The sequence below is a fragment of the Arthrobacter sp. GW822-FHT05G07 genome (assembly GCF_058799755.1).
Window position 1 is genome coordinate 54,635 of sequence record NZ_JBXALT010000013.1, and the last position, 54,434, is coordinate 109,068.

A 54,434-nucleotide genomic window follows, 5' to 3' on the forward strand; every position below is an offset into this window, starting at 1 on the left:
CCGTGCGCGTTGTCATGTCCACGATGGACGGACTCCCCGGGCCGACCTTGGACGGAGCCGTCCCGATTACAGCGATTGGTGCGGTGGGCGCCGCTTGGATGGGCATGGGCACGCAGGCGGCCATGAAGAGCACGATGACTACGAGCGGGATCGTGAACAGTAAGCGGACTGGGGCGGGCCGCTTCATGCTTTCCTACCGGGCGTACCAGGTGGTCATGCCTCGAATGATGGCAGGTGCAAAGCCCAAGTACCTGGAGACACCCCGGAGCGGCTAAAGACCGGCTGGAAAGCTGACTGTCACGGTGGTTCCGCCGTTGGGGGTTTCAGCCAAGGAGAGCTCGCCTCCGTGGGCTTTGGCGATGCTGCTGCAGGTGGCCAGGCCCAGCCCGGAGCCCGGGCCGTCACCCTGCCGCCGCAGACGCACCAAGGGTTCCAGTACTTTGGCACGGTCCTCGGGTTTGATGCCCTTGCCGTTGTCTGCCACAAAGATCGTGGCGCCATGATAGTTGGCAACCCCGCTGATCCTGACGCGGAGATCGCGATCGGGGCTGCGGTAGTTCATGGCGTTGGAAAGCAGGTTCTGCAACAGCGTCCGGAGCTGGCCCCTGTCTGCATGGAGCGTCAGATCTTCCACGTCCACGATGCCGTCGTTTTCGATGGCCAAATCGCGGACAACTTCTTCGGTGACCTGGCGGAGTGAAACGTTGGCCGGCTGAATTGCGCCGCCCACCCGGGAATAGCTCAGAACATCTTCAAGCATGCCCAGCATCCGCCGACCGCTGGAGCCGATGCGGTCCAGGTACTTGGCCGCGGTGCTGGCAGGCTCCACATCGGGGTCGTCCTCCACTAGTTCCACGTAGCCGAGGATGGTGGTGAGGGGAACGCGGAGATCGTGGCTGACGCGTCCGGCGAATGCGGCAAGTTTCGCATTGCTGTCTTTGAGCTCGGCATACGTTCGGTCGAGTTGGACCGTTCGATGCTGGAGTTCCAGCAGCTCCACTACCTGTTTTGCCAAGACCTCCAGCATGCTGATTTGTTCGGGGCGCAGTTCTTTGGTCTTGTCCGAGAATACGCACAACGTTCCCGGGACGAAGCCCGATTCTGTCTGCAGCGGGACGGACGCATAAAAGCGAACATTGCCAATCTCCCCTGTGACAAAGGGATTGTCCGCAAAACGGGGATCTTTGGAGGCATCTTCCACTACGGTCCTCTCGCGGGAGAGGAAGACCTTGGCGCACATGGAATCCTCGCGCGAGCAAACGCCGGGGTCCACACCCCAGGCACCGATCTGGTGCTGGTACTCCGCGCTGATGATATTGACCACGCCGAAAGGAGCGCCACACAGCTCCGTGGCCAGCCGCACGAGGTTCTGCAGAGCGCTCATCACGGCGGCATTGGGAAGAAGAGTCGAATCCACTGCAGGGTCCAGGCCATATTCCTGTAATTCCAGGTCCCGGCTAACGTCGTCGGTAAAGGCGAGCTGCCCTTGTGCACGCGTCATAAAACATTTCCCCCAAGCGTCTCTAGGATTCCCTGCCGATACTACCGGGAGCTTGGATGCAGTGGTTTACTGGGACGCATGACCGAGCAGGAACCGGCCCCGGCCGCGTCTACTGACACTATCGATCTATCTCAACGAACTCCCGCGCAAAGGTCCCGTACGTTCACCGGGATCCTGGTGAATACCGCCCTCGCCAACATCACCACCAGCTACCTTTGGTACGCCTTGACGTTCTGGGTGTACTTGGAAACGCGCAATGTCATTGCCACAGGCGTGATCGGTGGCGCCTACATGTTGCTGATCGCCCTCTCCAGCATCAGCTTTGACACTCTCGTGGACCGCTATCGCAAACTGGCGGTGATGCGTTTCGCCGCGATTTTCACCCTGGTGATGTTCGTCCTTTCCGGCATCATGTTTCTCCTGACACCTGAGCAGGCGCTACTCGACCTGATGCAGCCGTGGTTCTGGATCTTCACCATGATCATCCTGATCGGCGCGGTGGTGGAGAACATGCGCAATATTGCCCTTTCCACTACGGTCACCATCCTGGTGGAACCTGATCGACGAGCCAACGCCAACGGACTCGTGGGCATGGTGCAGGGGCTCACGTTCATCGTCACCTCGGTGCTGTCCGGGTTGTCTGTGGGGTTGCTGGGCATGGGCTGGACTGTAGTGGTCGCCTTGGTCCTCACTGCGTTGGCGTTCTTACACCTGCTCACACTGCGTTTGCCGGAGGAAGTGCGGGCAGCTGCCTCCGACGCGCAAGGCGGATTCGACCTGCGTGGGTCTTGGGCAGCCGTCATGGCAATATCCGGGTTGTTCGCGCTGATCCTCTTCTCCACGTTCAACAACTTCATTGGCGGCGTCTACATGGCGTTAATGGACCCCTACGGCCTGGAGATGTTCTCGGTGGAAATCTGGGGAACTGTCTTTGCGGTGGGTGCCACCGGATTCATTGTGGGCGGCGCACTGATCGGAAAGTTCGGGCTCGGCTCCAACCCTTTGCGGACCATGCTGATCGCGGTGGCCCTGATGGGGCTCCTCGGCGCGGTGTTCACACTGCGGGAATGGGCCTGGCTCTACATTGTGGGCATTTGGCTCTACCTGGCACTGGTTCCCGTAGTGGAGGCCGCCGAGCAAACAGTCATCCAAAAAGTGGTGCCACTTCCTCGGCAAGGCCGGGTGTTCGGCTTCGCCATGGCGTTCGAATCGGCCGCAGCGCCCATCACCGCGTTCCTTATTGCCCCGATCGCCCAATTCTGGATCATCCCCTACGCCCGATCCACAGAAGGGGCAGCCCAACTTGAACCCCTGCTGGGTGAGGGAATCTCCCGCGGCATAGCGTTGGTGTTCCTGGTGGCCGGACTCATCATGATTGTGGTGGCACTGATCGCATTCCTGACACCGGTCTACCGTCGCGTGTCTGCCTCGTACGCGCAGGCCGGCGCGGAAGAAACCGAAAGTGAAGGTGCGGAGTCGCCGTCCCACTAAGGGAGTGACGACAATCCGCACCTGATCAGGATGCTGCGGAAAGGGCCGCTCGTGCCATGGCAGAGCTGCCCGGATCGCTCCTTCCCAGAGGCTGCCCGGACGCCACGCTCGATTTACGCCAAAAATCACTCGTTTCGGATGAGACGGCGTCATTGAGCGTGGTGCAGGGTGGAGTCAGTCCGTGGAACGCGGGCAATCCTGCAATCCTGCAGAGATGGAGCAGTTCTATGGCTGAGGCAGAAGACGTGGATTACACCCTCCGTCTCGAGCCGGACAACGTCTTGTTGTTGGCGTGGGACGCTGGGGCCAGAATCGAAGCGGGCAATGCCCGTGCAGCCGTGGACGCGGTCAACCAAGTCGCTGCCGGCAATCGTTATCCCTTACTGGTCAGGATGGCTAACGCCAGCCACCTGAGCCGCGCGGCACGTGACGTTTTCATCGAACCCTGTGCGGCTTCCAGAATCGCGTTGCTGGGTGAAAACGCCGTTGACCGCATCCTTGTCGATTACCAATTGGCCGCCCAACCGGCACCCTGCCCCACCCGTTTCTTTACGTCCGAAGCGGAGGCAATGGCCTGGCTCCTGGAACCGGATCAGCAAAGCGATGATCGGCAGGTCAAGGATCGTCAAACGGGCCGTGGAGGATCTCCGTAGTGACCACGCCGGCGGTGAGGAGAACAAAACCCCCGCCGGTTGCCACCCGGCAGCGCCGGGTGGCAACCGAGCCCGAGGCGCTCCTGTCCGCTTCCAGCCTCTCGCAAGGCGCCCAACGCCTAGCCAAGAAGGACGCACGCTAAGCCGGCCACAAGCGAAAAAGCGGCAAACGCGCGACGGCGGGAGGTCGCCGTCGTGCGTTACGTCCACATGCTGCCAGACCGCCTAAGCCGTAAACGCCAGGTCCTCTTCCTTCACCCGAAACCGCAACTCCTCCCCGCGGGACAACCGCAAGGCCTCGTCCACCGCGCTCGCCGCCATGCGCTCGAGTTCGTTGCCCAACGACCCCGCCACGTGGGGTGTGAGCAGCACGTTGGGGTGCGTATACAGGCGGGACTCGGCAGGCAGCACCCACGGCGTGGTCACGTCCAGGACGGCGTAAAGATCGCCATTTTCTACTCGGGCGAGCAGCGCATCCTGGTCCACCAACTCGCCGCGGGAAGTGTTGATGAAGGTGGCGCCGGGCCGCATCCGCTCGATCTGCCCGGCGTCGATGAGGTTCTTTGTGGAGGGCAACGACGGCGCGTGGAGACTGACCACGTCACAGCCCGCCACAAGATCGTCAAGGCTGACAAGCCCGACGCCGAGACCGGCCGCTTCAGCGGGGGACAGGTAGGGGTCGGCAACCACTACGTCCAGGTCGTAGGGGGCAAGCAGGCGGATGACATGCCGGCCGATCTTTGACGCACCAATAATGCCGACGCGCTTCCGGTAGTTGCCCATGTCCGGAAAAAGCTGCTCCGCAAGGACATCCGTCCTGGTGGTGTGCAGGGCGCGCGCGATCTGAAGAATGCGCTTGTTGGCCAGGACGATCATGGCAACGGTGTACTCGGCCACCGGGATGGCGTTGGCGTCCGCGGCTGAGCTGATGTGGATGCCGCGTTCCCAGCAGGCGTCACCGATGTGGTGCTTCACGCTGCCCGCGGCGTGAAGGACGTAACGGAGGCGGGGTGCGGCATCGAGGACGTCGTGGTCGATCATCGGACAGCCCCAACCGGTGATGAGAATGTCCGCCTCTGCGAGCAACGAACGGCCTTCCGGTGTAGTGAAGTCCTGGATCGGCTCCCGGCTTAGCAGGTTTAGGCCGGGCTCCAACGGCTCCAGGCTCCTGGGCGGAAACACCGCCCGCGCGGTATGGGACGGCATGGCCAAGGCAACATTCAAGCTCACTTAACACTTCCTGCGGTTAGTCCGGACTTCCAGAAGCGCTGCAGCATGATGAAGGCCACCAACAGCGGGATGATCGAAAGCAACGAGCCAGTGATGACCATGGGCGTGAACTCGGGCTGGGGGATGGAGTAGCCCTGCCAGATGGAGATGCCGACGCTGACAGGCAACAATTGCTGATCCTGGAGCATGACCAGCGGGAGCATGAAGTTGTTCCACACACCCACGAATTGGAACAGGGCAATGGTGATGTAGCCGGGCATCATCATGGGCAGACCCAAGGAGAAGAAGGAACGGATGGGGCCGGCACCGTCAACGCGGGCTGCTTCCAGCGTTTCTGCCGGAACGTAAGCGGCGGAGTAGACCCTGGCCAGGTACACACCGAACGGGTTGCACAGCACTGGGATGAGGATGGCCCAGATGGTGTTGGTGATGCCGAAGACGGAGGCCAGGAGGTACATCGGGAGCACAGTTGCGGTGTTGGGAATCAGGACGCCCACCAGGACTATGCCGAAGAAAGAGTCCTTCCCGCGGAACTGGAACTTATCGAACGCGTAGCCGGCCATGACCGAGATCAGGCCGCCAAAGATCGCCCCGAACGCCGCATAGAACATGGAGTTGGCCATCCACCGGAGGAACAGTCCGCCGTCTTGATTCAGGACAGCACTGATGTTGTCCATGAACGCCGGCTCACCGAAAGCGTAGGCGGCCGTTCCATAGAGGTCCGCAGTGTTCTTGGTGGAGGCGAAGAACAGCCACACCACTGGAAGGACCATGTAGGCGCAGCCCAGTATCAGCAGGGCGTTCACGGTAAACGAACTGGCGAAGCCGCCGTTGCGGGCAACCCGACGCCTCTTCGGCGGCCCGGCGGGAGTTGAGGCCCTGGGGCGCGACAACGTTGAGGTGCTCATGCTTTGTTCATCCTTGAGCTGAAGCGGGTTACGGCCCAGGACAGCACGGCGGCCATGAGCGCGATGATGATGGAGGCAGCCGCGGCCTGGTTGAGGTTGTGCCGGTTGAACGCGGCGTCGTAGGCCCACATGTTCGGCACCCAGGTGCTGGTGACGGAGGCCGTGGCCTTGGAAATGATGGAGGGCTCGGTGAACAGCTGGAGCGTGCCAATCACGGTGAAGAGCATGATGACGCTCAACGCCGGAAGGATCAGGGGCAGCTTGATGCTGATGGCCGCCCGGACTTCACCGGCACCGTCCACGCGTGCGGCTTCCAAAATTTCCCGGGGAACGGCTTGGAGGGCGGTGAAGAGCACAATCACGTTGTAGCCCGTCCACTCCCACACAGCGATGTTCACGATTGACGGCAGGATCAGTTGATTGTCCAGGAAGTTCAGGGAGATCCCGCCGGTTTCCAATGCCGAGACGATCGGGCTGACGCCAGGGGTGTAAAGGTACGCCCAGATGAGTGCGGCAATGACGCCCGGAACCGCATGGGGGAGGAAGACCAGAAGCTGGAAGAGCTTGCGTGCACGGGCCACGGCGGCATCCAGCAGGAGCGCGAAGGCCAGGGCACCGCCCACCATGCAGGGGATGTAGAGCAGGCAGTACAACGCGAGGCGTCCGATGCCGCCCACGAAACTCTCGGACTGCAGGACCTGCAGGTAGTTCTCCAAGCCAACGAAAGCGGTCTTTGCCTCGCCAAAGCCCAATCCGGACTTTTGCTGTGCGAAGAAGCTCAGCACAACGGCGTAGATGACCGGCGCAACCATTGCGAGGGCGAAAATAATGAAGAACGGGGTCAGGAACAGTGCAGCCGTGCGGCCCCCGGTTCCGGACATTGCGCGGGGTTTGGAGTGTGCCCGGGGGTTTGGTTCCACTGTGGTGGACTGCTTGGTGGGTGCTGGGGTAGCCATGATTAATCTCCTCGCTGGAAGGACGGCCCGTGGATACGGGCCGTCCTTCCGTGCGGGCCTACTCCTTGACGGAGAGGCCGTTCTGCTTGAGTCCGGCCACCGTGGCGCCCTGGGCCGTGTCAACGGCGTCCAGCACCTTGCCGCCGCTGGTCAGCGTGCCGTAGGCGTCCTTGAGAGCGGTGTTGGTGATGTCCCAATTGGGACCCCACTGCCATCCCGGCGTGATCGAGGCGTAGGCCTTGTCGAAGACGGAGTAGATGTCGTTGCCGAAGTAGCTGGCGTCGAATGCCTCCTGCGCAACCGGGGTCAGGCCGGGGAAGGCGAGGTAGGCGGAGCCGGTGTTTCCGCGGGCGGTGATGGCGTCCTTGCTGGTGGCCAGGAACTCGATGAACTTGGCGGCGGCTGCCGGGTTCTTGCTGCTCTTGGTGATGTTGAAGCTGGAACCGCCGTAGAACGCGTCCGCGGGTAAGCCCCAGTTGGGCACCTCGGCAGCGATCCACTGCCCCTTCTGGCCGCTTGCTTCCGTACGCTTCTGGATGCCGGTTGCGCTCCAGTTGGCACCCAGGACACCCACGACGGCGCCACTCGCCAGATCTGCGGACCACTCGTCGCTGAAGGACTGCTGAACCTTGACGATCTTCTGGTCGATCAGCTTCTGCCAGTAGGTGCCCACCTTCTTGGTTGCTTCGTCGTTGACGCCGATCTTCCAGCTATCACCTTCTGTGCCGAACCACTTGGCACCGGCCTGCCAGGAGAGAGCCGCAGTCAGCGCGGCCTCGTTAGGGTTGAAGCTGGCGAGGTGTGCTTCCGGGGCAACCGCCTTGATCTTCTTGCCCGCTTCTTCAAATTCCTGCCAGGTCTTGGGCGTGGAGACACCGGCCTTGTCCAGCATGTCCTTGCGGTACCACATGATCATGGGGGCGGCATCGTAGGGAAGGGCGTAGGTCTGATCGCCGAACTGCACCAATGCCTTGGTCTCATCCGTGAGCTTGTCCACGGTTTCGGCTTTGTTGATGTATCCGTCCAGCGGCTGCAGTTGGCCGTTGCTGACGAACTGCGGCAGCTGCGGGTATTCGATGGTGGCAACGTCCGGGCCGTTGCCTGCTGTGATCGCGGTGGAGAGCTTGGCGTACCCGCCGGCCCCGCCGTTGGGGATGGTCTCGAAGTTGACCTTGATCTTGCTCTGGCTGGCGTTGAACGCCTCGGCCACCTTGTCCATCCCGGCCATGGAGGACCAGAAAGTGATGGTGCCGCTGGGGTCTTCGGTGAGAGTGGGGGTTGGCGTGGCTGCCGGGGTACTCCCACAGCCGGTGACGAGGGCAGTACTGGCCATGAGGCTGACTGCTCCAAGCAGAAGCTGGCGACGCTTCATTCTGTTCTCCTTTGAAGTTCACGATGCGAAGTCGTGGCGTGCCCTGGGGGGGCACCTATGACTAGGCACTATGAAATCCACAAAAGTGAACATGATCAATGAAGTGAACAGAAGTAAACAGGCTGCGAGGGCAGCGCTACGGTTGTGTCGAGTCCCGCACCACCAGCGCCGGGGAGAGATTCACGCGCTGCAACGCGGACGTGCTTCCACGCTTGCCGCCGATCCGGTTGAGGCACATCACCAAAGCCTGGTGGCCGACGTCGTACTTCGGTGGTGCCACAGCGGTGAGCGGGACAGCGCCAAGGGCTGCGATCTCGTCGTCGTAGGAGACGATCGCAAAGTCCTCCGGGACGCGTATCTGGCGTTCCAGGCAAGCGCTCACAAACTGGAGCGCGTCCTCGTCGGTATGAACAACCACTGCAGTCACCTCGTAATCGGCACACCAGTTCAGGATCCCGTCCACCAGCTCACGGTGGGCCTGCGGATCGTTTTGGGCGCGGGACATGGCGCGGACCATCGAATCGTCGCGCGCATGCCCGGCCCGCTGCATTGCCACATGGAAGCCATCGATCAGCTGCGGCGCGGTGGGGCTGTTCTCGCGAAGGCAAATCGCGATCTTCCGATGCCCAAGCCCCAGCAGGTGGTTGACTGCGATCTCCGAGCCGCGGACATGGTCGCTCCGCACCGATTCGAGCCGGCCGTGGTCCAGGGCGTCGTCGATTGAACGCTCCACCACCACCACGGGAACCTCAGCCTCCGCGAGCAGATCCAAGGTCTCAGTGCCGGCCAACGACTGCTCACTTGGCGTGACCAGGATGCCGTCCACACCGTGTTCGTAGAGTCTGCGCAACTGCCGCCGCTCTTCGGCGCCCGAATAGTTGGAAACCCCCAGCACCAACCGCACCCCGGATTCCTGCGCGGCCGCTTCGGCACCGCGGATCACGCCCGGGAAATAGTACGACGCCGACGGTACGATCATGCCGATCGTCGCCAAGGGCCGCCTTCCGCCCGGACGCCACGACGTTGACGGCTGAGCGCTTGGACTGGCCGTGGGCTTTCCCCCGACTGCGATGGCACCGCCGTGGACCCGCTCCAGCAGCCCCTGCTCCGCAAGCACCGCCAAATCGCGCCGCACTGTCATCCCCGATGTTCCAAGCTTGGCCGCAAATTCGCCGGCATTCAGGGAGCCGTGGAGGGCCAGTTCTCGGAGGATGAGCTGTTGACGATCCTCGGCAAGCATGCAGGTTCCACCTATCAAGTTCACTTGTGTTCAGTTTGTTCATTATGAACCAGAACTTGACGATGCCCAGGTGACTATGGACCTATTTTGACCACCAGGATCTCGACGGCGGCTGATGCGGGGTGCAGATGCTGACGGACGGCAGCGGCTGCTTCGCGGGCTACTTCCGGCGCGGGACGGACGGTGCCCACGCCGATCCTGGCCTTGACTGCCACGCCGTCCGGGCTGACCGTTACGCCGATCAGCGGAAGAGCCTCTCCCGTGATTGCCGCCACCGCTGCCCCGGCAATGGACTGCCACAGGGGCTGGGCTGGGTAGACCGACACCACTCCTGCCACCGCCTGGACAATGCCGAGCAGTTCCTTGGCCACGTCAGCTGAGATGACGGCGTGGGAGTGGTTGGCAGTTTCCGCAGGCTCCGTCATGGCTGTTCCTCCGTGGTGGGTGTGGTGTGCCGGGCAGGGGCCGGTGGCTCCAGCACGTCAGTTACGGTGATGTTGATCGATTGGATATTCAGTTCCGTCTGGACGGCCAGGACCTCAGCCAGCTCGTCGCGCAGGGTTGCGGCGCGCTCTTCGATGGAGTGTCCGAAGACCACCGCCAGGTCCACCTCCACGGTGATGCCGGCACCTGGCACTGTGACATCGCCGTTCAGGCGGCACCTGCCAACGGCTGTTCCGGGGAGGGCGTCGGCCACTGAACGGATCAGGGCCGACACTGAGCCTTCCGTCTCCCCGAGGGAGTCCATGGGGTTTCCGGGACGGAGGGGGATGATGCGTCCCGGCCGAAGTTCCAAGCGAAGGTTGTCCAGGATGGACTGCATCCAGTCGTCGTTGCCGGATCCGGCATCGGCAACATCGGATGTCAGCAATTCGCTGCCAAGTTCGGAGAGTCTCCGCAGTGCGGCCAATCCCGACTGGCACTCGGGGCAACCCTCCACATGGGTGGGATCCTCAAGCTCTCCCGTGTCCAAGTAGGTGCTCAGTTCCGCGAGACTGTGCCCGCACTCCAGGGTGTCGCCGGGGATTTTCATCGCCACTCCTCCATTGTGCGTGCAAGGGCAATCCGTGCCCGGGCCAGACGGCCGCGGACGCTGGTCGGGCTGATATTCAATGTCAGCGCAATCTCCTCGTAGCTCATCTCATTGAATTCCTTCAGTACCCAACACCGCCGTTGTTCCTCGGGAAGCTGCGCGAGCGCCGACTTTAATGCGGCCACCCGCGAAGCGTTGACGGCGCTGCTTTCCGGATCCTGCGTTCTTGGTCCGCCAGGGGCGCCGTTGCGGTTTTCCATGTCATCCAAAGCCTCATGGTTGCGGCGCTTCCGCAGATGGTCGATGCTGCGGGTAGCCACGATGCGAAGAAACCAGCCCTTGACGGCAGCGGGTTCCCGGAGGCTGTCCAGCTGTTTCCAAGCCTGCATCAGCGTTTCCTGGACCACGTCATCGGCGTCAGCCATTGTGCCGGTCAGGCGGCGCGCCGTTGCCCTCATCAAGGGGCCGTAGCGTCGGGCGAGTGCTTCGAAGGCGGCAGTATCACCATCTGCTGCGCGGCCGGCCAGCAGCGCATCCGGTACGAGGTCCAGGTGCTGCTGCGCCACGTTGTGCTGCGCCGGGGGTGAACCAGTCACGTTCTGCCTTTCCAGTGCGGTGAGTCCGGCACTTTGATCCCCTGATGACGAAGGACGGTTCCGTCTCGCGACGGAACCGTCCCGGACGCCGGCCTACTTTTTGGTCAAGCCGTCCTTGATGTTCTCGCTGATGTCGGCGGCTGCATTGTTGATCTTGTCGCTGATTCCCATGGTGTTCCCTTTTCTTTTCGGTGCACTGCACTGTTTCTTTTCGGTGCACTGCACTGTGGTGCCCTGCGTGACTTACTGGAAAGCCTTGGAGCTGTGATTACCGGGCGCGTCTTGTTCCGGACACTTGTGTGCGGGTGCCGCTGGTAATTCGGACCAGGACGGGCATTGGACGTCCCAGCCAGGCATCCAGTTGTTGGAGTAGCTGTTCTGCCGTGTCCGTGAGGTCCTTGGGGGACGCTCCTTTGCGTGCTTCCAAGCGGAGCCGGAGTGCCGTGCCTCGCGGTGATTCCCATGCGGAGACTGAAGTCGCCAGCACGTCGGGGTGACCGGCAAGGGCTTCACGGACGGCGGCGGAGACCAGCCCGGCATCTATCACGGTGCGGCCGGCCATGCCATCTGAATGCTCGGCCAGACGCGGTGTCCGGCCGCCCCCTTGGGAGGCCAACCATGCTGCACCGAGTCCGGCACCTGCCAGCAGCACGGCTACACCCGCCACCATCCACCAGCTTCGGACGGGTTCCGGCAGCGTCGCGGTGCTTGTCAGATTGCGTGCGTTGTCCCGTATCGAAGATGCTGTGGTGGCCCACAGCTCTGCCGCGCCGGGGAGGGTTCCGGCCGCGATGAGTACGGCGCCGGCGCCCAGCAGGACGATGCCCAAGAGGGAGAGAAGGCTGCGGTTGAGTGCCCGATTGGTGTTCCTCATTGCCCGACCGCTCCTTCATGCAGTATCTGGACGTTGGTCTTTACTTTGCGTCCCAGTCCGTAGGAGGCCAGTTCGCTGTCCGCAACTGCCCGGATGTCCTCGCCCACCAGCGGATGACCCGACGTCGGACGTACCCGGATGAGGACGGAGCGCGCGCTGACGGTGGTGGTCGCCTGTCCAGGCGAAAGACCGGCAACCAGCCTTACCTTGCCGGAGAGGGCTGCCGCGAGTACTTCGTCGTCCACCACTACTGCCGCGCGGTCGCTGCCAAAAGCCCGGCGACGTTTGCGTCCCTTCCCCAGAGCGAGTCCGAGAAGCACCAGCCCCAGGAGTACAAGTCCGGCGCCGGCTCCTGTCATGCCCAGCGGGATCGTGGTGCGGGGAAGTTCCATAAGCCACCGGAAGAGCTGGGCAGGGCTGGCCAGCAAGGGCTGGTCCTTGAGCAGCCATAGGATGAATTCGAGTGTCAGCCAAAGGCAGGCAACAAGCAGGATCGAAGCAGCCACTATGGACGGGACCGCCCTGGAAGAGTGCGTTTCCCTGCGGACCAGACGCCGGACTGCTGGATCCTTGCTCATGCCACTCTCCTTTTCCTTTGCTGTTCCTGGTGGCCGCCGACGAGGCGGATGTCTACCCGGCCGATTTCCAATCCGGTCAGTTCCACACCGCGGGACACAACGTCAGCGCGGGCAGACTGTGCCATGTCAAAGACCGTGCCTGAACCGATGCGCGGCTCCAGGAGCGGCGGGAGTGCCAACTTGACCGAGACGCTGACCCCGAGCTTTCCGGCGTCGTCCTTCAACTCTGCCGACACGTTGCTCCTGTCCACCCGAAAGGCGCGGGCGGTGAGCGCTTCCAGGGTGGTTCGAATCGCAGTGTGGGTGATGCGGTTGTGGCCCAGCCGGGCTCCGGCAGTGGCATGGACCGGTAGGCAGGAAATGGTCCCGCTCATGAGGAGGAGCGCTTACCCCGCAGGGCATCCAGCACCCCGTGAAGGTCAAGCTTTCCCTCGGCGGAACGGCCCAACACAGCCCCGATTCCCATGAACAAGGCCGTCAGTAGGAGGCCCCAAAAACCGAACGCCAGTCCGGCGAGCGCCAGGGCGGCGCCGATCGCCAAACCTGCGATGGTGGGGCTCATGCCACCCTCGGCTCGCGCTCGGCGTCATCAGCGCCTGCGTCCTCGGACGGTACGTGGATGTCCGTGATGGTGACGTTGACCTCGGTGACTTCCATGCCAACCAGGTCCTCGATCGCTGTATAAACGGCGTCACGGGCGTTGTCGGCCACTTCCTGGAGGGGGTGGGGGTATTCAACTACCAGGGTTACGTCAACAGCCACCTGGGTTTGGCCGACCTCTACGCTGACACCCTGGGTAAGGTCCTTTTGGCCGACTTTTTCCCGGAGGTTGCCGATTGCGCGGGCAGCGCCGCCGCCGAGGGCGTGCACGCCGGGGATTTCCTGGATGGCGATTCCGGCGATCTTTGCTACTACGCCGTCGGCAACGGTGGTGGCGCCGCGTCCGTCCTTGCCCTTGTTGGGTGAAGGTGCGCCCAAAAGGGCTGGTGAGGGAGTCTGCGTGTTCTTGGCCGGTACGTCTGCGGGGGTGTGCGTTTGGATCGTCATGGCGATAGCTCCTGTCCGTGGGTTGCGGCGTTCTTGTGCGCCGTCATGTATAAGACGTGGTGGACCGGGTATTCTCACGCGCACACTCACGTGATGTGTATCACTTTTCCGCAAGGCATGAGCTGGCATATTTAGTTATATGGCCATATAACTAGTTCTCCGCCTCCACGTCCTCGAAAAGAATCAGTCTGTTGGATGACGTAGGGACGGCGGCGGCCCGGGCTGAGGGGCTCCGATGGGAAATGGACCAGGCAGAAGATGGCCTGGTGCGCGCCGTGCGAAGCGCGACGGCAGCAGGAGCAGGCCTTCCCGACCTCGCGATCGCATCCGGGCTGAGCTTCGACGCCATAGAGCGGCTCCTGAGGTAGCCCGGAAAGGGTTCATTTCTGTTCACCTCGCCCCGGTCTATCGATGCGGCGCCTACGGTGGCTATTACTACGTGCCCCCGCAGGAGACTCATGGCAACCGCCTTCACCATGCCCGCCCCGGATTTTGAGCTCAGCCCCATGACCGGGTGGACACGGGAGCACTGGGTTGCCTTCGCCGATCAGCAGTTGCTCGCGGTGCGCCCCTTCTTTTCCCCACGAAAGGCGCTGATCCGGCTGGGCGGCCGTCCGTCGTCGTCGGGGGTTTTATCCGATGGCATGGAGGGCTTTGCCCGGACCTTCCTGATGATGGCGTTCCGGGTTGCGGGTGAGCACGGCCGAGATCCCCACAGCCATGTGGACCTTTACCGGCAGGGGCTCTTGGAAGGAACGCGGACCGACAGCTCGGAAGCGTGGTTGCCGATTACCGACCGTTCTCAGCCGATGGTGGAAGCGGCGTCCATCGTCCTGGGCCTCCAGCTCACCAAGCCATGGCTGTGGGACACGCTTTCCGCTGCGCAGCAAGAGCAGGTTGCCGCATGGTTGCAGGGTTCCTCGCGGAGCACTTGCGTGGACAACAACTGGGTGCTCTTCCAGGTGATGATCGCCGAATTCCTGGCCGGTGCCGGGTTTGAGCACAACGCGGAGCAGATTGAGCACGGTCTGCAGCGGCTTGAAGACTGGTACGTGGGCGGCGGGTGGTACAGGGACGGGGATAACGACGGCACCGGCGATTTCTTCGACTATTACTGCGGTTGGGCTATGCATCTGTACCCGATCCTGTGGGCGGAGTTCGCCTCCGGCAGGCACCCCGGGGCTGATGACCGGCTGGAGGTCTACCGGACCCGGCTTGCTGCATTCCTTGAGGACCATGTCCGGTTCTTTGGCTCGAACGGTGCCCCTGTTTTCCAAGGCCGCTCGCTCATCTACCGCTACGCCGCCGTCGCGCCTTTGTTCTTGGGCGAGGCGATCGCCGCGACGCCGCTCAACCCCGGGCAGACCCGCCGGACCGCCAGCGGCGCAGCGAAGTACTTCCTCGACGGCGGCGCTTACGACGGCGGCCTGCCGTCCCTCGGCTGGCTCGGCGCTTTTGAACCAATGACGCAGGAATACTCGGGTCCCGCATCGCCATACTGGACATCCAAGGCGTTCGTCGGCCTCCTTTTGCCCGCGGAGCATCCTGTGTGGACTGCTGTGGAGGAGGAGTCACCTGTGGAAGTCAGCGATGGCCTCCAATACGCTGAGGCACCCAACTACCTGCTTCACTCCACCGCCTCGGACGGCATCGCCCGGCTGCTCAACCACGGCAGCGACAAATACTACGCACCGGGCCCGGACGATCCCCTCTACCGCCGACTCGCGTATTCGAGCCACACAGCGCCCCTGTTTACCGGGCATCCTGTGGATAACCACTTCGCGATTCTCAACGGCTCCGCAACGCCCAGCCGCAGGGCAAGAATTCACCGGCTCGGGGCACGGCGCCGGCAAGGGGCCAGCTGGCACGCCCCCGTGTGGAGTGACAACGATGATCCCGCCAAGTCGCCCTGGCGGGTGGCGACGGGAACCGCCGCAGCATGCGGGTATGAGCTTCGGGTACACGTTGTGGTGGCGCAGGCTGGCTCCGGCCAGCGCGTAACCGCCGTCCGCGATGGCGGTTACGCGCTGGCCGATGCACTCCTTGTAGAGGAACACCACGGCGTGCTCACGGCCGGTGGGCTTCACACAGCCATGTGGCCGCTGCACGGGTACTCCGGCAGCGGCGTCTACCGGGCGGAAGGCGTTTCACCCCTTGGTCAGCAGGCAGCCTGCGGCTACCTGGAGGGCACGCTGTCCGGGGAACGCAGCTGCTTCGCTTCGCTGGTGTACCTCGGCGGTGAGCCGCCGGCTTGGGTTCCGCCCGCCGTCGGGCCTTCCATCGAACTGCTCGACGACGGCACCCGCGTGAGCGCGTGCCTCGCCTTGGAATCCGGGCCGCTTTTGGAGGTGCTGCTCGCTTTCTGACGCCCGCTCGGAATCTTGAGGAAATCTTGAGATGACCCGGCGTCCTTCTTGAGGAGCCCGTCCGATGGTTGAAACATCAGCCAATGGAGCTGACGGGAACTTCCAGGAAGGACCACCGAAATGACCGAGCAGATCACCGCCAAGTCCATGAACACCGGCGCTACCCACGTAAAGTCCGATGCCCATGCAGGCGCAGCGGAGGCTGCCCACCAGTCAGGGGAACTTCCAGGCCAGGCCCGTGCCGTGGTGATCGTGCGCGAGCCGTTCAATCCCCTGGGCGCGGGTCTCCGGAGCATCTGGCCACAGTCGGTCGTCGGATTCTAAGTCCCTTCAAGTTTTGAGTCGGGCGGGCACCCTTTGAGTCGGGCAGGGACCAAGGGGTGCCTGCCCGACGTCGTTTAAGGGACGATGGAGTCCAACGCGAAAATAAGGAGGCTTGCCATCAAGGAAGAGATGAGGAAGGCCGCTGATGTGGCCGAGGAAGCCGCGAATTCGCGAACTTTCGCAGCTGTTGCCCGGGCCGGTTACGCCGTGAGCGGGCTGCTGCACGTGCTGATCGGCGTCATCGCAGTCCAACTCGCGGTGGGCCGCGGCGGTGAGGCCGATGTCAGTGGTGCGGTGACCGAATTGGCCAACAAGCCAGCCGGCCCCTTCCTGCTCTGGGCCTGCTTCGCAGCCTGTGCGGCGTTGGCCTTATGGCAATTGGGAAATGCCATCCTGGGCTACCGGAACGCCTCGGACAACAAACTGACCAAGAGGCTCTCGGCCCTGGGGCAGGCCCTTGTGTTCGCTGCTTTGGCTGCCACCATCATGTCCTTCGTCGTAGGACAGGGCCAGAACAGCCGTGAATCCAGCAGCGACTTCACTGTCACTCTCATGAAGGCGCCGTTCGGCGTATTCCTGCTGGTCGCCATCGGCGCCGGAGTAGCGATCACCGGCATCGTTTTTGCGGTGAGGGGCTTCCGGCAGACGTTCACGAAGGACCTCTCTCTGTCGTCCAGCCAGGCCGTGCACAAGTTCCAACTCTGGGTCGGCGTGGTGGGCTACATCGCCAAGGGGATCGCCCTGTTCCTCGTTGGATTGCTGGTGGTCATTGCCGCGGTTCGCGCCCAGCCCGAGCAATCAACCGGGCTTGACGGCGGTTTGAAAGCCCTGAGGGAGCAGCCTTATGGTCCGTATTTGCTGGCTGCTGTGGCACTCGGGCTCATCTCCTATGGGTTGTTCCTCATGGTCAAAGCGAGGACTCTGCGGACCTAGTTCTGACGGCGTTTAGGAGCTTGGGAAGCGGGGTACAGGGCAAAAAGTACCGTGTAGAGAATCAGTACCATGCAGTGAAATCTGAAAAAGGGGCAGAACCATGACTCAAGGTGATCCGAACCAGACAGACAAGCAGCGAACCGACGGGAACCGCCTCACCTCCGCGCCATCGGATCCCCGCAGCGGGTACCACTCGGGCAAATTCCCCCAGCAGGAACAGGAACAGCCGGGCCTCACCAAGCCGCTGGATCCGCAACCGGACCATGGGGAGAAGAGCTACGTGGGGCATGGGCGCCTTCAGGGCAAGACCGCCCTCATCACCGGAGGCGACTCCGGCATCGGCGCCGCGGTAGCCATCGCCTACGCGCGAGAGGGTGCCAACGTGGCTATCAGCTACCTGCCGGAGGAAGAGGAAGACGCACAGTCGACGGCGGAATGGATCCGTGAGTGCGGAGCGCAGGTCCTGCTGTTGCCCGGGGATGCGCGGGATGAGGGCTTTGCGGCTGAGATTGTGGAACGAACCGTGCAGGAGCTTGGTGGGCTCAACGTGGTGGTGTTGAACGCGGCCTACCAGAAGAACCGCGAAGGCTTGGAGACCATCCCCACTGAGGAGTTCGACAGGGTCTTCAAGACCAATCTGTATTCCCTCATATGGACCGCGCAGGCAGCCATTCCACATCTCCGTCCGGGTGCCTCGATCATTGTCACGGCATCCATCCAGGCCTTCAATCCTTCCGCGCAATTGATCGACTACGCCATGACCAAGGCAGCCCAAGTGGCTTTCACCAAGGCCATGGCCGAGGAACTCGGTCCCAAGGGCATTCGCGTCAACGCAGTGGCGCCGGGCCCTATCTGGACCCCGTTGATTCCTGCCACCGAATGGCCGGACAAGCTCCCCACCTTCGGGCAGGACACCCCGCTGGGCCGGGCCGGCCAGCCGGCTGAGCTGGCACCTGCCTACGTGCTGCTGGCATCCGACGAAGGATCCTACATGTCAGGCGCCGTCCTTCCCGTCACGGGTGGCAAGGGACTCTGAGCTGCGGCGGGGCGTTTCAATGAGGTTGGGTTTTAAGCAGGGGGACAGCCAATGATCGCTGTGTTGGTGATCGACATGCAGAACGCCTACTTCGAAGACCCTTCTTTGAAGGGGCGTCGGCAGGAAATTGTTGCTGCCTGTAATTCGCTGACCAACGCCGCGCTCCAAGCCGGGTCCAAAGTCCTCCTGGTGGAAACCGTTCACGAACGGGATAAATCCACGTGGAGCCTCAACATGCTTGACGATGATCAGGGCTTCATCTTCAGGGGCAGTGAGCAGGCCGAGTTTGTTCCCGGGCTGCTCACTGCCGATCTTCCACGGTTGATCAAGACCCGGGACAGTGCCTTTTTTGGAACTGATCTTGCGATGCGCCTGAGGAATTGGGGCGTCGACACGGTCATTCTCGCCGGCATTTCTGCCCATAACTGCATTGCCCAAACGGCCGCCGATGCCTTTGCGCACAACATCAAGGCGGTTTACGCAGCCGAGGCCATTGGAACGGAGGATGCAGAGGCTGCCGAGTCAGTGCTGCGGGTTCTTATTCGTGAGTACCGGCAGAACGTGCTGCCCTTGGCCGAGATCTACCAGCTCCTCGAATCAGCTCCGTCAGGGTAGATCTCCCCTTTCAATAGGGATCCACAATTGGCCGCGGCCATGCGTCCGGTCTGGTTCCACCTGAACACTGAGCATTTCCGGTCCCGGCGCCCACCTGTAGGGGTTGGCCGGAAACCATTCCGTGGCGGCGTCTGCCCACATACCCTGCAGGACTTCCGGGAACTTTCCCTCGGTTTCAAAGACCACCCACAGCCCTGCCGGGACCTCAAGGGAATCGAAGCCCGGAGGGGCAGGCTTGGTAGAAGCCACTGCGTGCCAGTAATCCAGTTCGCTTCCCTCGGTGCGCTGTTCTTCCATGTTGTCAGTGACTGACAAGGGCCCGGCCGGATCCGCATCCGCCAACTCGAGCATGCGTGCGGTGACGGCGGGGTCCAGGCCCCGTTGAAACTCGATGATGGCGTGATTGGGTCCTTCGTGGACCAGCGGAACACGGGCTTTCAGTCCGATAAGGCGGAAAGCAGGTTTGTCTTCTATGCGGTGCTTCATGTCGGTATTTCCTTCGACTCGGACGTGGAACCTCAGTTGAGGCTGGGAATGGAGAACCGCTCCAGGCAATCGGGCTTGGGATGGGTTGAGCCCGTGCATGGCCTTGAACGCGCGGGTGAATGCTTCCGCCGATCCGTACCCGTAGCGAAAGGCAACGTCCAGCACAGCCCTGCCCTCCAGGATTTCCGCAGTGGCCGCTGTCAGGCGCCGCCTGCGGATGTACTCGGAGATCGGCAGGCCTGTCAGGGAGGAAAACATCCGCCGGAAGTGGTATTCGGAGGTTAAAGCGGCACGCGCCAAATCTGCCACTTCGATCTCCGCGGTGAGATCCTGCTCGATGAGTTCAATGGCCCGGTTCCAGCCCTGCATCCTGTCTCCATTCTTTTCACCGACGCTACGCGGACCTCCGCTCCAATGCCCCAACAATCCATGCCCGAAAGTATCAGGCCCCGGACAACGCAAGAACCCGGAGCTGCGGTTGCAGTCCTCCGGGTTCTTGGCTGTATTTAGATGTTACGGGCGGCTGGTGCCCGACGCTTCGTCATCCGGTTCGGATGAGAACGGACGATCCCGTGGGGTGTCTTCCGTGTTCTTTTCGTCGAGCTCGGCATCCGCCGAGGGCACTGTCTTTTCTGCGTAGTCACCCTCCGTGTAGTCACCGCCGGCGTCATCCTTCAGGGTTTCCGGTGACGCCCCTGCGTCTCCGTAATCACCTTCGGTGTACTGGCCGTCGAGTTCCTCGCCGTTGGCGTCGCGGTTCTGGTTGTTAGCCATGGTGTGCCTTGCGGCCGGTGACCAGGCCGTAAATCAGCAGCACGATGATTGAGCCGCCGATGGCCAGGAGCCACGTGGTGAGGGAGAAGAATTCCTGGAGGCCGGTGCCGAAGATGAGGCCACCGATCCAACCGCCCAGAAGAGCGCCGACGACGCCCAAGAGGAGGGTGATCAGCCAGCCGCCACCCTGGCGGCCGGGAAGAATAAGCTTTGCGATAGCGCCGGCCAAAAGACCGAGCAGAAGAAAACCAAAGAAACCCATTTTTGCTCCTACTTTCTTGTTGATGGAAATTCCATGAACGTGATGAAGCGAGTAAGTTCACCGGGTGCCTGTTCCAAGGTGTAGGCACCGTAATGGGGCCCTGGAGGCCCTATGGAATGTGGGGGAGTGGAACTATTTATGCAACCCCGATGAATTTATGAAATATAGCCAATAAAGCACTCCTGCTGATTGGGTCAGACTCGGTACTACACAAGCAACGCTAGCGGCTCCCGGGGCTAGTAGCAAGTAACCTGACTATTAGTCCGTCCTTGCTTGCAGCCCCGGAATGCCGCGGATTCGCGGTCTAGTGACCCTTGAAAGAGTCCGCGACTCCCTTGGCGGCGTCGTTGATCTTCTCCCCGGACTGCTTGAGGTTTGCCCTCGATTGCTCGCCAAGGCCCTCGGCCTGCAGGTCCCTGTCGCCGGTGGTTTCGCCGGTCTTTTCCTTGACCTTGCCAACTGCTTCTTCAGTAGCGTTCTTAATCTTGTCGCCCAGTCCCATGGTTTTCACTCCTCGGGTTGTGATGCGGTTACTTCCTGCGGTTATCCGTTGGTTGGCATAAGAGTTTAGTTGGTAGTTTTATTTCGGCAAATCCGGATTAACTGGTTCGCGGTCAAGGCGCAGGTGACATGGTGCGGCCAGCGGGACTACTGTCGAAGGACAAACACCTCGGAAGGAGTGATTGCTGTGAAAGGCAAAGCATTGTTCGCCGTTGGCGTGGCTGTCGGTTACGTGTGGGGATCCAAATCCTGGCCGGAGGTGTATCGCCGCGTGCGGGGAGGCACTGAGAAGCTTTGGAAGAACCCTGAGGTTCAAGAGAACGTCCACCAGGCCACGGAAGCCGTCCAAGAGTCGGTGCCGGACATTTTGGACAACCTGTATGAGGCCGGCAAGAAGCTGATGGAAAAGGCCGAGACCATGTTCCCGGGCATCACGTCCCCGAAGGGCAGCGAACATCCCGGTTCCTCTTCCGACAGCAAGCCCGCCGTTACCAAACCAACCGTCACCACCGTGCCCACCATCAAGTCGGATGTTGTGTCCGATCCTGCCTTGGATGACACCACGGGAAGCGACTGGACTGACGAGGGCGGCGCCGCGCCGGAAGGACCGGCGACTAATACGCCGCCCCGCCACTAAGTAGCTAGCTGACGCGTTCCACCGCGGTCAAAATCGCCTCGCCCAGTTGCTTGGGTTTGGTGAATTGCGGCCAGTGTCCCGTGGGGAGATCGATATAGTCCACGTCCCGGATCCTGGCGAGTTCCGCCGTGAACGGGTGTCCGGCATCCATCCATTCCTTGAGGAGCGACGAGGGGAACTGGCAGGCGATAATCGTGGCCGGCACGTCGTAGCGCCGGACGTCGCCCAGGTGTTGCTGCTCGACGGCAACGCCTTTAGGCTCCGGGATGGCCCGCGCACGGAAGGCTTCCTTCAGTTCATCCGTCAGGTCAACCAGGTCTTCGTCTTCGAACAGTTCCCAAGGCGGCAGCGGGAGGTCGTCGCCGTCGTCGGGCAGTTCATCATTGATGACCCCGCCCTCACCGAGCGGTCCGCTGTCAACGTAAACGGCGCGCGCCACTCGGTCAGGGCGGGCATCGGCCACGCCATGGATGATGGCGCCGCCACCTGAGTGGCCCACCAGGACCACCTTGCCGTCCAGGGAATCTACCTTCGCCACTACGGCGTCGATGTGGGTACGGAGGCCGATGCCTGCACGTGGTGCATCCACAGACTCCAGCCCTGGCAGCGTCAGCGGATGAACCCTGTGGCCAGCTGCTTTCAGGGGCGGCGTCACCTCCTCCCATGACGACGCGTCCAACCAGAAACCGGGTACAAGGATGATGTCCATGCCGGTACCCTACGGGAGCCCGCCGACAGTTTGTAAGAGTGGCTAGTTTCCCTTCGCCAACTTCTCCATTGCCTTGAACAGGACGTTGGCGCGCGACTCGGGAGTGCGGGCTTTAAGTACCTGGAGGATGACGAGGTAACGCCTGGTCTTGCCGAGACGCTGGAAAGCCTCGCGGGCCGCGGGGTCGCGTGCCAGTGCAGCTTCCAGATCTTCCGGCACCTCGGCGTTGGCTTGGGAAACGTAGGCCGCTTCCCAACGGCCATCGGCTTTGGCTGCGTCTATTTCCACATATCCGGCCGGACGCATGCGGCCTGCATCTATCAGCGTCTCCACTTTGCCTACATTCACTTGGGACCACGAACTTCGAGCCCGGCGGCGGGAGTACCTCTGCAGGAAAGTCTTCTCGTCGTAGCCCTTGCGTTGGCCATCGATCCAGCCGAAACAGAGGGCTCCGTCCAGGGCGTCTTGGATCTCAATGAGGCCAGCGCCCGAGTTCTTCTTCCCGATGACCAGCCAGGCTTCGGTCCGGGTGGCATGGTTCTCGGAGAGCCAGTGTTCCCATTCCGGGCCATCGGCGAACCTCAACGGCTTCCCTTGCTCCTGCTCATTGCCCAAAGCCACGCCCGCCCCTCCTGACTACCCAACTAACTCGCAATAGTGGTTGTTTTGGGCGCTCATGACAACCACTATTGCGAGTCAGTTGGGTTTGATGAGGGGGTTGACGCGGATCACGTTCCCGGTCCATAGTTATCGTATACGATTTCGTACTTGATAAATGTTTGATCAGGAGGAGGCGCCGTGACACTGGAGTTCCGGACCCAGGAAGTCAGCCAGGACATGCTGGCCCGGACGCGCAAAGTTATTGCCGTCCACATCAACTACCCCAGCCGCGCGGCCCAGCGTGGGCGCACTCCCGAGCAGCCGTCGTACTTTCTGAAGCCGTCGTCTTCGCTGGCACTTGGATCCGCGGACGCACCCGGCACCGTTGAGCGCCCAGCCGGTTGTGAACTGCTCGGGTACGAGGGCGAGATCGCCTTGGTCATCGGCAAGTCCGCCCGTCGCGTTGGATTGGACGATGCATGGAGCCACGTCGAATGGGTCACCGCGTCCAACGACCTCGGCGTCTACGATCTCCGGTACGCGGACAAGGGCTCCAACGTTCGGTCCAAGGGTGGCGACGGCTTCACTCCCGTTGGTCCCGCACTGATTCCGGCCGACGCCGTGGACCCCACGCAGTTGAGGATCCGCACCTGGCACAACGGGGACCTCGTGCAGGATGACACCACCGAGGACCTGCTCTTCCCGTTCGCGCAGCTCGTGGCGGACCTTTCCCAGCTGCTCACGCTCGAAGAGGGCGACATCATCCTCACCGGCACCCCGGCCGGCGCTTCGGTTGCCAAGCCGGGTGACGTCGTCGAAATTGAGGTCACCGGCGGCGATTTCAGCAGCGGTCGTTTGGCCACCAAAGTAACGGAAGGTACGACGCCGTTCGCGGACTTTGGTGCCCGGCCCAAGACCGATGACACCCAGCGGGAAGAGGCGTACGGTTCGCGCGAAGCCGCCGGACTGCCTGCTCCCGACAATGCTTCGGTACTGACTCCGGATCTCAAGAAGAAGCTGGAATCCGTCGCCACCGCTACTTTGTCCTCCCAGCTGCGCAAGCGCGGACTGAACAATGTGAGCATCGACGGCCTGCAGGCCACGCGCCCGGAGCGCAAGGTGGTGGGCCTGGCCCGGACCCTGCGTTACGTTCCCAACCGCGAGGACCTGTTCAAGACCCACGGCGGCGGATTCAACGCACAGAAGCGGGCCATCGACTCCGTGAACGAAGGCGAAATCCTGGTGATGGAAGCCCGCGGGGAGAAGGGTACCGGCACGGTCGGCGACATCCTCGCGTTGCGTGCCCAGGTCCGTGGGGCCGCTGCAATCATTACCGACGGCGGCGTCCGCGACTACTCGGCCGTGGCCGACCTGGAAATGCCCACCTACTTCGCCAACCCGCACCCTGCAGTCCTGGGACGCCGGCACATTCCGTGGGACACGGACATCACCATCGCCTGCGGCGGAGCCACCGTGCAGCCCGGGGACATCATCGTGGCCGACTCGGACGGCATCCTGGTGATCCCGCCGGCTATCGCCGTAGAACTGGTGGACGACTGCATCCAGCAGGAAAAGGAAGAGACGTTCATTTTCCAGATGGTCCAGGAAGGCAACAGCGTAGATGGGCTGTATCCGATGAATAAGGAATGGCAGGCACGCTTCCAGGAGTGGCAAAGCCGGCAAGGAGCCCACAGTGACTGAAACCGCCGTCGAAAGCGCCGCCGCCCAAAGCAAGTCCCAGCAGGCCTACGCCGCCGTGAAGGCGCGGATCGTGGAGGGGACGTACACGCCGGGTTACCGGCTGGTGCTCGCCAAAATCGCCGAGGACCTTGGCTTCAGTGTGGTCCCTGTCCGGGAAGCGATCCGCCGGCTGGAGGCCGAAGGGCTGGTGAAGTTCGAGCGGAATGTGGGCGCTACAGTGTCCGGCATCGACCCCACCGAGTACCTGTACACGATGCAGACTCTGAGCATCGTGGAGGGCGCAGCCACCGCGTTGTCCGCACCGCTGATCGATTCGGTAGCCATTGCCCGCGCCCGTGCCGTGAATGAGGAAATGCGTGAGTGCCTGGAGCACTTCGATCCCGTCCGCTTCACCGCGCTGAACCAGGACTTCCACAGCGTCCTTTTTGAACACTGCCCCAACCCGCACATTCTGGACCTCGTGCATCGGGGGTGGAACCGGCTGGCGTCGCTACGCTCGTCGACGTTCCGTTTTGTCCCCGGCCGAGCCCAGGAATCGGTGCGCGAACATGAGGCACTGCTGCGGCTCATCGAGAACGCAGCAGACGCCGACACCATCGAGAAAGCGGCCCGCCAACACCGCGCCGCCACCCTGGACGCCTACCTCGCCCAAGCAAACCCTGATCACTAGTTAGGACTTCAACGATGACGACCTCAGTAGAGACCGCCAAGCATTACATCCCCGAAAACCTGCCGTCCCACATCCAGCACTTCATCAACGGCGAGTTCGTTGACTCCCTGTCCGGCAAGACGTTTGATGTCCTGGACCCTGTATCCAACGGCAACTACGCCACTGCTGCGGCCGGCCAGAAGGAAGACATCGATCTTGCTGTCGCCGCTGCCCGCGAAGCGTTCGTCAACGGTCCGTGGCCGAAGATGAAGCCGCGTGAGCGTGCCCGGGTGTTGAACAAGATCGCTGATGCGGTGGAGGCACAGGAAGCCCGCCTCGCCGAGCTGGAAACGTTCGATACCGGCCTGCCGATCACTCAGGCCAAGGGCCAGGCGCTGCGCGCTGCCGAGAACTTCCGCTTCTTCGCGGACCTGATCGTGGCCCAGTTCGATGACGCCATGAAGGTCCCCGGTTCGCAGATCAACTACGTGAACCGCAAGCCGATCGGCGTTGCGGGCCTGATCACGCCGTGGAACACCCCGTTCATGCTGGAGTCCTGGAAGCTCGCCCCGGCTCTGGCCACCGGCAACACTGTGGTCCTCAAGCCGGCCGAGTTCACGCCGTTGTCCGCGTCTCTCTGGGCGCAGATCTTCAAGGACGCCGGCCTCCCCGACGGTGTGTTCAACCTGGTCAACGGCCTGGGCGAAGAAGCCGGCGATGCTTTGGTGAAGCACCCGGACGTTCCGCTGATTTCCTTCACCGGCGAGACCACCACGGGCCAGACGATCTTCCGCAATGCAGCCGCCAACCTCAAGGGCCTGTCCATGGAGCTCGGCGGCAAGTCCCCGTGCGTCGTGTTCGCGGACGCCGACCTGGACGCCGCGATTGATTCGGCGCTGTTCGGCGTGTTCTCCCTCAACGGCGAACGCTGCACGGCCGGCTCCCGCATCCTGGTGGAACGGGCAATCTACGACGAATTCTGCGAAAAGTACGCCGCCCGGGCCAAGAACATCGTGGTGGGCGATCCCCACGATCCCAAGACCCAGGTGGGCGCGCTGGTCCACCCCGAGCACTACCAAAAGGTGGCGTCGTACGTGGAGATCGGCAAGTCCGAGGGTCGCCTCCTGGCCGGCGGCGGCCGACCCGACCACCTGCCCGAAGGCAACTACATCGCACCTACGGTGTTTGCCGACGTCGCGCCTGATGCCCGGATCTTCCAGGAGGAAATCTTCGGTCCCGTCGTGGCCATCACGCCTTTCGAGAACGACGACGAAGCCCTCGCTTTGGCGAACAACACCAAGTACGGCCTGGCGGCCTACATCTGGACCCAGAACCTGACACGGGCCCACAACTTCTCCCAGAACGTGGAGGCCGGCATGGTGTGGCTCAACAGCCACAACGTCCGCGACCTCCGCACCCCTTTCGGCGGCGTCAAAGCTTCCGGCCTGGGCCACGAGGGCGGCTACCGCTCCATCGACTTCTACACCGACCAGCAGGCCGTGCACATCACGCTCGGCTCAGTCCACACGCCCAAATTCGGCGCCTAAGCTCCCCACCTACCCCTTTCAACGAAGAGAGACCATCATGAGCAACCCTTTCACCGGCCCGATCCCAACTCCTACGGTTCCTGCTCCGGACATCGTCCGCTGCGCCTACCTGGAACTCGTGGTCACGGACCTTGAGAAGTCCCGCGCGTTCTACGTGGACCTCCTGGGCCTGCACGTCACCGAAGAAGACGAGAACACCATCTACCTGCGCTCCTTCGAGGAGTTCATCCACCACAACCTGGTCCTCCGCAAGGGCCCCGTTGCTGCCGCTGCAGCATTCGCCTACCGGGTGAAATCCCCGGCCGAGGTGGACGCAGCCGAGGCCTATTACCGCGAACTGGGCTGCCGGGTGGAGCGCCGCAAGGAAGGATTCACCAAGGGTGTTGGCGACTCCGTCCGTGTGGAAGACCCGCTAGGCTTCCCGTACGAGTTCTTCTACGACGTGGAGCACGTGGAACGCCTCACCCAGCGCTACGACCTCTACTCCGCCGGCGAACTGGTCCGCCTGGACCACTTCAACCAGGTCACCCCGGACGTCCCGCGCGGACGCAAGTACCTGGAGGACCTCGGCTTCCGCGTCTCCGAGGACATCAAGGATTCTGACGGCGTCACGTACGCCGCGTGGATGCACCGCAAGCAGACCGTGCACGACACCGCCCTGACCGGCGGCAACGGTCCCCGCCTGCACCACATCGCGTTCTCCACGCACGAGAAGCACAACATCATCCAGATCTGCGACAAGATGGGCGCCCTCCGCATCTCCGACCGCATCGAACGCGGCCCCGGACGCCACGGTGTGTCCAACGCGTTCTACCTCTACATCCTGGACCCGGACGGCCACCGCGTGGAGATCTACACCCAGGACTACTACACCGGCGACCCGGACAACCCCACCGTCACCTGGGACGTCCACGACAACCAGCGCCGCGACTGGTGGGGCAACCCCGTGGTCCCCTCCTGGTACACCGAGGCCTCCCTGGTCCTGGACTTGGACGGCAACCCGCAGCCCATCATTGAACGCGAGGACAAGTCCGAGATGGCAGTCACGGTCGGCGCCGATGGCTTCTCTTACACCCGTCCCGAGGGTGCATCCGGCGAAGCTGCCGAGGGGTTCAAGCTGGGGGCGCAGGTCTAAACCATGTTGGACGCGAAGACGATCGAAGCCATTGCCGACGAGCTCCTCGAAGCCGGCCGGAACCGCAAACCGGTCCCGCGCCTCACCACCCGCTACCCCGACATGACGGTGGAGGATTCCTACGCCGTGCAGCAGTTGTGGATGCGGCGGAACGAGGAAGCCGGGCGCACGTTGGTGGGGCGCAAGATCGGCCTCACGTCCAAGGCCATGCAGGCCGCCACGGGCATTACGGAACCGGATTACGGCGCCATTTTCGATGACATGGTCCTGGAGACCGGGTGCTCGGTCGCGTGGGACCAGTACACGCACCCACGGGTGGAAGTGGAACTGGCCTTCGTGTTGAAGTCCGCCTTGAAGGGCCCGGGCTGCACCATCTTCGACGTGCTCAACGCGACCGACTACGTGGTTCCGGCCCTCGAGATCCTGGACTCCAGGATCGAAATGGAGGGCCGGACCATCGTGGACACCATCTCGGACAACGCCGCGATGGGCGCCATGGTGGTGGGCGGCCGCCCGGTGCGGCCGGACTCCGTCGACCTGCGCTGGGTCTCTGCGATTCTGTACAAAAACCAGACCGTGGAGGAGACCGGGGTGGCCGCCGGAGTGCTCGATCACCCAGCCAACGGAGTCCATTGGCTGGCCAACAAGATCGCTGCTCACGGAGACTCAATGAAAGCCGGAGATATCATCCTGGCAGGCTCGTTTACACGCCCCCTATGGGTGTACAAAGGTGATACCGTGCACGCGGACTACGGACCGTTGGGAGTTGTGACATGTCACTTCAGCTGAGCCCCACCTTCTATTCGGCCCTCTCCGAGGCCGGCCGTCCGTTGGCTGGAATGTGGGTTTGTTCCGGTAGTCCCCTGGTGGCAGAAATCTGTGCGGGCTCAGGGCTGGACTGGCTGCTGATTGACGCAGAGCACAGCCCCAACGGCTTGGAATCCATCGTGGCGCAGCTTCATGCCGTGAGTGGATACCCGTTGAAAGTCATGGTCCGGCCGCCGGTCAATGACACCGTGGTCATCAAGCAATACCTTGACCTCGGTGTGCAGAACCTGCTGATCCCCATGGTGAACTCAGCCTTCGAGGCAGCCACCGCCGTTGCTGCGGTAAGGTACCCGCCACTCGGGGTCCGGGGAGTTGGTTCGGCTTTGGCCCGCGCGTCGCGTTGGAACCGCGTCCCGGACTACTTGGCCAACGCCTCCGAGTCCATCAGCCTCACGGTCCAAATTGAATCGGAGGCTGCGGCGTCGGCGGTGGAGGAGATCCTGGCCGTCGACGGCGTGGACGGCATCTTCCTGGGCCCCTCGGACCTCGCCGCCTCCATGGGGCTGCTGGGACAGCAGGAAAATCCTTTGGTAAGGGCCGTCGTCGAGCACTGCCTCGCCGCCGCCAAAGCAGCGGGCAAGCCTGCCGGCGTGAATGCCTTCAACGAGGCGACAGCCCGCGCCTATCTCGACGCCGGTGCCTCCTTTGTCTTGGTCGGCGCGGACGTTGCTGTGCTCGCCCGGGCTTCCGAGGGCTTTGCCGACAAGTTCATTCCCGTAGCTGAAACGGTTGAGCGCGAAAGCTACTGACTCAGTTGGGTGCGGGCGGGGTGTGCTTGCGGGCCATGTACCATTCGGTGAATTCGCGGGCTCGGCCGTCCTCGGCGAAACGGATCACCCAGAGGTTGTCATAGGTGGGCTCCCCGTTGAGGTACGTGGTCAGGCCCTGCACAAAAGCGGTGTCACCGTCCCGGCCAAGGAGCGTCCACTCGAAGGTCCAGTCCTCGGGTTTGTCCCCAGCATCAGCCCACGCTTTGACGATCTCCTCGTGGCCGTTCCATTGTTTTTCAGTGTTCGGCCTGTCGGAATAGACGGCATCTTCGGTAAAGAGGGCCTTGATGTCCTCAGGGTTGTTCGAGGTCCACGCGCGTAAGTACTGATCCATCCAAGAGTTCACGTCGTTGCTCATTTATCCGTTCTACCCTCCGTGGCTCCGGGGTTCAACGATCGGGCGGTCCTTCCTTCCCAGTTGCCCGGAGGCGCACGCCGGATGGTTGTGCACGGCTCGCGTGATCCCGCGTCGTTCGGGTCCTTGGCTGATGTGACCCGCCATGCCGGGCGAGCCAACCGGGAGGGAACGCACAGGGTGCGTTGCGAAAGCTAGGCAGGACGGGCGATTCCCCGCGTTGACCGGCGGATGTGGTCCGGAGTGAGTCCGGTCAGCGAGGCAAGCTCCAGGTCATCGCAGACCTGGTTGCGGAGGGCCATCACAATCAGGGCTTCGCGTCGTTCGGTGATCTGGGCCCGATGACGTTCGGCGGCCCTGAGTTCGTCGCTCTTCTGCTTCATTGCTGACAAATGGACGTTGCGGGGGAGCCCGCTCGGGTGGAGATCGTCATAAGCCAAAGCGATGGTCCTGACCGCCTTCATGCTCTCCCCGGTGGCCGCTGAAACAGTGGCGATGGTGAGCCCATCCTCAATCGCCTGCGCCATCAGCTCGTTTCTGGCAGCGGTCAGGGTACGGATGGCGCTCGTTGCGTGGGACAGCAGTTGCCGATGCACGCCGAGGGCATGCGCCAGCTTGGCGTGATCCGTGTGATCCGTGTGATCCGTGGGCTGCGGACGTAGGGCCTTGGCCCGGTAGGTATATCGTCCGGTGGCCGAGCGGGCTTGGCCTGAAACAGCGGGGGCTGAGCTGGTTTGGGCTGTCATTGGCTCCCTTTCAGTTTCGGAACAGCACTTCTGATCCCTCGAATCTAGGCAGTGTTCACCGGTCCAAGGAAATACCAATACCGCGTGAACCCATAAGCAAAGTGCATGGAAGATGTGCCCCAGAGTGCGTCTATACGCATTCTGTGCGCCGAATGGGTTCCGGAACCCCACAAAGAGATCCGCGTCATAAGAGCCCCTTATAGATCCACGCACATTAGGTCTTATCCACAGGGCGTGCGAATCCCTAGTCTCGAAAAAGGGGATACGCGAATCCGCGCGTCCTGAGTCCCACTTTCCTGGAGGAGACATGTCCGACTACCTGCCGGCGTCGAGGGTCACCCGCATCAAGTCCTCAGCGAGCGTCGCCGCGGCCGCCCGCGTCCGCGAACTTAAAGCTGAAGGCATCCCGATCATCGACCTGACCGTCGGCGAGCCGGACTTCGACACCCCGGACCACATCAAAGAAGCAGCAGTCGCTGCCATCAGAGATGGAGAGACCAAGTACACCTCGGTGACCGGTACGCCGGATCTCCAGACCGCGATCCTTCGCAAGATCGAAAGCCACACGGGACACCACTACGAGCGGAACCAACTGACCATTGGCGGCGGAGCCAAACAGGTTCTGTACGTAGCCCTGATGGCTTCGCTCAACGAGGGCGATGAGGTGATTGTCCCCGCGCCTTACTGGGTTTCCTACCCGGACATGGTCCTTGCCAACGATGGCACCCCGGTGATCGTCCCGTGCGGCGAAGACACAGGCTTCAAACTCACCCCGGACGCCCTGGAAAGGGCCATCACCCCCAACACAAAATGGCTCATCCTTAACGCCCCTTCCAACCCGACCGGCGCTGTGTACACCAGGGAGGAACTCCAGGCATTGGGCGCGGTCCTTGAGGAGCACCCGCACGTCTTCATCCTCACCGACGAGATCTACGATGAGATCCACTTAGGAGACGGCCGCGTCACCAGCTTGGTCACTGCTGCCCCGGCGCTCAAAGACCGCATCTTGCTGGTCAACGGCGTGTCCAAGGCGTACGCGATGACCGGTTGGCGGCTCGGATACGGCGTGGGACCCGCGCCCCTGATTGCGGCCATGAACAAGCTGCAGTCCCAGACGTCGTCGTGCCCGTCGTCCATCAGCCAAGCCGCCGCAGTGGCGGCACTGAACGGCGACCAGTCCTTCGTCCGCGACAGCGTGGAGGTGTACCGCAAGCGCCGGGACGCCGCCGTCGAGGGCCTCAACGCCATCAACGGGCTGTCCGTTGCGCCGGCGGAAGGCGCCTTCTACGCGTACGTGAACTGCAGTGGCGTGATCGGCAAGACCGCGCCCGACGGCAAGGTCATCGAGAACGACCAAGATTTCACCCTTTACCTGTTGGACGCTGCCCGCGTGGCCGTCATCCAGGGTTCGGCCTACGGCCTGGGCCCGTACTTCCGGATCTCCTTCGCCACCTCGCTGGAGACCATCAACGCCGGCGTGGACTCCATCAGCGATGCCGTCAACGCACTCAACTAGCCTCCCCAAAAACTGAAGGAACCCGAAAATGATCCACGTCAAGACCAAGTTCGAGCGCCCCGAGGCTGACGTCGTCAGCCGCCTCGCGGCCTTCTCTTCCGCAACCATCCACGAAGCACAGGGCCGCCGCGGCGCCCTGAGCTCCAGGATCAAGCCGATCGACCGCTCCATGTCCTTCTGCGGCCCTGCCGTCACGGTCGCCTGCGCACCGCAGGACAACCTCATGCTCCAGGTGGCCATCCACTACGCCCAGGCAGGCGACGTCGTCCTGGTCGGAGCGCAGGAGATGGCCGAAGCCGGCACGTTCGGCGACGTCTTGGGCAATGCCATGAAGGCCAAGGGCATCGCCGCCATGGTCACCGATTCAGGCGTGCGCGACACCCAGGACCTGATTGAGCTGGGACTGCCCGTCTTCTCCGGCAGCGTCAGCATCAAGGGCACAGTCAAGGAAACCCTCGGTCCGATCAACCACCCGATCGTTTTCGGTGACGAAATCATTTACCCGGGCGATATCCTCCGTGGTGACGCTGACGGCGTGGTGGTGGTCCGCCGCGAGGAGGCCGAGGAAGTCATCGCACTGTCCCAGGCCCGCGACGACCACGAGCGCGAACTCATCAAGCTCTACCACGACGGCGGAAACACCATTGAGCTCTGCGGGCTGACGGAGAAGCTCAAGGAGAAAGGCCTCCTGGTCGAAGACTGATCGCTGTTCCGGGGGCCGGTGGCACGTCTTTGAAAGACGCTGAGGCCGGCCCCTTTGGTGTGCTGTTTTGACTGGTGTGCTGTTTTGACGGCAGACCGGCCGCATCCAGGTGGTATCCAGGCACAGAAAAGGCGCCCTGCGGTGGCAGGACGCCTTGGATGCGGCAGCTGAGGGGGTGAAGTACGACGGCGTGTGGCCGGGTTGCGCGGGCCGCCCGGGCCGCCCGGTTCCGGGACCGGTCAGTCGAGTCCAGAGTGCCCCGGACGCGTGTCCACCAGATGCCATTCGATGCTGCTGCCGGCGTGGGCGGGCATGAGGCTCCCCTCGAAGACAAACAGGGGTTCGCCTATGCCGCCTATCGGACGCCAAAAGCCATTCCGTGGGCAGTGAAATCCGGTTCGTGCGCTGATCGTTCCGCGGGTTGGATTTGAAACCCATCCGGCCGTGCTGATCTTTTTCACCGTTGTTTCCTTTGAACGTGCCCGCGGAATCCGTGAGCTGCTTTCGAATTTCTTGTTAATTCGATATTAGGAAATTAAATCGGTTGTGAATAAGACCAAAGCTGTCTGTCCGGATAAGGGATTGTTATGGATGGGCCGGCAGTTGCACGGGGTCCGTCCCGTATTTGCTGATCAGCTGTTGGTGCAGCATCTCCTTGACGACCATGAGCACGGCCGACGCGGCCTCTGACAGTGGCTCGTGGTCAGGGGTGCAGAGTGCGATCTTGCTCTGGAGCCCAGGCTCAACGATCCGCAACACTTTGAAGTCCTGGTCGGGGAAGAGGGCATCTGCGGCCGACTTCGGCAGGACGGTGCCACCCAGGTTGGCGCGGATGAGCCGGGTCAGTGAAGGCACCGATTCCACTTCGCCCACCAGCCGGAGCGGCAGTTTTTGGTCCGCCAAGCCCTTCTCGATGAGCTGTCGCAGTGTGTGGTTCTTTTCCGGAAGGAACAGGCCCACTGTGCTCGCTTCCGCGAGCGTAATCGTGTCCTTGCCGTGCTCGATGTCCACGTCAGGGTGAACCACAAGATGGAGATCCTCCACGATCATGGTGGTGAACTGAACGCCGCGGATCTTTCCAGGCTCGTAGATGAGCGCCATATCGAGGCGGCCGTTCTTGATGGCCTCGCTCAACACGCCACCAAAAATCTCTGTCAGGTGCACCACGATATCCGGGTAGCGGCGCCCTACTTCCCTGATGATCTGGGGCGTCAGGCTTGAAGCCATGCTGTAGGGCGCGATCGCAATGGAGACCCGGCCGGAGGGAGCAGCTCCGGAGGTGGCCACGTCCTGCCGGGCTTGTTCCACCAGCCGCAGGATCGATTGCGCGTGGCGGTAGAGGGTGTGCCCGGCCGCTGTCGGTTCAACGCCCTGCTTGCTGCGGATCAGGAGGCGCTGCTTGAGGTCGTTCTCCAGTGCTGACACCTGCTGGCTGAGGGCGGGCTGGGCCACGTGCAGCGCGGCCGCAGCCTTGGTGATGCTGCCTGAATCAACGATCTGCACGAAGTATGAGAGTTTGCGCGTATCCATGGGTCTGCCTTCCTGGAGGGCCACGTCCCCGGGTGGCATGCGTAAGGGAAATTCTATCCGGACACCACTGGGACCCAAGCCACAGTACAGGGTGGTGCAGGTCATAACGGAGAGCTATCACGGGATAGCTATTAGGTCTTTGTGCAACGTGGTTGACCGGTGCGAGACTTCTAGAAAGAACTTCAGGCAACGCATTGGTTTCCAGAAGCGACTGCCATTCTCCGGGAATTCAACTAATCCTCCTGCGGACTATTTGTTGCATTTCCAGCCCCGAATGCTAAACCACGGAAAGAGAACCACGTGACGTCCACAATTGATCTTGTAGCGGATCTCGGAGAGGGATTTGGCGCCTACACCATTGGCGACGATTCCGAGCTCCTGGAGATTGTCTCAAGCGCCAATATCGCATGTGGGTTCCACGCCGGTGATCCGGACATCATGGCGGCCACCGTTGCAGAATGCGTTCGCCGCGGCGTGGGCATCGGAGCGCACCCGAGCTTCCCCGACTTGCGTGGGTTTGGTCGGCGCGACATGGGCCTCTCTGCCAGCGAGGTACAGAACGACGTGCTTTACCAGCTGGGTGCACTGAACGGCTTCGCCGCTTTCCACGGCACTAAGGTCACGCACCTCGCGCCGCACGGACGGCTCGGCAACCTCGTGGCTGTCCGCGCCGACTACGCCCAGGCTGTGGCTGACGCCGCAGCCCGCGTCGACAACGAACTCATTGTTGTCGCCCAGGACGGCGAACTCGCCACCGCCGCTCGGAAAGCAGGGCTGGATGTCGCAATCGTCGGCATCGTGGACAGGACGTACCAGGAAGACGGCACGCTGCTTCCCCGCAGCCAGTCCGGCGCAGTGCTGCACGATCCCACAGAGATCGTGGACCGCACGCTGCGCATGGTGGTTGACGGAAAGATCCGTTGCGCCACCGGCGTCGACATTAATATCGACGTCGATACGCTGCTCCTCCACGGGGACAACCCCGGTGCTGTTGAGCTGGCTCGGCAGATCCGTTCGGAACTCATCTCCGCTGGCGTCCGCATCGCCCCGCTGGCTGAGGTCATGGATGCCAAGAGGAAGGCGGCCTGACATGTCGGTCCTGGCAGTGGCTCCCACCGAAGTCCACGAATCCGGAGACTCCGCGCTTCGCGTCGTCGCCATTTCTGAAGCCCGTGAAGACAACTGGCTGACAGTCCACCGATTGGCTGACTGGCTGGAAAGCTGCGGTGCCGAGGGTCTCCAGGGCGCGGTTCCTACGTATGACTCCGTGCTGGTGGAGTTCGATCCCATCCTGGTTTCGGCCCGTCAAGTGCGCGCCTTCGTCAAGCTCGGGCTTCTGGAACTCGGCCACGCCGGCGATGTTACGCAGGCGCCTCGGGAATTCGACGTTCCGGTGGTTTATGGGGGCGACTACGGTCCCGACCTGGAACGCGTTGCACAGCATCAGGGGATTGACCTCGAAGAAGTCATCCGCCTCCACACCGAAAAGACCTACACCGTGCGCTGTCTGGGTGCCCCCGCGGGTTCGCCCATGATGGACGGTCCCGCGTTCCCCAGGCCTGTACCCCGCCTCAAGGATCCCCGGCTCAGTGTGCCTGCGGGTGCGGTGGCAGTAGCCGGACGCCAGGCAGTCATCGCGCCGGCAGCCGCTCCCGGAGGGTGGTGCGTGATCGGTCAGACGCCGCTGTCAGTCCTCAATATCCGCCGCGAACCGCTGGTCCCCTACAAGCCGGGCGACATCCTGCGGTTCCGGCAGATCCGCTCCGAAGACTTCCACGAGTTCGTGGGCATGGAACTGGAACCCATGGAATTGGAGCCCCTGCCGTGAGCGGCGAGATCCTGATCCAGCAGCCCGGCAACTCGGTTGTCACGGACCTTGGCAGGTTCCGCGGACCCCGCTTTGGACTTCCAGTCAACGGTGCCTTGGACCAATACTCGGCCCGCGCTGCAAACATTTTGGCCGGAAATCTGGACAACCATCCCCTCCTGGAGATCACGGCCCTCGACTTCCGGATGAAAGCGAACAGCGACGTCCTGATCGCCGTTACAGGTGCTCCGCTCACGCTGACAGTCGGTGGACGCCCCTGCAGCCAGTGGGAACCCGTATCTGTGAGGGCAGGCGAATCCGTGTCCATCCGGGGAATCCACCGTGGGCTCCGTGCCTACCTGGCCATCCACGGCTCCATCGAGGCAGGGACACTGCTTGGCAGCGCAGCCCCGGACACCGTGGTGGGCTTCGGACTTCAGCTTCAGGAAGGAACCACGCTCCTTAGCCGGCGCAGCGTAAGTCCTGTACGCCAGCCGTACTTCGACCTTCCCCTCTTCCGGCTGGGCCTTGAACGCCCAAGCATGGGAACAGACCTTTCGGTCGATGTGACCGACGGCCCGGACGTCGCAGAGTTTGGCGAATCCGGTGAATTGCTCTTCACCTCGGAGTATGTCGTAAGCGGCCGTAGCAACCACATTGGCCTGCGGCTCGGCGGAGAACTTCCGGAAAGAACCTCAAGCGGTGAGGTCCTTTCCCGCGGCGTGCCAGTGGGCGCCGTCGAGGTTCCCTCAAGGGAAGAACTGCTGGTACTGCACCGGGGACGCGGCGTCACCGCCGGGTACCCGGTCCTTGCAGTGGTCACCAGCACCGGACTGGATGTCCTGGCCCAAGCAAGGCCAGGGGACAAGGTCCGTTTTCGGAAAACCACAGTGGCAGAAGCAACTGCCGCCCATAGGCGGTCGCGGGCCCAACTTGAGACCCTCCGCGAATCCGTCAACACCGTCTTCGGACTCCTTGGCATCGGATGCCGTCCCCAGTGGCAGGACCTACCAGTTGCGGCATGCAGCTAAAACCCTGTCGTCATACCAGTAGGCGTTGCTACGCTCATCTCAGTAAGGAAAAGTCATGACCGCAAGCACCAACGCTGCACCAGTGCAGCATGAGCGGCTCACGAGCCGCCAAACCCGCAAGGTTGTCACCGCAGGTTGTGTTGGCATCTTCGTGGAACTGTACGACAACGGCATTTTCGCCTTCATGGCGGGAACGCTGGCTCTCGTCTTCCTGGCCCCGGGCAACCCGGACAACGCCTTGCTCTTCGTGTTCGCCGGATACGCGGTCTCGTTCTTTGTCCGCCCGCTCGGCGCAGTGGTTTGTGGCTACCTCGGAGACCGGATCGGCAGGCAAAAGCTCCTGGTCTTCGTCATCCTCCTGATCAGTGTTGCCACCGCCGGTATCGGTCTGCTGCCCCCTTATGCAGCCATCGGCATCGCGGCTCCGATCCTCCTGGTCCTCATGCGGCTCCTCCAAGGCTTCTCCGTTGGCGGCGAGGCTGCCGGCGCCATGACCTTCCTTGCTGAGCACGCCCCGGAAGGCAAGCGCGGCATCATCACCTCCTACGCGCAGATCGCCTCCTTCGCAGCACTGCTCACGGGTACCTTGGTAGCCTTCTCCATGTCGCCCTGGCTCACCCAAGCAGCTATCGACGGCGGTGGCTTCGGCTCCTTCGCATGGCGTATCCCGTTCCTGGTGGCCATCCCCATGGGCATCATCGGTTGGTACATCCGCAAGGCCATCAGCGACACCCCCAACTTCGAGAAGCTGAAGGAAGAGGGCGGTCTCTCCAAGAACCCGCTCAAGGAAGCCTTCCAGTCCAAGGAACACCGCCGCGCCATGCTCCTGGCTCTCTTCATCCCGCTGATGAATGGCTCCGGCTACTACGTCCTCTTCTCCTACATGCCCACGTTCCTTAAGGGCAAGCAGCTGAACTTCACCATCGGCGAAGCCCTCCTGGTCACTGCCTGCAGCCTGGTTGTCATCTGCATCGCCATCCCGTTCATGGGCGCCCTGTCCGACCGCGTTGGCCGGAAGAAGGTCATTGCCGGTTCCGCGATCGCCATGGCAGTCCTAGGCATCCCGTCCTACGCCCTCATCGCCACCGGCGAAATGGGCCTGGCCATCCTCGGCGCCTGCATCATGGCAATCGTCTTCGCCGGCCACACCGCAGTGATCCACATCCTGATCGTCGAGCTGTTCCCCACCCGCGTCCGCTACTCCGCATACGGCCTCGGCTACAACATCTCCTCGGCCCTGTTCGGCGGCACCGCCCCGCTGCTCATGACCTGGCTGATCGGCAGCACCGGCAACATTTACATGCCCGCGTTCTACGCAGTGGTCACCGCCCTCGGCACACTGATCGCTGTCAGCACGGTCAAGGACCGGGCGCACGAACCACTGCGCGACGCCTAACCCCCACCCACCGCGGCATACCTGCGGCCAGTGCGCCGGGCTTCCAGGTCCGGCGCACTGAGCCCCACCGATCCCCACCTTTTGGAGGACCCAATGACTTTTTCCGATTACACCACCGCCCTCGTCACCGGAGCATCAACCGGCATGGGTGCAGCCATCGCCGAGCGCCTCTCCAAGCGCGGACTGACGGTTCACGCCGTTGCCCGCAACGAGGAACGCCTCGCCGAGTTGGCCGACCGCACCGGAGCCGTCCCGCACGTAGTGGACCTGACGGACACGGCCGCGCTGGCCGCCGTCGTAAATGACCTCCAGGTGGACGTTCTGGTGAACTGCGCCGGCGTTTCCCGCCCGGGCAACATCCTGGATTCCTCCGAAGCCGACATCGACGAACTGGTGGACGTAAACCTTCGCGGCCTGCTGCAGCTCACGCGCCTGGTGCTGCCAGGCATGGTGGAACGCGACCTCGGCCACGTCATCAACATCAGCTCGATCGCCGGCACCTACAACTTCTACGGCCACACGGTTTACCACGCCACCAAGGCCGCCGTGCACCAGATCTCCCGCCAGCTCCGCAACGACACCGTGGGCAAGCGCATCCGCGTCACCGAGATCTGCCCGGGCCGTGTGGAAACCGAGATCTTCGGCCGCAACATGGGCGGCACGCCCGAGGCCATGCAAGAGGCCTGGCAGACCTACTACGAGGGCTACGAGTCGCTGACCACGGATGACATCGTCAACGCCTTGGACTACGCCATCGAAACGCCGCGGCACGTGAATGTGGGCATGCTCGAACTTATGCCGACGTTCCAGGTGCCCGGTGGGCTGACGTTCGACCGGCGCTAACGGCTTCAGTTCAGGCGCCCCAAAAGTTCCGGTGACACACACTCCCGTCACCGGATATATAGGCTGGCGGCCGCGTTGATCGCGGCCGCCAGCACCCGTATAAGTGCTGTTTACTACTCGAAAGCCACAGCCGATGAGAAGGGCACTGTGCCTCGCCGACCGGAAAGACTGGGATGCCGAGGACTTTGATAACCACGACGAATACTGGCAGGAGCCACGGCGGCAGCAGTTGGTCTGCCTGGCATGTGGGGGCAAGGCAATGTTTCGCTCGGCAGGGGCCGGCCGGAAGGCGACATTCAGTGCGCGGCACACCCCCGACTGCCGCCTGAATTCCCGCACATGGACTGTGTTCCGGTACCTGCAGTGATAAAGCGCCCGACGCCGGGTGGTTCAGTCTTCGTCGAGCGTTTCGGTTAGGTGGTGCGTGGGGATGCGGTCGCGGTCATACGTGATCTCCGTGTAGCCGTGCGGTTGCGGGCGGCCATCGGGCCCGAGGTTCACGAAGACGATTTCCTCGATGGTCAGGATCGCCTCCCGTGTGATCATATTGCGGACCTCGGCGCGCATGGTCAGGGACGTGCGACCGAAGCGCTTCGCGGTAAGCCCCATCTCCACCAAGTCGCCCTGGACTGCGGAGCTCACAAAGTTGATCTCGGAAATGTACTTGGTCACGGCGCGGCCGTTGCCCAATTGGAGGATGGCGTAGATCGCGGCCTCTTCATCGATCCACTTCAGCAGGCTTCCACCAAAGAGTGTGCCGTTGGCGTTAAGGTCCTCGGGCCGCACCCATTTACGGGTGCGAAAGGTGATGTCTGCTTTTTCCATAATCCGAGATTATCGAACTGGGGCAACCTTCGCTTGATGTTGCGGCGCCGCGCCAGACCAGTCCCCTCCGCTAGGCCATTGCCGTGTGCGAAGCACTGTGTGAATCGAGCCGCTTGGAGTAGCAATACGATTCGTTGATACCTATGTACGGGCCGAAGTTCGGCACAGGAGCAAAACCGGCACTTTCGTAGAAGCTCCGGCCATCTGACTGTGCCGATCCGGCCTCCGCTGCAATCACAGTGAACCCGTGGGAATGAGCCTGGGCCTCGAGCGCTGCCAGGATGGAGCTCGCCACTCCCGATCCCCGGGCATAGGGGACCACGTACAGCCTTTTGATTTCGGCCGTGTTCTCATCCAGCATGCGGAGCCCGCCACATCCCAGCGGCTGTCCTGAGCATTTCTCGTAAGCCACCACGAAGACCGCCGTGTCGGCTTCCGACGGTGGAGGGCCGGGCTCATGGTCCGTGCTTCCGAAGCGTGAATCCAGTTCTGCCTGCTGTGCGGCGCGGAGGTCTGCGCCCACGGGGTTGGCCCACGTGACCTGCCGAATGTTGAGCCGTGGGTTCGTCTGCATTTGTGCCTCAATTCGCCGGGTTTCGTCGGAGGTGTCTATGCGTCTTAAGCCTAGGGAGCTGTGGTTACCGTGGTGTTTCCTGCGCGTAAGCGTCGGGAGAATTGCGGGCCCGGCCTCGCGACGTGCCGAAGCAGGCTCGCGGGGATCAGGGTTGGAGTGCCTCGCCCGTGGGGTCCTCGGCGGTTCGGTCTGCCAACGCCATGCCTCCGACAGGGATCTGGTCCCAGTGCAGCACCCGCCATCCGCCTTCGGGGTCCCCTTCCAGTGCCACGATCCCGGTGTTCGGGAGTTGATGCGTTTCGGCGAACACGGTATCGATGTCCGTTGCCCTGCGCCCGGCCCAGCAGCGGATCGCGGCACCATGGCTGACGATTGCCGCCGTCGAATGACCCGCTGCTGCGACTTTGTCAACGGAAGCATCGAACCTGGCGAAGAAGTCGTGCCCGCTGAACGCTCCCGGCATGCGCACATCCAAGTCTCCGTCTGTCCAAGCGAAGACCGTGCCCATGTAGCGGCGGTGGGATTCGTGGTCAGTTTTCTTCTCCAGTGCACCGGCCTCGATCTCATGGACACCCTCAAGGATTGTCGGCTCCAATCCTGTGGCCCGCGCCAGAGGAGCTACGGTCCGATGGGTGCGCAGCAGGGTTGAGGTGTACAGGGCTTCGATTGCCTCGTCGGCCAACGCCTCCGGAAGGGCGGCCGCCTGGCGTTCACCGAGTTCAGTCAGTCCGGGGCCCGGGAACGCGGTGTCCAACTGGCCAGCCACATTGCCGGGCGTCTGTCCGTGCCTAATCAACAGGAGCTTCATGAGTGCTCCGCTCCTAACGTCGTAACCGTTTCGGTCTTACTGGCCTGCCGCGCTCCTGCCCGGTTACTCCCAGCCAACCAGCCGACTCAGCACCGGAACAGCCCGGTACACCGTGTCTCACGGGCCCCGTTGACCTGCTGGTAACAGCAACCGGGAAGGAACGCGCTTCTGTTCACCAGCCTAAACGCCGACTGCGGATTAACGCCGACGGCGGACCGGGGCACCCAGCCCTGGCCCGCCGTCGTTGAGCGTTCAGTAGTACTGCAGGTGATCCCTACTGCAGGTGGTCCACCAGTTTGTCCGCGATACCCGTGTACTTGCCCGGGGTCAGTGCGAGCAGGCGGGCTTCGGCGTCTGCGGAGAGGCCAAGGCCCTGTACGAATTCCTGCATGCGGGCGCCGTCCACGCGCTGGCCGCGGGTGAGGTCCTTGAGTCGCTCGTAGGGGTTTTCCATGCCTTCGACACCGGCAATTGCCTCGGCACGCATGACCATCTGTATGGCTTCGCCAAGGACTTCCCAGTTGGTGTTGAGGTCGCCCGCGAGGACTTCCTCCGCGACGTCGAGGGCTTTCAATCCCTTGGCTACGTTGGAGATAGCGAGCAGCGAGTGGCCGAAGGCGACCCCGATGTTTCGCTGGGAGGAGGAGTCCGTGAGGTCGCGCTGCCAGCGGGAGGTGACCAAGGTGGCACCCAGCGTGTCCAGGAGGCCGTTGGAGATCTCCAGGTTGGCTTCGGCGTTCTCGAAGCGGATCGGGTTGACCTTGTGCGGCATGGTGGAGGAACCCGTGGCCCCGGCAACCGGAATCTGGCGGAAGTAACCGATGGAGATGTAGCTCCAGATGTCAGTGCAGACGTTGTGCAGGATGCGGTTGAAGCGTGCGATGTCCGCGTACAGCTCGGCCTGCCAGTCGTGGCTCTCGATCTGCGTGGTGAGCGGGTTCCACGTGAGACCCAGGCCTTCCACGAAGGTCTTGGCGACTGCTTCCCAGTCGGCACTCGGGACTGAAGCCACGTGGGCTGCGTACGTTCCGGTGGCACCGTTGATCTTGCCGAGGTATTCAGTCTTGGCGATGCGCGCCAACTGGCGGTTCAAGCGGTGCGCGATAACAGCTAGTTCCTTGCCCAGTGTGGTGGGCGTAGCGGGCTGGCCGTGCGTACGGGACAGCATGGGCACGGAGCGGTTTGCTGCGGCCATGGCTTCGATCTGCTTCACGAGGGCGGCGGCGTTGGGCAGCCACACATCTTCCACTGCGCCCTTGATACCCACGGCGTAGGAGAGGTTGTTGATGTCCTCGGACGTGCAACCGAAGTGGACCAGAGCCGTGAGGTTCTCAATGCCGATGGCAGGCAGCCGGCGGCCGATGTAGTACTCAACAGCTTTGACGTCGTGGACGGTGACGGCTTCGATTTCGGCGAGTTCGCTAACGGACGCGGCATCGAATTCGGTAACGATGGCGCGCAGCTGGGCCACCTGTTCGTCGGACAGCGGGCCCGCTCCTGGCAAAACGGACTGGCTGGTCAGGTGGATGAGCCACTCAACTTCAACGTGAACGCGATCGCGGTTAAGTGCGGCCTCGGACAGGTAGTCCACGAGGGGCGCGACGGCGGCACGGTAGCGGCCGTCAAGGGGGCCAAGGGCGAGGGGTTCGGAAGCGAGGGACACGCGGAGGGATTCAGCCATGAGGTCTATTCTTTCATGTTCCGCGCGGGCCCATGGAGTCGATGACGAGGCTATGTGGACGGGCTAACGGGTTATCCACATAGCCGACGGCCGCGCTTCCTTTGGGTTCTTCTGCTCCGTAGCGTCTAGCCTACCCATCAGCAGAACAACCAATGGAGAACACAGACAATGAGCGTCGGCTTGATGCCTGCACCCAACCCGCCCACTTTTGATCCACTGGAGTGTGCTTCCCGAAGCCACGAAGTCCAGAGGCTGGCGTGGCGAATGCAATCGTGCGTGGACCAAGTGGACGCTATCCTTGCGTCCCTACGGAGAGCGCAGGTGGAGGATTGGCTTTCTCCCGCAGGGCGCGCCTACCGGACAACCCTTGCCCTGCACGCTTCAGCGCTGATGCGTGCGCGTGAGGTCGTGGAAGCCGCCGTTGCTTTGGTGCTCCGTCACTCCCAGAACGTCTCCGTTTCGGGCGAGAGAGGTCCATGATGGCTGATTCAGCTCCAGTGGGAGCCGGGGCAGCACCTCTGCCGCTGCCCCCGGCTCAGGACGGATCCCTATCCATCCGGGGCGGCGTGGGAGGGATCTCCTTTCAGCTCGAAGAACTGCTTCGAGGTGCCGGTCAGCTTGATGATTTGGTCCGGCAACTTCTTGGCATAGAGGAAGAGACCCGTCGCATTCAGGACGCCTTGGAGCCGTTCCTCTACGACTCCTATGACACAGGCTGCAGCGCCCTCAACGCTGTTGCCGAGGGTCGGAAGGAAGTGGGCCGGGTTCGCCAGGAATTGGTGGGGGTCAGCTCCGGCGTGCGAGCCAGCCACAGAGATTATGTGGAAGCCGAGGCCAGGAATTCCAGACCGCACGCATTGGGCCTCGATCAATATGTGCTCTCCGGCGCACATGGCATTTTCGCGCTGGGGCGGGACCTTACGGAGGAGAACTACAACCGCAGCATCCCCGACGGCTATGGGGTGGGAGACGTGGTGCACCACCTTCTTGATTCGCCACCAGTGGCCGTCTATCAGCCCCGCCCGGTGAGCATCGAAAAGATGGATGAAAGCGCCGAGGATTTGCAGCCGACTATGGCAGAAAGTCTCCGGCGCCTCGAGAAGCTTCACTCCCTTAACGACGGCGAGATTGAGGTCATTGGCTTTGAAACCAACGGCTCCGCTTCATGGATGGTGCTCATCCCGGGAACCCAGCTTGATTCACCCGGTACCAATCCCTTAGACGTCCAAGGAATTGGCGAGGCTGTGGGCTACGACTCCGAAGAAGTTGTGCCGGCCGTTGGCCAAGCACTCCGTGAGGCGGGTGCCGAAGCGGGTGACCAAGTGGTGGCTGTGGGACACAGCCAAGGCGGTATTCACGCCATGAACCTGAGCCGGAACAAAGCTTTTCTCAGTGAATTCGACCTCAAGTATGTGCTGACAGCGGGAGCCCCTGTTGGAAACATCACTCCTGAGCCCGGCATCAGCTCACTCCATCTGGAACACGTTCAGGACTGGGTCCCTGGCACGGACGGCCGGATGAACGCGGATACAAAAGACAGGGTGACCGTCACGCTGACCGATGAAGTCAAAACTCCAGAAGGGGAAGACCCCGGTATCGGGCCAGGACACGGTCAGGAGAACTATGCGAGAGGAGCCGAGCTGGTCGTTGCGAGCCGCGATCCATCTCTGGCGGCTTCGACAATGGCATTTACAGGAATAGTAGGTGCTGGCGGCGCGGCCAAAGTGACCAGGTTCAAACTGAAGCGTGATCCGTTGCCGGACCGTCGGGAAACGCTTCGGATTCCAAATCTTCCGGAGTCCAGGTCGTCGGCCGGCGCAAGGTGACTGCTACCGCTTGCGGGCACCTGGAATCAGGCCCGCCACCATGGAAATGATGCTGATGATGATCGAGGCCAGGATTGCTGTCCAGAAGAAGGAATCAATAGTGAGGTGCACAGGTGTGAACGTGCTCAGCCATGCAGTCAGGTACAGCATGGCTGCGTTGATCACTATGGTGAACAGGCCAAGCGTCAGGATGGTCACAGGAAGGGACAACAGCCTAACCAAGGGGCGGACGAAGGCATTGACCACTCCGAAGATCAGGCCGATGAACAGGTACGCCAGAATAATGCCGGCGGTGTCCGCGCCCTGGGTGAGTCCGGCGTTGGCTGCGGCTGACTGGGTGGCGCTTGTGGAAATATCCATGCCGTGCAGCAGCCAGGTTGCAACCCACAGGGCAAGCCCGTTGATAAGGACACGAATGATGAATGAACCCATGGGCCCATGCTTTCACACACGCCTGTTAAAGAGCTCGGTGTCAGCCGCGGATGGGCAAGTAGGCTTGAAACCATGACTACTACTGACAACGTACCGGAGGGCGTCATCCCCCGTCCGGTCGTGGACAGGCTCCCCAAATATGCGGCCGGTAAACCCCCGGCCGCGATTGAGGGCCTCACAAGCTACAAATTGTCGTCCAACGAAAACCCCTTGCCTCCGATTCCCGCAGTGTTGCAGGCAATCGCAGACCAGTCCGACATCAATCGGTACCCGGACCCATTGGCTACAAAACTTCGCAACGCGTTGGCTGGCTTCCTGGATGTTCCTGCTGACGATGTCGTCACCGGAGCCGGGAGCCTTGGGGCGCTGAACCAGATCCTGGCGACGTTCGCCGGGCAGAATGATGACGGCAAGCAGGACGAGGTGATCTACGCCTGGCGTTCCTTCGAGGCGTACCCCATCTGCGTGGGACTCGCTGGGGCAGCCAGTGTGCAAATCCCTTTGCTGCACGATGGGCGTCACGATCTCGAAACTATGGCTGCTGCAGTCACCGTGCGCACCAAGGTGATCCTCCTGTGCACGCCGAACAACCCCACCGGACCGATCCTCACGGCCGAGGAAACGGAACGCTTCATCCAAGCAGTGCCGCCCAACGTAGTGGTGGTCATCGATGAGGCGTACCAGGAGTTCGTTCGGGACGCCGACGCTGTGGATGGCATCAAGCTCTACCGCAAATACCCCAACGTGGTAGTGCTGAGGACCTTCTCCAAAGCGCACGGCCTGGCTGGTCTGCGCGTTGGCTACAGTGTCTCCGGTCCCTTGCTGACCCGGCACCTCCGCGTGACGGCCACTCCCTTTGCCGTTTCCCAAATTGCGGAACGTGCTGCGGTCACCTCCATCGAGAATTTCGATCAGGTTGTGGAAAGGGTACAAAGCCTGGTGGATGAACGGGACCGCGTGACGGCCGGCCTGAGAGCGTTGGGCTGGTTTGTTCCGGAGGCTCAAGGCAACTTCGTTTGGTTGAATCTCGGGGAGCACAGCGCGGAGTTTGCTGCCTTGGCGGCAGAACAGGCCTTGTCAGTCCGTGCCTTTGGAAACGAGGGTGTCCGGGTAAGTATCGGCGAGGTGGAAGCCAGCACCCGGTTCCTGGATCTCTGTGCAGGTTATACAAAGGCTCCGCAAGGTTCCTAGCGGTTAACAAATGCGCCAACGCAACTTACTGCCGATAAAGTAAGGGACGAAAGCCAAAATATATGCCTGTTCCGGAATGCATTCCGGAACAGGCATATATCCCAGCGACAGACATTGCCCGGCGCCCCGCCACGGCAAGCAAGGAGACGGAATGGGCTCGACACAACTGCCCCCCGGGACGGAAGAAACTCTCGCGGCAACCACCGCGGCAGCAGCCGCGCCAGGCGAACCAGTAGAAATGGTGCAGTTGCTCGGACCTGACGGGACACTGGGTTCCGATCCTGTCTTCTCGGACTACGCCAAGCGGATTGATCCGGAGAAGCTCCGTGTTTTCTACACCGACATGGCCAGGATCCGGCGCTTTGACCAAGAAGCCACGGCACTGCAACGCCAAGGCGAGCTTGCCTTGTGGGTGCCACTGACCGGGCAGGAGGCCGCGCAGATCGGTTCGGCCCACGCCAGCCAGTCCCAGGACTACATTTTCCCCACCTACCGCGAACACGGCGTCGCTCTGGTCCGCAACGTGGACCTTGCCGAGCTGCTCAAGCAGTTCCGTGGTGTCTCCAACGGTGGCTGGGACCCGCGGGAGAACAACTTCCACCTTTACACCTTGGTACTCGCAGCCCAGACTCTCCATGCCGTTGGCTATGCCATGGGTATCCAGAGGGACCAGAAGCTCGCCGCCGCTGATTCCACAGACCCCAAGGCCGCGGTGATCGCGTACTTCGGCGACGGTGCCAGCTCCGAAGGTGACGTCCATGAGTCCATGGTCTTCGCTGCGTCGTACAACGCTCCGGTTGTGTTCTTCTGCCAGAACAACCACTGGGCCATTTCGGTGCCCACCGAGGTCCAGACCAAGGTTCCGTTGGCCAACCGTGCCAAGGGCTACGGTTTCCCGGGTATCCGGGTGGACGGCAATGATGCCATAGCAGTCCACGCCGTTACGGAGTGGGCACTCGAACACGCCCGCGAGGGCCGGGGCCCTGTGCTCATTGAGGCCTACACCTACCGGGTAGGTGCACACACCACTGCCGATGACCCCACGAAGTACCGGGAATCCGCGGAAGAAGCTGCCTGGCGCGAAAAGGATCCGCTGGACCGCTTGGAGAAGTACCTGCGTACCGAAGGCCTGGCGGACGAGGCGTTCTTCGACCAAGTGAAGGCCGACGGCGATGAACTCGCCAAGTACGTCCGCAGCACAACACATGGCCTCGAGGTCCCGGATATCCGCGACGCTTTCGCCAGTGTGTACGCAGAACAACACCCGCTGATTGCGGAAGAACTTGCGTGGTTCGAGGAATACTCGGCCGGCTTCGAAAGCGACCAGGAGGCAGCTAACTGATGGCAACAATGACCATTGCGAAGGCCATCAATGAGGGTCTCCGGGCATCACTGACGAACAACCCCAAGTCCTTGCTGATGGGCGAGGACATCGGACACCTGGGCGGTGTTTACCGTGTCACCGATGGCTTGATCAAAGAGTTCGGCGACGATCGCGTCGTCGACACCCCGTTGGCTGAATCGGGCATCGTCGGCACAGCCATTGGCTTGGCGCTGCGCGGATACTCGCCGGTGTGCGAGATCCAATTCGACGGCTTCGTTTACCCGGCCTTCAACCAGATCACCACCCAACTGGCCAAGATCCATGCCCGCAGCCTCGGCAAGTTGACCGTTCCGGTGGTCATCCGCATTCCGTACGGCGGCGGCATCGGCTCTATCGAGCATCACTCCGAGTCACCTGAAGCGCTGTTCGCCCACACTGCGGGTCTGCGCATCATTTCGCCGTCCAACGCTCATGACGCCTATTGGATGATCCAAAAGGCCATCGAGTGCCAGGACCCCGTCATCTTCTTCGAACCCAAGCGCCGATACTGGCTCAAGGGTGAAGTGGACGTGGATAATGCCGGTCTCTCCGAGGATCCCTTCAAAGCGCACGTTGTTCGTGAAGGTACGGATGCAACCATCGTGGCCTACGGCCCGCTGGTGCCGGTCGCACTGGCGGCCGCCAACGCCGCCACGGAGGACGGACGGAGCATTGAAGTCATCGATCTCCGTTCCATCTCACCTTTGGACTTCGACACCGTGGAAGCATCGGTCAAGAAGACAGGCCGCCTGATCGTGGCCCACGAGGCCCCCACTTTCGGCGGCATCGGCGGCGAGATCGCTGCACGCATCAGTGAACGGGCGTTCCTGCACTTGGAGGCTCCTGTCATTCGAGTTGGCGGCTTCCACATGCCATACCCCGTTGCCAAGGTGGAAGAGGACTACTTGCCGGACATCGACAAGATCCTTGAGGCGCTCGACCGCTCCTTGTCCTACTAGAACTGCCGGTTCCACCAGGACCGCCTGTTCACCGCCGTCCTACTAACCGCCCTGATCCAGCCCGGCTTCGCTGCCGGGTAACCGGAAATCGAGGACCACTGTGACTGTAAAGAAATTCAACCTGCCGGACGTTGGCGAAGGCCTGACCGAGGCCGAGGTAGTGGCTTGGAAGGTCAAGCCGGGGGACGTCGTTGCCATCAACGATGTCCTGTGCGAGATCGAGACCGCCAAGTCCCTCGTTGAGCTGCCCTCGCCTTTCGCAGGCACTGTCACTGAGCTGCTGGTGGAGGAAGGCATCACAGTGGAGGTCGGCACGGCGATCATCGCTGTTTCGGAAGGACAGGATGGGGATGCCGCACCCGTGACGCCGGTTGCCCCGGAGGCACCCGCCGTCGAGATGCCCCTCTACGGAAAGTTGCTGGTCGACGACGAAGGCGACGACAACCGTCCGGCAGGCGGCCCGTTGGTCGGTTCCGGGCCCAAGGCTGACGCCGTCAAACGCCGTGCGCGCAAACGCCCGGCTGGGCCGGTGGTTGAGGCAGCTACGGTCGCGGAGAACGCAGAAGGTACTGTCCAGGACCACCAAGCCGCACTGGAAGCCAAGGCAGCAGAAACTCCTGCTGCACACCGCACGACGGCGGCAGCCGCCGGCGTCGCGCCCGTCACCCAGACGCCCGTCACCCAGACGCCTGCCGCTCAAGCGCAACCCGTCACAGCCGAAGCGCCGCAGGCTGCTGCCTCCCGCGGTGCCGCTATCAGCGGAACCATCAGTGGTCTGGTCAACAAGGTCCTTGCAAAACCTCCTGTGCGCAAATTCGCCCGCGATCTGGGAATCGACCTCGCTGATGTGGTGGCTACCGGCCAACGCGGTGAAGTGACCCGCGAGGACCTGGTGAGCTATCAGGCCCAACGTGATGCTGAGCATGACCAAGCGGACAGCTTCTGGGGGGCGTCCAAGAAGCCGCAGGATCAGCGCGTGGAGCGGATGCCGGTCAAGGGCGTGCGCAAGGCCACCGCCAAGGCCATGGTGGATTCAGCTTTCTCGGCTCCGCACGTCAGCATTTTCGTGGATGTGGATGCCAGCAGGACCATGGAGTTCGTCAAGCGGCTGAAGGTCTCACGCGACTTCGAAGGCATCAAGGTTTCGCCCCTGCTCATCTTGGCCAAAGCAGTGATTTGGGCCGCCGCACGCAACCCCAGCGTCAACGCGACGTGGGTGGACAACGCCGATGGTAAAGGCGGCGCGGAGATCCATGTGAAGCATTACATGAACCTGGGAATTGCCGCTGCAACTCCTCGCGGCCTCATGGTCCCCAACATCAAGGATGCCCAGGATCTGTCCCTGAAGGAATTGGCCTTGGCCCTCAATGAGCTGGCAACCAAGGCCAGGGCAGGGAAGACACAGCCGGCTGAGATGCAGGGTGGAAGCCTGACTGTCACCAACATCGGCGCACTCGGTATTGATACAGGAACGCCCATTATCAACCCGGGCGAAGTAGCCATCATTGCGTTCGGAACCATTAAGCAGAAGCCTTGGGTCTTGGACGGCGAGGTCATCCCGCGCTGGATCACTACTCTTGGCGGTTCCTTCGACCACCGCGTGGTGGACGGTGATTTGTCCGCGCGCTTCATGGCGGACGTGGCCTCCATTCTCGAAGAACCGGCTCTCCTGCTTGACTGACGAGAATGCCCGGTCCGGCCCAGGCAGCGGGACAGCAAGAGGCACCGGAACAGCGACCGGGTGCGGAACTGCAACAGAGGAAACAGGCCAAACAGGCCATGTGCCCCCTCAACTGGTGACAGGGCCGTGGCGCAGGGTTGCCCGAGTGCTGACGGAAGTTTTCCAGCCACCCGTTGTTGTGTTGGCCCTTCTGCTGATCAGCCCTGCGACGGAACCCGGGTTCCCGGGCACCCTATGGTTCGGGCTGCTCGCGGCGATGTTCGTCTGCGTACTTCCGCTGGCGTATGTCCTGGTGATGGTGAAGCTGGGAAGGATCACGGACCACCATGTCAGTGACCGCCGTCAGCGGCCCGCGCTGCTTCTGATGACGCTGGTGTCAGTGCTGGTTGGTTTGCTCGTGCTGCACTTGCTCAGTGGTCCAGTGGGTGTCACGGTGATGATCATCGCGCTCATAGGCGGGATCGGGGTACTGGCGGTTGTCAGCGCGTTCTGGAAAATGAGCGGACATGCCTCGGCGCTTTCGGCTGCAGTGGTCATAGCCATCCTCATGTTCGGGCCGGCTTGGCTCCCTCTGCTACTTCTCGTGCCGGCTGTTGGCTGGTCGCGGCTGGTCCTGCGGGCCCATACCTTGGCCCAGGTCATTGCAGGCTCGTTGTTTGGAGGCGTTGTGATCGCAGGCCTGTGGTGGCTGCTGCGGGAGTGGATGCTCTAGCTGCCGTCCGATCAAGCTTGGAGGGCCACAGCTCTGCCACCCCGCACCACCCTCAGTGGAGCGGATCGGTCAACTACCAGCTCCGGGATGGAGTTCGCAGCGAATTCGAGCCGGTCAACGGATTCCGGGCCGGAGAAGTTCTTCACCTCGGCTGATCCAATGAGCTCTGCACCAGCTGATGTGGCAAGCCGGAAGCAGCGCTCCAACTCCGCATCGGTGGAGGCTCCTGTGCGGTAACCCAGCAGGTGCGCGCGATCCATCATGCTGCCGGTGCCGAACGGAGACCAGGCATCGCGGACTCCGTCTGAGCCGAGGGCAACCTTGACCCCATGTTTTTCAAAAAGGTCTAGATCCGGTACGGGATCGGCTCCAAGGGCGCAGGTAGCCATCCAGATTCCTGCCTCGGCCATGGCGTCCAACGTAGAGCCAAGATCGGGATGTGAGGCATCGCAGAGAGCAAAACCGTGCCCGATAGTGACTCTCCCTTGCATGCCTTCGGCCACGGTGCGTTCAGCGATGACACTCAGCTGCGCCAAGCCGTCCGCGCCGACGTCGTGCAGGTGGATGTCCACGTCCCTGCCGTGCTTGTTGGCCAGCGCATAGACGGCATCCAGATGTCCATGCAGGTCGCCGTCCACCGACTCCGGATCGATCCCACCCACGAGGTCTGCCCCTTCCGCCAGGGAAGCCTCCATGAGGTCAAGTGTGCCGGGGTTGCTCAGCAGGCCGAACTGCGGGAATGCGACCACCTGGACCTGCAGGAACGGAGCCAAACGCTCAGCGGCTGCACGAACACCGTGCATGTTCCTGAGGCCTATCTGCGGTCCCACATCCACGTGCGCCCGCATGGCCATGGTCCCGTTGAGGACGGCATGGCTCATCAAGGCATAAGCTCGGTCCTCGACGCTGTCCTGAAACGCGAGCTGTGCCCGGAGATCGTTCCCTATGAGGTCCGTCAGTGTTTGCGCTGGTACGCGGGACATCCAGCCGGAGCCCCAGGTGGTTTTGTCCGGGTGGATGTGCACGTCGACGAAACCAGGCGTGATCATGAGACCCCGTCCATAGGGAGGCTCGCCCCTACTGCTGATTTTTAACTCTGGTGCAGTCATCGGAGTCCTTTCGCTGTACTCATTATAGGTATACCAAACATTCAGCCCCCAGAGAAGTTTCCACCACGGGCCCTGCAATCTAGCCAAGCATGATCGCGGGGAGTCGTCATTCAAGAACTTTTGGGATACCAAAGCTATACATGGACCATGCGGCGACTTACTCTAATGAACAACATTCATTTATGTGACCCGCATCGCATCGAGGAGAACCCATGACCATCACTGGAAGAAGCACAATGGATGGCCCGGCAGCGGTCCCTACGCTCAGACGCGTTCTGGGCCTACCGTCGCTCATCGCGTTTGGCCTGACCTCCATGGGCATCCTGTCCGTGGTGGCGGTCTACGGTGCGGGGACCGAGATCAGCGACGGGCACCTACCGGCCGCTTACGTCGCTGCGCTGGTGGCGATGCTGTTCACCGCGCATAGTTATGGCCAGATGGCCAGGCACGTCCCCGTAACCGGTGGAGCTTACGCCTACGCCTCCCGTGCGTTCGGAAGCCCAGTGGGGTTCCTGGTGGGTTGGGCCATGATGCTGGACTATTTGTTCCTGCCGATGGTGAACTTCCTGCTCTTCGGCCTGTATCTCAATAGCCTGGTGCCCGTCATAGCGCCGCAGCTCGCCGTCCTGCTTTGCCTTTTGGTGGTGGGGCTCTTCAGCGTGATCGGCGTTGCATGGATCAAGAAGATGAACATCGTGGTGGTGGCGGCCTCGGTTCTGGTGATTCTGGTGTTCCTTGTCCTGGCTGTGGTTAACGCCCCGGACCTGTCCTTCGACAATCTTGCCCGGCCTCTGACCCTGGGGGAGGGTGGGATTGCGCCGGTGATGGCGGCCGCGGCCATTGTGGCCTTCGCCTTCCTGGGATTCGATGGCGTGTCCACCCTTTCCGAAGAGACACGCAATCCGCAGCGCGATGTGCCGCGGGGCATCATCCTGTCCACGCTGTTTGCTGGCCTGGGATACACCCTGTTTTCCGTGGCCGGTAGTCTCATCGCTCCCGAGTGGAGGTCAATCGAGAACCTCGATGCTGCGGGGACCGAACTCATGCAGCGCGCCGGAGGCGATGTGCTCATGGTGGTATTCGTGATCGTGAACCTTGGCGGGTTGGTCCTTTGCGGTACTGCTGCCCAGATGAGCGTCAGCCGCGTCATCTACGCCATGGGCAGGGACGGGATCCTGCCCGGGGCCTTGGCAAGGCTGCACCCACGGTTCCGAACCCCATACTTCGCGGCAACGCTTGTCTCCGCGGTGTCCTTGATCGCCCTTGTCATCACGCTGGAACAGGCGGTGTACATGATCAACTTCGGAGCTCTGGTGGCCTTCGCCGTGGTGAACCTGGCAACCATCAAGGTGGTCTTTTTTGACCTGCGGAAGCGGGGAACAGCGGGGACCATGCGCAACTTGGTCATGCCGGTGCTGGGTTTTGCCTTCATCGCCTGGCTTTGGACTTCGCTGGCCTGGTTCACGTACCTGCTGGGCGCCGCGTGGCTTGCAGTAGGAGCTGTTATTTTCCTGGTGCGCAGGCGGAAGTCGGGAGGGCAGGTAGCTCTCACGTTCGACGACGGCTTGGTCGCCGATGAGGATGCGCTCCCCGCGGGGCCTAAACCGTAGGAACGGGAAGGCGCTAGAAGGCCGGGTAGCTGACCAGCAGTGCCTGAAGTTCCGTCGTGGACATATTGTTTGCCATCTCGACACTGATGCCCATCGCGATGGCGGCAACGGTGACCATGGCAACGCAGGCCAAGGAGAGGAAGCGCCAATCCTTGCGGAAAACGCTGCTGATGGTCTCCGGCATATCAAGGCCGGGAGTGATCATGTTGGGGGCGCTGTCCCAGGAGCCGTCGTCGAGGATGGCGATGATGCGATCGTTGGTTCGGTCGTAGCGCATGGTGCTGATGTGGTTGCCGTGGCGGGCAAGCAGGATGTCGTGTCCCACGCGCTGGCGCGGCTGCAAAGTAAGCAAGAAGATGATCCCCTGAAGTCAGTAAATGGAGG

General features: G+C 62.3%; 60 protein-coding genes (1 of these 60 cut by a window edge). 29 read left to right on the forward strand and 31 right to left on the reverse strand.

The window, feature by feature from the left end; translation table 11 throughout:
• Positions 1-187: the 5' portion of a polysaccharide deacetylase family protein gene (locus AC1RJY_RS20425; RefSeq protein ID WP_498603136.1), read on the reverse strand. It extends 1,271 nt beyond the left edge of the window; 187 of the gene's 1,458 nt are visible here — the first part of the coding sequence; the start codon lies at positions 185-187; its stop codon lies off the left edge, out of view.
• An 84-nt stretch (positions 188-271) separates the two neighbouring features.
• The gene (locus tag AC1RJY_RS20430) at positions 272-1,501 is read right to left on the reverse strand and encodes a GAF domain-containing sensor histidine kinase (RefSeq protein ID WP_014923152.1); all 1,230 of its coding nucleotides are present in this window, start codon (positions 1,499-1,501) and stop codon (positions 272-274) included.
• Between the two features lie 78 nt (positions 1,502-1,579).
• On the opposite strand from AC1RJY_RS20430, the gene AC1RJY_RS20435 reads away from it, so the two are divergent.
• Both AC1RJY_RS20435 and AC1RJY_RS20440 read left to right on the forward strand, forming a co-directional pair.
• Positions 1,580-2,992, forward strand: a complete 1,413-nt coding sequence (locus tag AC1RJY_RS20435; RefSeq protein ID WP_498603137.1) for an MFS transporter — start codon at positions 1,580-1,582, stop codon at positions 2,990-2,992.
• A 227-nt stretch (positions 2,993-3,219) separates the two neighbouring features.
• Positions 3,220-3,645 carry a DUF7793 family protein gene (locus AC1RJY_RS20440; protein WP_286139880.1) on the forward strand — a complete coding sequence of 142 codons (426 nt, stop codon included), beginning with the start codon at positions 3,220-3,222 and terminating at the stop codon, positions 3,643-3,645.
• 225 nt (positions 3,646-3,870) lie between these two features.
• Here AC1RJY_RS20440 and AC1RJY_RS20445 read toward each other — a convergent pair whose 3' ends face one another.
• The 13 genes from AC1RJY_RS20445 to AC1RJY_RS20505 all read right to left on the reverse strand — a co-directional run bounded on the left by AC1RJY_RS20445 (position 3,871) and on the right by AC1RJY_RS20505 (position 13,479).
• Positions 3,871-4,875: a hydroxyacid dehydrogenase gene (locus tag AC1RJY_RS20445; RefSeq protein ID WP_014923150.1), complete on the reverse strand. Its 1,005-nt coding sequence runs from the start codon at positions 4,873-4,875 to the stop codon at positions 3,871-3,873.
• Positions 4,872-5,783, reverse strand: a complete 912-nt coding sequence (locus tag AC1RJY_RS20450) for a carbohydrate ABC transporter permease (RefSeq protein WP_011776543.1) — start codon at positions 5,781-5,783, stop codon at positions 4,872-4,874. The genes AC1RJY_RS20445 and AC1RJY_RS20450 overlap by 4 nt, the downstream gene beginning before the upstream one ends.
• Positions 5,780-6,739, reverse strand: coding sequence for a carbohydrate ABC transporter permease (locus AC1RJY_RS20455; RefSeq protein WP_498603138.1), 960 nt, complete (start codon positions 6,737-6,739; stop codon positions 5,780-5,782). The genes AC1RJY_RS20450 and AC1RJY_RS20455 overlap by 4 nt, the downstream gene beginning before the upstream one ends.
• Positions 6,740-6,797: 58 nt before the next feature.
• Entirely contained in the window at positions 6,798-8,111 is a 1,314-nt protein-coding gene (locus tag AC1RJY_RS20460) for an ABC transporter substrate-binding protein (protein WP_498603139.1), read from the reverse strand.
• A 136-nt stretch (positions 8,112-8,247) separates the two neighbouring features.
• A complete protein-coding gene (locus tag AC1RJY_RS20465) occupies positions 8,248-9,351 on the reverse strand; it encodes a substrate-binding domain-containing protein (protein ID WP_011776540.1) in 1,104 nt (367 codons plus the stop codon).
• A 74-nt stretch (positions 9,352-9,425) separates the two neighbouring features.
• Positions 9,426-9,776, reverse strand: coding sequence for a hypothetical protein (locus AC1RJY_RS20470; protein WP_011776539.1), 351 nt, complete (start codon positions 9,774-9,776; stop codon positions 9,426-9,428).
• Entirely contained in the window at positions 9,773-10,384 is a 612-nt protein-coding gene (locus AC1RJY_RS20475; RefSeq protein WP_014923146.1) for an Asp23/Gls24 family envelope stress response protein, read from the reverse strand. Before AC1RJY_RS20475 ends, AC1RJY_RS20470 begins: the two co-directional genes overlap by 4 nt.
• A complete protein-coding gene (locus AC1RJY_RS20480; protein ID WP_210065492.1) occupies positions 10,381-10,980 on the reverse strand; it encodes an RNA polymerase sigma factor in 600 nt (199 codons plus the stop codon). Before AC1RJY_RS20480 ends, AC1RJY_RS20475 begins: the two co-directional genes overlap by 4 nt.
• Before the next feature lie 268 nt (positions 10,981-11,248).
• Entirely contained in the window at positions 11,249-11,854 is a 606-nt protein-coding gene (locus tag AC1RJY_RS20485; protein WP_498603140.1) for a hypothetical protein, read from the reverse strand.
• Positions 11,851-12,432 carry a hypothetical protein gene (locus tag AC1RJY_RS20490; RefSeq protein WP_498603141.1) on the reverse strand — a complete coding sequence of 194 codons (582 nt, stop codon included), beginning with the start codon at positions 12,430-12,432 and terminating at the stop codon, positions 11,851-11,853. Before AC1RJY_RS20490 ends, AC1RJY_RS20485 begins: the two co-directional genes overlap by 4 nt.
• The gene (locus AC1RJY_RS20495; protein WP_498603142.1) at positions 12,429-12,806 is read right to left on the reverse strand and encodes a hypothetical protein; all 378 of its coding nucleotides are present in this window, start codon (positions 12,804-12,806) and stop codon (positions 12,429-12,431) included. Before AC1RJY_RS20495 ends, AC1RJY_RS20490 begins: the two co-directional genes overlap by 4 nt.
• Complete coding sequence (locus AC1RJY_RS20500) at positions 12,803-12,994, reverse strand: DUF2273 domain-containing protein (RefSeq protein WP_011776532.1); 192 nt, start codon at positions 12,992-12,994, stop codon at positions 12,803-12,805. The genes AC1RJY_RS20495 and AC1RJY_RS20500 overlap by 4 nt, the downstream gene beginning before the upstream one ends.
• Complete coding sequence (locus AC1RJY_RS20505; RefSeq protein ID WP_011776531.1) at positions 12,991-13,479, reverse strand: Asp23/Gls24 family envelope stress response protein; 489 nt, start codon at positions 13,477-13,479, stop codon at positions 12,991-12,993. The genes AC1RJY_RS20500 and AC1RJY_RS20505 overlap by 4 nt, the downstream gene beginning before the upstream one ends.
• A gap of 191 nt (positions 13,480-13,670) precedes the next feature.
• Between AC1RJY_RS20505 and AC1RJY_RS20510 the strand changes: the two genes are divergently transcribed.
• The 6 genes from AC1RJY_RS20510 (at position 13,671) to AC1RJY_RS20535 (ending at position 18,753) form a co-directional block, all read left to right on the forward strand.
• On the forward strand, positions 13,671-13,847 hold the full coding sequence (locus AC1RJY_RS20510; RefSeq protein WP_498603143.1) for a hypothetical protein: 177 nt from the start codon (positions 13,671-13,673) through the stop codon (positions 13,845-13,847).
• Positions 13,848-13,937: 90 nt separating this feature from the next.
• Positions 13,938-15,845 carry a DUF2264 domain-containing protein gene (locus AC1RJY_RS20515; protein WP_498603144.1) on the forward strand — a complete coding sequence of 636 codons (1,908 nt, stop codon included), beginning with the start codon at positions 13,938-13,940 and terminating at the stop codon, positions 15,843-15,845.
• 120 nt (positions 15,846-15,965) lie between these two features.
• A complete protein-coding gene (locus AC1RJY_RS20520; protein WP_014923141.1) occupies positions 15,966-16,169 on the forward strand; it encodes a hypothetical protein in 204 nt (67 codons plus the stop codon).
• A 129-nt stretch (positions 16,170-16,298) separates the two neighbouring features.
• Positions 16,299-17,102, forward strand: coding sequence for a DUF1206 domain-containing protein (locus AC1RJY_RS20525; RefSeq protein WP_498603145.1), 804 nt, complete (start codon positions 16,299-16,301; stop codon positions 17,100-17,102).
• Positions 17,103-17,202: 100 nt separating this feature from the next.
• Positions 17,203-18,138 (forward strand): SDR family oxidoreductase, encoded by a 936-nt coding sequence (locus tag AC1RJY_RS20530; protein ID WP_014923139.1) that lies wholly within the window; start codon positions 17,203-17,205, stop codon positions 18,136-18,138.
• Between the two features lie 51 nt (positions 18,139-18,189).
• Positions 18,190-18,753, forward strand: a complete 564-nt coding sequence (locus AC1RJY_RS20535; protein ID WP_498603146.1) for a cysteine hydrolase family protein — start codon at positions 18,190-18,192, stop codon at positions 18,751-18,753.
• Here AC1RJY_RS20535 and AC1RJY_RS20540 read toward each other — a convergent pair.
• The 4 genes from AC1RJY_RS20540 to AC1RJY_RS20555 form a co-directional block, all read right to left on the reverse strand.
• Positions 18,745-19,608: an AraC family transcriptional regulator gene (locus tag AC1RJY_RS20540; protein WP_498603147.1), complete on the reverse strand. Its 864-nt coding sequence runs from the start codon at positions 19,606-19,608 to the stop codon at positions 18,745-18,747. The two genes, AC1RJY_RS20535 and AC1RJY_RS20540, sit on opposite strands and share 9 nt — an antisense overlap.
• A 144-nt stretch (positions 19,609-19,752) precedes the next feature.
• A complete protein-coding gene (locus AC1RJY_RS20545; RefSeq protein WP_014923136.1) occupies positions 19,753-20,013 on the reverse strand; it encodes a hypothetical protein in 261 nt (86 codons plus the stop codon).
• Positions 20,006-20,275: a GlsB/YeaQ/YmgE family stress response membrane protein gene (locus AC1RJY_RS20550; protein ID WP_011776522.1), complete on the reverse strand. Its 270-nt coding sequence runs from the start codon at positions 20,273-20,275 to the stop codon at positions 20,006-20,008. The genes AC1RJY_RS20545 and AC1RJY_RS20550 overlap by 8 nt, the downstream gene beginning before the upstream one ends.
• A gap of 304 nt (positions 20,276-20,579) precedes the next feature.
• Entirely contained in the window at positions 20,580-20,777 is a 198-nt protein-coding gene (locus AC1RJY_RS20555; protein WP_043470816.1) for a CsbD family protein, read from the reverse strand.
• A 186-nt stretch (positions 20,778-20,963) separates the two neighbouring features.
• Here AC1RJY_RS20555 and AC1RJY_RS20560 point away from each other — a divergent pair, with 186 nt between their 5' ends.
• Complete coding sequence (locus AC1RJY_RS20560; RefSeq protein ID WP_043470813.1) at positions 20,964-21,413, forward strand: hypothetical protein; 450 nt, start codon at positions 20,964-20,966, stop codon at positions 21,411-21,413.
• Positions 21,414-21,417: 4 nt separating this feature from the next.
• On the opposite strand, the gene AC1RJY_RS20565 is transcribed toward AC1RJY_RS20560, so the two are convergent.
• Both AC1RJY_RS20565 and AC1RJY_RS20570 read right to left on the reverse strand, forming a co-directional pair.
• Complete coding sequence (locus AC1RJY_RS20565) at positions 21,418-22,122, reverse strand: alpha/beta fold hydrolase (RefSeq protein WP_014923133.1); 705 nt, start codon at positions 22,120-22,122, stop codon at positions 21,418-21,420.
• Positions 22,123-22,164: 42 nt separating this feature from the next.
• Positions 22,165-22,743 carry a YdeI/OmpD-associated family protein gene (locus AC1RJY_RS20570; RefSeq protein WP_498603148.1) on the reverse strand — a complete coding sequence of 193 codons (579 nt, stop codon included), beginning with the start codon at positions 22,741-22,743 and terminating at the stop codon, positions 22,165-22,167.
• Positions 22,744-22,959: 216 nt separating this feature from the next.
• Between AC1RJY_RS20570 and AC1RJY_RS20575 the strand changes: the two genes are divergently transcribed.
• From AC1RJY_RS20575 to AC1RJY_RS20600, 6 genes are read left to right on the forward strand one after another with little or no spacing between them, the layout of a single operon-like run.
• On the forward strand, positions 22,960-24,423 hold the full coding sequence (locus tag AC1RJY_RS20575) for a fumarylacetoacetate hydrolase family protein (protein ID WP_498603204.1): 1,464 nt from the start codon (positions 22,960-22,962) through the stop codon (positions 24,421-24,423).
• Positions 24,416-25,093: a GntR family transcriptional regulator gene (locus AC1RJY_RS20580; RefSeq protein ID WP_011776516.1), complete on the forward strand. Its 678-nt coding sequence runs from the start codon at positions 24,416-24,418 to the stop codon at positions 25,091-25,093. Before AC1RJY_RS20575 ends, AC1RJY_RS20580 begins: the two co-directional genes overlap by 8 nt.
• A gap of 14 nt (positions 25,094-25,107) precedes the next feature.
• Positions 25,108-26,619, forward strand: coding sequence for a 5-carboxymethyl-2-hydroxymuconate semialdehyde dehydrogenase (gene hpaE / locus AC1RJY_RS20585; protein ID WP_210065509.1), 1,512 nt, complete (start codon positions 25,108-25,110; stop codon positions 26,617-26,619).
• Positions 26,620-26,656: 37 nt separating this feature from the next.
• On the forward strand, positions 26,657-27,754 hold the full coding sequence (hpaD, locus tag AC1RJY_RS20590) for a 3,4-dihydroxyphenylacetate 2,3-dioxygenase (protein ID WP_014923129.1): 1,098 nt from the start codon (positions 26,657-26,659) through the stop codon (positions 27,752-27,754).
• Positions 27,755-27,757: 3 nt separating this feature from the next.
• Positions 27,758-28,543, forward strand: coding sequence for a 2-oxo-hept-4-ene-1,7-dioate hydratase (gene hpaH, locus AC1RJY_RS20595; RefSeq protein ID WP_498603149.1), 786 nt, complete (start codon positions 27,758-27,760; stop codon positions 28,541-28,543).
• Complete coding sequence (locus AC1RJY_RS20600) at positions 28,528-29,331, forward strand: HpcH/HpaI aldolase family protein (RefSeq protein ID WP_011776513.1); 804 nt, start codon at positions 28,528-28,530, stop codon at positions 29,329-29,331. The genes hpaH and AC1RJY_RS20600 overlap by 16 nt, the downstream gene beginning before the upstream one ends.
• Before the next feature lies 1 nt (position 29,332).
• Here AC1RJY_RS20600 and AC1RJY_RS20605 read toward each other — a convergent pair whose 3' ends face one another.
• The gene (locus AC1RJY_RS20605) at positions 29,333-29,710 is read right to left on the reverse strand and encodes a nuclear transport factor 2 family protein (protein WP_014923127.1); all 378 of its coding nucleotides are present in this window, start codon (positions 29,708-29,710) and stop codon (positions 29,333-29,335) included.
• A 191-nt stretch (positions 29,711-29,901) separates the two neighbouring features.
• Positions 29,902-30,453: a hypothetical protein gene (locus AC1RJY_RS20610; protein ID WP_498603150.1), complete on the reverse strand. Its 552-nt coding sequence runs from the start codon at positions 30,451-30,453 to the stop codon at positions 29,902-29,904.
• A 307-nt stretch (positions 30,454-30,760) separates the two neighbouring features.
• Between AC1RJY_RS20610 and AC1RJY_RS20615 the strand changes: the two genes are divergently transcribed.
• On the forward strand, positions 30,761-31,969 hold the full coding sequence (locus tag AC1RJY_RS20615; protein WP_498603151.1) for an aspartate transaminase: 1,209 nt from the start codon (positions 30,761-30,763) through the stop codon (positions 31,967-31,969).
• Positions 31,970-31,997: 28 nt separating this feature from the next.
• Positions 31,998-32,672, forward strand: a complete 675-nt coding sequence (locus AC1RJY_RS20620) for a 4-carboxy-4-hydroxy-2-oxoadipate aldolase/oxaloacetate decarboxylase (protein ID WP_011776509.1) — start codon at positions 31,998-32,000, stop codon at positions 32,670-32,672.
• Between the two features lie 585 nt (positions 32,673-33,257).
• Here the strand turns inward: AC1RJY_RS20620 and AC1RJY_RS20625 are convergent.
• On the reverse strand, positions 33,258-34,202 hold the full coding sequence (locus AC1RJY_RS20625; protein ID WP_498603152.1) for a LysR substrate-binding domain-containing protein: 945 nt from the start codon (positions 34,200-34,202) through the stop codon (positions 33,258-33,260).
• 300 nt (positions 34,203-34,502) lie between these two features.
• Here AC1RJY_RS20625 and AC1RJY_RS20630 point away from each other — a divergent pair, with 300 nt between their 5' ends.
• The 5 genes from AC1RJY_RS20630 (at position 34,503) to AC1RJY_RS20650 (ending at position 39,279) form a co-directional block, all read left to right on the forward strand.
• Positions 34,503-35,291 carry a LamB/YcsF family protein gene (locus AC1RJY_RS20630; protein WP_498603153.1) on the forward strand — a complete coding sequence of 263 codons (789 nt, stop codon included), beginning with the start codon at positions 34,503-34,505 and terminating at the stop codon, positions 35,289-35,291.
• Position 35,292: 1 nt separating this feature from the next.
• Positions 35,293-36,030, forward strand: a complete 738-nt coding sequence (locus AC1RJY_RS20635) for a 5-oxoprolinase subunit B family protein (RefSeq protein ID WP_498603154.1) — start codon at positions 35,293-35,295, stop codon at positions 36,028-36,030.
• Positions 36,027-37,040 carry a 5-oxoprolinase subunit C family protein gene (locus tag AC1RJY_RS20640; RefSeq protein WP_498603155.1) on the forward strand — a complete coding sequence of 338 codons (1,014 nt, stop codon included), beginning with the start codon at positions 36,027-36,029 and terminating at the stop codon, positions 37,038-37,040. The genes AC1RJY_RS20635 and AC1RJY_RS20640 overlap by 4 nt, the downstream gene beginning before the upstream one ends.
• 55 nt (positions 37,041-37,095) lie before the next feature.
• Positions 37,096-38,436, forward strand: a complete 1,341-nt coding sequence (locus AC1RJY_RS20645; protein ID WP_144652305.1) for an MFS transporter — start codon at positions 37,096-37,098, stop codon at positions 38,434-38,436.
• Positions 38,437-38,529: 93 nt separating this feature from the next.
• Positions 38,530-39,279 carry an SDR family oxidoreductase gene (locus AC1RJY_RS20650; protein ID WP_043470808.1) on the forward strand — a complete coding sequence of 250 codons (750 nt, stop codon included), beginning with the start codon at positions 38,530-38,532 and terminating at the stop codon, positions 39,277-39,279.
• A 390-nt stretch (positions 39,280-39,669) separates the two neighbouring features.
• On the opposite strand, the gene AC1RJY_RS20655 is transcribed toward AC1RJY_RS20650, so the two are convergent.
• The 4 genes from AC1RJY_RS20655 to purB form a co-directional block, all read right to left on the reverse strand.
• Positions 39,670-40,104, reverse strand: a complete 435-nt coding sequence (locus AC1RJY_RS20655; protein ID WP_011776502.1) for an acyl-CoA thioesterase — start codon at positions 40,102-40,104, stop codon at positions 39,670-39,672.
• Between the two features lie 70 nt (positions 40,105-40,174).
• Complete coding sequence (locus AC1RJY_RS20660) at positions 40,175-40,678, reverse strand: GNAT family N-acetyltransferase (RefSeq protein WP_014923117.1); 504 nt, start codon at positions 40,676-40,678, stop codon at positions 40,175-40,177.
• Between the two features lie 145 nt (positions 40,679-40,823).
• A complete protein-coding gene (locus AC1RJY_RS20665; protein WP_011776500.1) occupies positions 40,824-41,486 on the reverse strand; it encodes a histidine phosphatase family protein in 663 nt (220 codons plus the stop codon).
• A gap of 274 nt (positions 41,487-41,760) precedes the next feature.
• A complete protein-coding gene (purB, locus tag AC1RJY_RS20670; protein ID WP_210065518.1) occupies positions 41,761-43,167 on the reverse strand; it encodes an adenylosuccinate lyase in 1,407 nt (468 codons plus the stop codon).
• Positions 43,168-43,643: 476 nt separating this feature from the next.
• Here purB and AC1RJY_RS20675 point away from each other — a divergent pair, with 476 nt between their 5' ends.
• Positions 43,644-44,993, forward strand: a complete 1,350-nt coding sequence (locus AC1RJY_RS20675) for an alpha/beta hydrolase family protein (protein ID WP_014923115.1) — start codon at positions 43,644-43,646, stop codon at positions 44,991-44,993.
• A gap of 3 nt (positions 44,994-44,996) precedes the next feature.
• Here AC1RJY_RS20675 and AC1RJY_RS20680 read toward each other — a convergent pair whose 3' ends face one another.
• Complete coding sequence (locus AC1RJY_RS20680) at positions 44,997-45,425, reverse strand: phage holin family protein (protein ID WP_014923114.1); 429 nt, start codon at positions 45,423-45,425, stop codon at positions 44,997-44,999.
• Between the two features lie 72 nt (positions 45,426-45,497).
• Here AC1RJY_RS20680 and AC1RJY_RS20685 point away from each other — a divergent pair, with 72 nt between their 5' ends.
• The 5 genes from AC1RJY_RS20685 (at position 45,498) to AC1RJY_RS20705 (ending at position 51,331) form a co-directional block, all read left to right on the forward strand.
• Complete coding sequence (locus tag AC1RJY_RS20685; protein WP_498603156.1) at positions 45,498-46,616, forward strand: histidinol-phosphate transaminase; 1,119 nt, start codon at positions 45,498-45,500, stop codon at positions 46,614-46,616.
• Positions 46,617-46,767: 151 nt separating this feature from the next.
• Complete coding sequence (gene pdhA / locus AC1RJY_RS20690; RefSeq protein ID WP_011776495.1) at positions 46,768-47,958, forward strand: pyruvate dehydrogenase (acetyl-transferring) E1 component subunit alpha; 1,191 nt, start codon at positions 46,768-46,770, stop codon at positions 47,956-47,958.
• Positions 47,958-48,938 (forward strand): alpha-ketoacid dehydrogenase subunit beta, encoded by a 981-nt coding sequence (locus AC1RJY_RS20695; protein WP_011776494.1) that lies wholly within the window; start codon positions 47,958-47,960, stop codon positions 48,936-48,938. The genes pdhA and AC1RJY_RS20695 overlap by 1 nt, the downstream gene beginning before the upstream one ends.
• A gap of 100 nt (positions 48,939-49,038) precedes the next feature.
• Positions 49,039-50,619 (forward strand): dihydrolipoamide acetyltransferase family protein, encoded by a 1,581-nt coding sequence (locus AC1RJY_RS20700; protein ID WP_498603157.1) that lies wholly within the window; start codon positions 49,039-49,041, stop codon positions 50,617-50,619.
• A 115-nt stretch (positions 50,620-50,734) separates the two neighbouring features.
• Positions 50,735-51,331 carry a phosphatase PAP2 family protein gene (locus tag AC1RJY_RS20705; RefSeq protein WP_498603207.1) on the forward strand — a complete coding sequence of 199 codons (597 nt, stop codon included), beginning with the start codon at positions 50,735-50,737 and terminating at the stop codon, positions 51,329-51,331.
• Between the two features lie 11 nt (positions 51,332-51,342).
• Here the strand turns inward: AC1RJY_RS20705 and AC1RJY_RS20710 are convergent, their stop codons facing one another.
• Positions 51,343-52,380: an amidohydrolase family protein gene (locus AC1RJY_RS20710; protein WP_286176415.1), complete on the reverse strand. Its 1,038-nt coding sequence runs from the start codon at positions 52,378-52,380 to the stop codon at positions 51,343-51,345.
• Positions 52,381-52,652: 272 nt separating this feature from the next.
• On the opposite strand from AC1RJY_RS20710, the gene AC1RJY_RS20715 reads away from it, so the two are divergent.
• A complete protein-coding gene (locus tag AC1RJY_RS20715; RefSeq protein WP_498603158.1) occupies positions 52,653-54,050 on the forward strand; it encodes an APC family permease in 1,398 nt (465 codons plus the stop codon).
• Between the two features lie 13 nt (positions 54,051-54,063).
• On the opposite strand, the gene AC1RJY_RS20720 is transcribed toward AC1RJY_RS20715, so the two are convergent.
• Complete coding sequence (locus AC1RJY_RS20720) at positions 54,064-54,375, reverse strand: hypothetical protein (protein WP_498603210.1); 312 nt, start codon at positions 54,373-54,375, stop codon at positions 54,064-54,066.
• Between the last annotated feature and the right edge of the window lie 59 nt (positions 54,376-54,434).

Coding starts and splice junctions, on each gene's coding strand:
- AC1RJY_RS20430 (WP_014923152.1), bottom strand. CDS start 1,501: ATGACGCGTGCACAAGGGCAGCTCGCCTTTACCGACGACGTTAGCCGG.
- AC1RJY_RS20435 (WP_498603137.1), top strand. CDS start 1,580: ATGACCGAGCAGGAACCGGCCCCGGCCGCGTCTACTGACACTATCGAT.
- AC1RJY_RS20440 (WP_286139880.1), top strand. CDS start 3,220: ATGGCTGAGGCAGAAGACGTGGATTACACCCTCCGTCTCGAGCCGGAC.
- AC1RJY_RS20450 (WP_011776543.1), bottom strand. CDS start 5,783: ATGAGCACCTCAACGTTGTCGCGCCCCAGGGCCTCAACTCCCGCCGGG.
- AC1RJY_RS20455 (WP_498603138.1), bottom strand. CDS start 6,739: ATGGCTACCCCAGCACCCACCAAGCAGTCCACCACAGTGGAACCAAAC.
- AC1RJY_RS20460 (WP_498603139.1), bottom strand. CDS start 8,111: ATGAAGCGTCGCCAGCTTCTGCTTGGAGCAGTCAGCCTCATGGCCAGT.
- AC1RJY_RS20465 (WP_011776540.1), bottom strand. CDS start 9,351: ATGCTTGCCGAGGATCGTCAACAGCTCATCCTCCGAGAACTGGCCCTC.
- AC1RJY_RS20470 (WP_011776539.1), bottom strand. CDS start 9,776: ATGACGGAGCCTGCGGAAACTGCCAACCACTCCCACGCCGTCATCTCA.
- AC1RJY_RS20475 (WP_014923146.1), bottom strand. CDS start 10,384: ATGAAAATCCCCGGCGACACCCTGGAGTGCGGGCACAGTCTCGCGGAA.
- AC1RJY_RS20485 (WP_498603140.1), bottom strand. CDS start 11,854: ATGAGGAACACCAATCGGGCACTCAACCGCAGCCTTCTCTCCCTCTTG.
- AC1RJY_RS20490 (WP_498603141.1), bottom strand. CDS start 12,432: ATGAGCAAGGATCCAGCAGTCCGGCGTCTGGTCCGCAGGGAAACGCAC.
- AC1RJY_RS20495 (WP_498603142.1), bottom strand. CDS start 12,806: ATGAGCGGGACCATTTCCTGCCTACCGGTCCATGCCACTGCCGGAGCC.
- AC1RJY_RS20500 (WP_011776532.1), bottom strand. CDS start 12,994: ATGAGCCCCACCATCGCAGGTTTGGCGATCGGCGCCGCCCTGGCGCTC.
- AC1RJY_RS20505 (WP_011776531.1), bottom strand. CDS start 13,479: ATGACGATCCAAACGCACACCCCCGCAGACGTACCGGCCAAGAACACG.
- AC1RJY_RS20515 (WP_498603144.1), top strand. CDS start 13,938: ATGGCAACCGCCTTCACCATGCCCGCCCCGGATTTTGAGCTCAGCCCC.
- AC1RJY_RS20520 (WP_014923141.1), top strand. CDS start 15,966: ATGACCGAGCAGATCACCGCCAAGTCCATGAACACCGGCGCTACCCAC.
- AC1RJY_RS20525 (WP_498603145.1), top strand. CDS start 16,299: ATGAGGAAGGCCGCTGATGTGGCCGAGGAAGCCGCGAATTCGCGAACT.
- AC1RJY_RS20530 (WP_014923139.1), top strand. CDS start 17,203: ATGACTCAAGGTGATCCGAACCAGACAGACAAGCAGCGAACCGACGGG.
- AC1RJY_RS20535 (WP_498603146.1), top strand. CDS start 18,190: ATGATCGCTGTGTTGGTGATCGACATGCAGAACGCCTACTTCGAAGAC.
- AC1RJY_RS20540 (WP_498603147.1), bottom strand. CDS start 19,608: ATGCAGGGCTGGAACCGGGCCATTGAACTCATCGAGCAGGATCTCACC.
- AC1RJY_RS20545 (WP_014923136.1), bottom strand. CDS start 20,013: ATGGCTAACAACCAGAACCGCGACGCCAACGGCGAGGAACTCGACGGC.
- AC1RJY_RS20550 (WP_011776522.1), bottom strand. CDS start 20,275: ATGGGTTTCTTTGGTTTTCTTCTGCTCGGTCTTTTGGCCGGCGCTATC.
- AC1RJY_RS20555 (WP_043470816.1), bottom strand. CDS start 20,777: ATGGGACTGGGCGACAAGATTAAGAACGCTACTGAAGAAGCAGTTGGC.
- AC1RJY_RS20565 (WP_014923133.1), bottom strand. CDS start 22,122: ATGGACATCATCCTTGTACCCGGTTTCTGGTTGGACGCGTCGTCATGG.
- AC1RJY_RS20575 (WP_498603204.1), top strand. CDS start 22,960: ATGCTGGCCCGGACGCGCAAAGTTATTGCCGTCCACATCAACTACCCC.
- hpaE (WP_210065509.1), top strand. CDS start 25,108: ATGACGACCTCAGTAGAGACCGCCAAGCATTACATCCCCGAAAACCTG.
- hpaD (WP_014923129.1), top strand. CDS start 26,657: ATGAGCAACCCTTTCACCGGCCCGATCCCAACTCCTACGGTTCCTGCT.
- hpaH (WP_498603149.1), top strand. CDS start 27,758: ATGTTGGACGCGAAGACGATCGAAGCCATTGCCGACGAGCTCCTCGAA.
- AC1RJY_RS20600 (WP_011776513.1), top strand. CDS start 28,528: ATGTCACTTCAGCTGAGCCCCACCTTCTATTCGGCCCTCTCCGAGGCC.
- AC1RJY_RS20605 (WP_014923127.1), bottom strand. CDS start 29,710: ATGAGCAACGACGTGAACTCTTGGATGGATCAGTACTTACGCGCGTGG.
- AC1RJY_RS20610 (WP_498603150.1), bottom strand. CDS start 30,453: ATGACAGCCCAAACCAGCTCAGCCCCCGCTGTTTCAGGCCAAGCCCGC.
- AC1RJY_RS20615 (WP_498603151.1), top strand. CDS start 30,761: ATGTCCGACTACCTGCCGGCGTCGAGGGTCACCCGCATCAAGTCCTCA.
- AC1RJY_RS20620 (WP_011776509.1), top strand. CDS start 31,998: ATGATCCACGTCAAGACCAAGTTCGAGCGCCCCGAGGCTGACGTCGTC.
- AC1RJY_RS20625 (WP_498603152.1), bottom strand. CDS start 34,202: ATGGATACGCGCAAACTCTCATACTTCGTGCAGATCGTTGATTCAGGC.
- AC1RJY_RS20635 (WP_498603154.1), top strand. CDS start 35,293: ATGTCGGTCCTGGCAGTGGCTCCCACCGAAGTCCACGAATCCGGAGAC.
- AC1RJY_RS20645 (WP_144652305.1), top strand. CDS start 37,096: ATGACCGCAAGCACCAACGCTGCACCAGTGCAGCATGAGCGGCTCACG.
- AC1RJY_RS20650 (WP_043470808.1), top strand. CDS start 38,530: ATGACTTTTTCCGATTACACCACCGCCCTCGTCACCGGAGCATCAACC.
- AC1RJY_RS20655 (WP_011776502.1), bottom strand. CDS start 40,104: ATGGAAAAAGCAGACATCACCTTTCGCACCCGTAAATGGGTGCGGCCC.
- AC1RJY_RS20660 (WP_014923117.1), bottom strand. CDS start 40,678: ATGCAGACGAACCCACGGCTCAACATTCGGCAGGTCACGTGGGCCAAC.
- AC1RJY_RS20665 (WP_011776500.1), bottom strand. CDS start 41,486: ATGAAGCTCCTGTTGATTAGGCACGGACAGACGCCCGGCAATGTGGCT.
- purB (WP_210065518.1), bottom strand. CDS start 43,167: ATGGCTGAATCCCTCCGCGTGTCCCTCGCTTCCGAACCCCTCGCCCTT.
- AC1RJY_RS20675 (WP_014923115.1), top strand. CDS start 43,644: ATGATGGCTGATTCAGCTCCAGTGGGAGCCGGGGCAGCACCTCTGCCG.
- AC1RJY_RS20680 (WP_014923114.1), bottom strand. CDS start 45,425: ATGGGTTCATTCATCATTCGTGTCCTTATCAACGGGCTTGCCCTGTGG.
- AC1RJY_RS20685 (WP_498603156.1), top strand. CDS start 45,498: ATGACTACTACTGACAACGTACCGGAGGGCGTCATCCCCCGTCCGGTC.
- pdhA (WP_011776495.1), top strand. CDS start 46,768: ATGGGCTCGACACAACTGCCCCCCGGGACGGAAGAAACTCTCGCGGCA.
- AC1RJY_RS20695 (WP_011776494.1), top strand. CDS start 47,958: ATGGCAACAATGACCATTGCGAAGGCCATCAATGAGGGTCTCCGGGCA.
- AC1RJY_RS20710 (WP_286176415.1), bottom strand. CDS start 52,380: ATGATCACGCCTGGTTTCGTCGACGTGCACATCCACCCGGACAAAACC.
- AC1RJY_RS20715 (WP_498603158.1), top strand. CDS start 52,653: ATGACCATCACTGGAAGAAGCACAATGGATGGCCCGGCAGCGGTCCCT.